Origin of the sequence: Streptomyces sp. NRRL S-1022 (assembly GCF_000720135.1) — a bacterium.
Taxonomy (GTDB): Bacteria; Actinomycetota; Actinomycetes; order Streptomycetales; family Streptomycetaceae; genus Streptomyces.
Genome location: NZ_JOIU01000018.1, coordinates 1 through 56,072 on the forward strand (window position 1 = coordinate 1; position 56,072 = coordinate 56,072).

Sequence of the window (56,072 nt, forward strand, 5' to 3'; positions counted from 1 at the left end):
CCGCCCTCACCCCGCGCCAGCGCGAAACGCGCCAACGCCCGCTCGTTCGAGAACGCGTAGATCCAGCGGACACCCCCGACATCACCCGTCAAAGGCGCCCCGTCCCCGTCCACCGGCACCAGCACCGCCGTACGCCGGAACTCACCCAGCAACACCGCGAACTCCCGCCGCCGCTGCTCGGGTCCGTCGGCGGCCTCCTGGTGGGCGGTGTCGGTCAGGTCCGCGTACTCGTACAGCCGTGACCTGCGTGCCTGCCCCGTCGAGGCTGTCTGTCCCCCATGCTCAGCCATGTCCGAGATCATCACACCGGGCTGTTGCCGAGGGCAAAAGGGGTGGCGGGACGACCGATCGGGTTCGGCCGTCGTCCGTGGACACGACAGCGCCCGGACCGAACGGCCCGGGCGCTGGGTGCAGGCAGGGGTCAGGTCACGGCAGGGCGTGGACGTGGGCTCCCACCGGGGTCGACCAGGCGTTGCCCGAGGACGCGTCCCAGTTGGTGGACCAGGTCATCGCGCCGCGCAGGGCCGGGTAGGTCTTGGAGGGCTTGAAGGTGCCGCAGTTCGTGCCGGCGGTGAGGCAGTCCAGGGCGTTGTCGACCACGGTGGGGGAGACGTAGCCGCTGCCCGCCGCGCGGGTGGAGGCCGGCAGGCCCAGGCCGACCTGGGACGGGGAGAGGCCGCCTTCCAGCTGGATGCAGGCGAGGGCGGTCAGGAAGTCGACCGTGCCCTGGCTGTAGACCTTGCCGTCGCAGCCCAGCATGGAACCGCTGTTGTAGTACTGCATGTTGACGACCGTGAGGATGTCCTTCACGTTCAGCGCGGTCTGGAAGTAGGCGTTCGACGTCGACTGCATGTCGATCGTCTGCGGGGCCATGGTGATGACGAGGGAGGAGCCGGCCTTCGACGACAGGGAGCGCAGGGCCTGGGTCATGTACGTCGCGTTGAGACCGTTCTCCAGGTCGATGTCGACGCCGTCGAAGCCGTACGTCTGCATCAGCGAGTAGACCGAGTTGGCGAAGTTCGTGGCCGATGCCGCGTCGCTGACCGACACCGAGCCCTTCTCGCCGCCGACCGAGATGATGACCTTCTTGCCGGCCGCCTGCTTGGCCTTGATGTCGGCTTTGAACTGGTCGACCGTGTAGCCGCCGAGGCCGGAGGAGTCGAGGGAGAAGCTCACCGCGCCCGGTGTCGACGTCGCGTCGGCGAAGGCCACCGCGATGATGTCGTAGGCGGCGGGGACGTCGGACAGCTTCTGGACCGTCGCGCCGTTGTTGAAGTTCTGCCAGTAGCCGGTCACCGCGTGCTTGGGGAGGGTTCCGCCCCCGCCGCCCGTGCCGGAGGACGTCGTCCCGGTCACCGTCGCCGACTTCGCCGACTCGCCCGCCGCGTTGGTCGCCGTGACCTGGAAGGAGTACGACGTGGCTGCGGTCAGGCCGGTCACCGTCGCCGACGTGCCGGTCACCGCCGTGACCTTCGTACCGTTGCGGTAGACGTTGTAGCCCGTCGCGCCCGAGACCGGGGACCAGGACAGGGAGACCGCGGAGGAGGTCGTACCGGTCACGGAGAGGCCGGCCGGGGCCGCCGGGACGGTGGGGGCCGGGTCGCCGCCACCGCCGCCGTCGGGGCCGTAGACCGAGACGTCGTCGGCGTAGTAGGCCGCCTGGCCGTACCAGCCGTGGGTGTAGACCGTCACCGAGGTCGTCGAGGCGCCGGTGGTGAAGGTCGTCGAGAGCTGCTTCCAGGACGTGGAGTCGGGGGTCCAGGTGGAGACGTCCGTGGTGCCCGTGCCGGTCACGCCGAGGTACGCGTAGCCGCCCTGCACCCACGCGCCGAGCGTGTACGTCGAGTTGGGCTTGACCGCGACCGACTGGGTGCACTGGGCGTTGTCCTGGCCGGCCGGGGTCGCCTTCAGGGCCCCGGTGCCGCCGTGCACGGGGGAGGTGACCGTCGTGCCGCTGCCAGCCGTACACGTCCAGTTGGCCAGGCCCGACTCGAAGCCCGCGTTCTTGACGTTGTTGACGTCGGCCGCCGACGCGGGGGTGGCCGTGGCGAGGCCGGCGACCGAGAGGGCCAGGGCGGTGGCGGCGGACCATGCCGCGAACCGTCGTCTGCGGGGTCCGGGTATGCCTGGGGCGCGGTGCACGGGAGCCTCCGTGGGGAGAGAGGAGCGGTGGCCTTCGCTTGCGAGCCTCAAAGTTGGTCCAGACCAATCTGCCTGTCAAGAGGTCCAGACCGGAATGGTGGCGGGCCGGTTGCTCAACCTGTCCTGGTTTGCCGGGACTTGTTCCGTCGGAGTTCCATACCGGCTTCACGAACGCTGTTCTCCGGCCATACGCCCGTGGATACAGTGCTCAGGTAGTCACGCAATGAAGTCGTCCCGGCGCACGGCAGTGACCCCGGTGGGCCGGGCGGGTGTGAAGAGCGGGGAGCTGTGCGTGCCAACTGCCATTGCCGTGACCGGTGCCGACATGGCACTGCCGGCGCAGGACGAGCGGACCATGCCCGCCGTCGTGCTGACCGGCCTCGACCGCAAGCCGCTGGACCAGGCCCTCACCGAACTCCACGCCCTCGTCGAGCAGTACGGCCATGTGGTCGTCGTCTGCTCGCAGGCCACTCCGGAGCCGGTCGTACGACGGCTTCACACCCTGCGCTCGCTGCTGGAGAGCGACCGCATCGCCCTGTTCCGGCCCGAGCTGCCGCCGCTCGGCATCGCCGTCCTGGCCCGGCAGCTGCGCCAGCTCGCCTCCTGCGACCTGAGCCCGGGTGTGCTCGCCTCCGCCGGCCGGCTGCTCACCCACTACATCCACGCCGGCGCCGTCCTCGGCTCCGTCGCCAAGCTGGACCGGGTCCCGGTCGGACTGAAGGCGCACGCCAGGTCCTGGGTGCCCGGCAGCCAGTTCGCCGTGCTCGCCCACCCCGAGCCCCAGCTGGTGAGGGTGGCCCCCGACGCCACGCTGAAGGGCCCCGAGTTCAGCACCTGGATGCTGGTCGCCAAGGGGCAGCTGCAGAGCGACTGGGCCGCCGGTCTCGGCACCCGGTGGGGCGTGCACGGGCTGCGCGAGACCCCGCTGCCCGTCGAATCCACGGTGTGGTGGGGGACCGGCCGCCTGATCGAGTTCTGCGGTTACCTCGCCGACCTGTCCGTCCTCTACCAACTGGTCACCTCGGTACGGCAGACCAGCTGTCACTGGTGCGGCATCGACGTCATCGGCGACCGCTGCGTCTTCTGCTCCGCCGGCCCGCCCGCGCCCGGCGAACCCCGCGCCCTGGAACCGCGAACGCCCGCCTGACCTGCGCCAACCTGACCCGTCCCGCTCGGCCGATTCCCCCAATGAGGTTGCACGGTTCATGAACTCCCGTCAGCGCCGCGGCGTGATACTGCTGATCCTGTCGGTCCTGTGCGCGCTGGGCGCGTTCGCCGGCGTGCTCTCCGTCATCCACGACGTGAACTCCAAGGTCGGGCCCGAGGTCGCCGCCTACCGGGTCAGGTCCGAGGTGAAGCCGTACACCGCGCTGGCCACGGACCAGTTCGAGAAGGTCTCGATGCCGAAGCGGTGGCTGTCCGGCAACGCCGTCACCGACCTGAGGCAGATCCGCGGCAAGATCGCCGTGACCACCCTGCACCCCGGCTCGCTGCTGCAGACCGACATGGTCGTGGACCGGCCCGCCCTCCAGCCGGGCCAGCAGGAGGTCGCCATCATGATCGACGCGGCGACCGGCGTGGCGGGGAAGATCACCCCGGGTTCCCGGGTCAACGTCTACGCCACCTTCGAGGGGAAGAAGGAGGGCGACCCGGACCAGTCGAAGATCATCGTCACCGACGCCCGGGTCATCGACGTCGGCCAGATCACCGCCCTGGAGCCCGACCGCGACAAGAACCAGCAGCCCACCGACGCCGTCCCCATCACCTTCGCGCTGTCCACCCTCGACGCCCAGCGCATCACCTACGCCGAGTCCTTCGCCCAGCGCGTCCGGCTCGCACTCGTGGCCCCCGGCAGCGAGACCAGCGTCCCGGACAAGGACCGCACCTACGAACTCGTGACGGACAAGTGAGAGGCGGCCATGCCCACCAGGATCCTCCCGGCCGGCTCGGACCCGGACGCCGTCCGCTCCCTCACCACCCTGCTCAGCCAGCTCCCCGACGCCGAACCACAGCCCCCGGTCACCGACTCCACCCAACTGGTCGACACCCTCGCCCGGCTCGCCACCGAATCGGTCGAGGAACTCCCGGAAGTCGTCGTCGTCCACGAACGCATCGGCCCGGTACCGGCCCTGGAGCTGATCCGCGAGGTCGCCCTGCGCTTCCCGGCCGTCGGCGTCATCCTCGTCACCACCGACGCGAGCCCCGGCCTGTTCGCGGCCGCCATGGACTCCGGCGCCCGCGGCCTGGTCGCGCTCCCGCTGTCGTACGAGGAACTCGCCCACCGCGTCCAGGCCGTCGCCCAGTGGTCCACCGGCGTACGACGGCACCTCGGGCACGGCGCCGAGGTGCTCGCCGGGGCCGGCGGCACCGTCGTCACGGTCAGCGGCGCCAAGGGAGGCGTGGGCGCCACCCTGGCCGCCGTACAGCTGGCCCTCGCCGCCCAGGCCTCCGGCCGGCCCACCGCCCTGGTCGACCTCGACCTCCAGACCGGCGACATCGCCTCCTACCTGGACATCCAGTTCCGCCGGTCGGTGGCCGACCTCGCCGCCATCACCGACATCTCGCCCCGCGTCCTCGCCGACGCCGTCTTCCGGCACGACACCGGCCTCGCCCTGCTGCTCGCGCCCGGCGAGGGCGAACGCGGCGAGGAGGTCACCGACCGCGCCGCCCGCCAGATCGTGGGCGCCCTGCGCTCCCGCTACGAGGTGGTCGTGGTGGACTGCGGGGCCCAGCTGAGCGGGGCCGGGGCCGCCGTGGTGGAGATGGCCGACACCGCGCTGCTGGTCACCACCCCCGACGTCATCGCCGTACGCGGCGCCAAACGGACCGTGCGGATGTGGGACCGGCTGCAGATCCGCAAGGCCGAGGAGACCACCGTGGTCGTCAACCGGCACACGCGCGGTGCGGAGATCCAGCCCGCGCTGGTGCAGCGCATCACCGGCACCGCGCTGGCGCGCACGGCCGTACCCGCCAACTTCAGGGAACTGCAGGCGGTCGTGGACGCCGGGCGGCTGCACGAACTGGACGCGAAGAGCACGGTGAAGCAGGCGCTGTGGGCCCTCGCGGGGGAGCTGGGGCTGGTACGGGCGCCGGACGAGGGAGCCTCCCACCGGGGCGGCGGCCGGGGGCCGGTCGGCTTCCGGCGGCGGAAGGAGTGAGCCTTGCGATGAGAAGGCCGGGCGGGGACCGCGGACAGGTCAGCGTCGAACTCCTCGGGATGACGCCGCTGATCGTCCTGACGCTGGTCCTGATGTGGCAGGCCGTACTCGTGGGGTACGCCTTCACGCTCGCGGGGAATGCTGCGGACGAGGGCGTGCGGGCGGGCACGGCGGCACCGCCGGGAGAGCGGTTCGGCGTGTGCGAGGAGGCCGCGCTGCGGCACCTGTCGGGGGCGTGGCGAGGGGGTGCCGGCGTGGAACGGTGCGGCGGGAGCGGCTATGTGACGGCCGACGTGGCCGTCAAGGTCCCCGTCCTCTTTCCAGGCTTCGTCGACTTCCCCGTCACCGTGCACGGCCACGCCGGCGCCGTCGAGGAGGCGAAGCACTGAGATGTCGTACCGCCGCCGGCGCGACCGGGGTCAAGTGGCCATCGAATACCTGGGGTTCATCCCCGTCCTGCTGATCGTCGGCCTGGCCGGCATCCAGCTCGGGGCCGTCGCCTACGCCGCCGAGCAGGCCGGTACGGCGGCCCGGGCGGGCGCGCGGGCCGCGTCGCTGGAGCAGTCCTACACCCAGGCCTGCGCCGACGCGGTGAGCGGCGCACTGAGCGTGACCTGCTCGGCCGCCCCGGCGGGTGACTCGGTGACCGTCACCGCGACCGTCCGCATCCCCGCCGTCGTCTGGGACCTCGGCACCGCCACCAAGCGCGCCACCATGCCGCTCGACCACTCACCGAGGAGTCGCCGACCATGAGTCTGCGGGCACGCATCAGCACTCCGGAGGAGCACGCGGGCCGGGGCGAGGACGGGCACCTGGTCGCCTCCTACCGGGCCAAGCTGCTGGAGGAGATCGACCTCGCCGAGATGAGTGCGCTGGCCGCCGCCGAGCGCCGGGCCCGGCTGGAGCGGGTGCTCGGGCACATCATCAGCCGCGAGGGCCCGGTGCTGTCGACCGCCGAGCGGTCCCAGCTGATCCGCCGGGTCGTGGACGAGGCACTGGGCCTCGGCATCCTGGAGCCCCTGCTGGAGGACGCGTCCATCACCGAGATCATGGTCAACGGGCCCGACGCGATCTTCGTCGAGCGCGGCGGGCGCGTCGAGCAGCTGCCGCTGCGGTTCGTCTCCGCCGACCAGCTGATGCAGACCATCGAACGGATCGTGTCGACCGTCAACCGCCGCGTGGACGAGTCGAACCCGATGGTGGACGCCCGCCTGCCGTCCGGGGAACGCGTCAACGTCATCATCCCGCCGCTGTCCCTGACCGGCCCCACCCTCACCATCCGCCGCTTCCCGCGCTCCTTCACCCTCCAGGAGCTGATCGGCTTCGGCTCGCTGGACGAGCACATGCTGTACCTGCTGGCCGGCCTGGTGCAGGCGAAGTTCAACATCATCGTCTCCGGCGCGACCGGCACCGGTAAGACGACCCTGCTCAACGCGCTGTCCGGCCTGATCCCCGCCCACGAGCGCATCATCACCATCGAGGACTCCGCCGAACTCCAGCTCCAGCAGACCCATGTCGTCCGCCTGGAGTCCCGCCCGCCGAACGTGGAGGGCAAGGGCCAGGTCACCATCCGCGACCTGGTCCGCAACTCCCTGCGGATGCGGCCCGACCGGATCGTGGTCGGCGAGGTCCGCGGCGGCGAGTCCCTCGACATGCTCCAGGCGATGTCCACCGGTCACGACGGCTCCCTGGCGACCGTGCACGCCAACAGCGCCGAGGACGCCCTGACCCGCCTCCAGACCCTCGCCTCCATGTCCGACGTCGAGGTCCCCTTCGTCGCCCTGCACGACCAGATCAACAGCGCCGTCGACGTCATCGTCCAGCTCACCCGGTTCGCCGACGGCGCCCGCCGCATCACCGAGATCGCCCTGCTCGACAGCCACGGCGGGGAGCCGTACCGGCTGGCGAGCGCCGCCCGGTTCGAGGCCCGGCCCATGACCCCCGACGGCCGCGTGTACGGCACCTTCCGGTACTTCCCGCTGCCCCGCCGTACCGCCGACCGCCTCTTCATGGCGGGCCAGCCCCTCCCACAGGCCTTCGGCGTCGCCCGCTCCGCCGACCAGCTAGCCACCCGAGAAGCCAGGTAGGACCCCCCACCATGGAACTCCGCACCCTCGTCCAGCTCACCACCGCAGTGGCGCTGTTGACCTGCGTCCTGGCGGTGGCCGGCGTGCACGCCTACGCCTCCGGACGGGCCCGGCGCGCCGCCCTGGAGGACCGGCTCGCCCACACCGGCCCGCCGCCCCCGGCCGGCCGCCGGCGCCGCTTCCGGGACCTGGACCGGCGGCTGCGCCGTACCCGCCTCGGCCGCTGGCTGGAGCGGCGCCTCGCGGCGACCGGCCTGGACGTCACGCCCGGAGAGTTCTTCGCCGCCATGCTCGCCGCGGTCGCCGCGCTCTGGCTGGTCGGCCAGGCCACCCTGGCCCCCTTCTTCGGCCCCCTCGCCGGACTCCTCGGCATCGGGGCGGCGGTGCAGTTCCTCAACTGGCAGCGCCAGAAACGCATCGAACGCTTCATCGGTCAACTCCCCGAGCTGGCCCGCATCCTCGCCAACGCCACCCAGGCCGGTCTCGCCCTGCGCACCGCGATCGGCATGGCGGCGGAGGAACTGGAGGCCCCGGCCGGCGAGGAACTCGCCAAGGTCGCCGACCAGCTCGCCGTCGGCCACTCCCTGGACGACGCGCTCGGCGAACTCGCCGACCGCCTCCCCTCCCGCGAACTGGTCGTCCTCGTCACCACGCTGGTGCTGTCCAACCGCGCGGGCGGCCAGGTGGTGTCGGCGCTGCGCAACCTGACCGAGACCCTGGAGGAGCGCAAGGAGACCCGGCGCGAGATCCGCACCCAGCTCTCCCAGGTGACCATGACCTCGTACGCCGTGCCCGTCCTCGGGGTCGGCGCGTTGTTCCTGATGAACGGCGTCAAGGACGGCGCGCTCGACCGCATGACCGGCTCCCCGGTCGGCCAGGCCTGCGTGATCATCGCGTTCGCCATGTACACCGTCGGCTTCGTCCTCATCCGCCGCATGAGCCGGATCGACGTGTGAGGGAGGTGACCCGATGGCATTCCTGCTCGCCCTGCTGATGGGCCTCGGCGTCTGGGGCGCCTTCCACGGCATCCGCATGTACCGCGCCGACGCCCGGCTCCCCGGCGACCTCGCCGTCGCCCTGGAGGTCGGCGCCACCCGCACCGGCGCGGTCGGCTCCGTCGTCGACCGCATCGGCATGCGCTACGCCCCGGCCGTACTGCGCCTGATGGGCCCGCGCCTGGTGGCCAGGTACCGCCGCAAGATCGACCTCGCGGGCAACCCCGGCGGACTGACCATCGACCGCTACGCCGCCCGCCGCGCGGTCTACGGCGCCCTGGGGGCCGTCGGCTTCCTGGTCTTCCTGCTCCGCGGCCAGTGGTTCGTGGCCCTGCTGCTGCTCCTGTTCGGCGCGTTCTGGACCGAGGTCGGCATCTGGTCGGCGATCCGGGTCCGCAAGGACGTCATCGAACGCACCCTGCCCGACTTCCTCGACGTCCTGGCCGTGGTGGTCAGCGCGGGCCTCGGCTTCCGCCAGGCCCTGGACCGGGTCGCCTCCCGCTACGAGGGCCCGTGGGCCGACGAACTGCGCATCACCCTGCGCCAGATGGACCTCGGCATGAGCCGCCGCCAGGCCTTCACGGAGCTGCGCAGGAGGAACGACTCCGAACAGGTGGCGATGTTCGTGACGGCCCTCCAGCAGGGCGAGGAACTGGGCGCGCCGATCGTGGACACCCTGGTCTCCCTGGCCAAGGACATGCGCCGCACCGACGCCCAGAACGCCCGCCGCAAGGCCGCGCGCGCGGTGCCCAAGGCCACGCTGATGATCACCACGTTCATGGTCCCGGCGACGATGCTCCTGCTGGGCGCGGGCCTGCTGCTCGGCTCCGGCGTCGACTTCGGCTCGCTGACGGGGGAGTGAGGACGGGCGGTGACGGTGACGGTGACCGGACTGACGGGGGAGGGAGGACGGAGGCGGATCCGCGTGCGCCTCGGGGAGCGGCTGCGGGAAGCGTGGCGGGCGCACCGGGACGAGGAGGCCGGCGGTACGGCGGACCGCGCCGGGCCGGAGCGCCCACAGCAGGCGCCGGACGTGCCGGACGCGCCGGACGCGCTGCACGTGCCGGACGCGCTGGACGTGACCGCCCCTCCCGCCGAGCCTTCCGAGAAGCTCCAGATCCGGGCGCTGCAGGCGATGTGCCGCCAGGTCTTCGGCTTCCGCCTGGCGATGATCGTGGTGTCCGCCCCCGCGGCCCTCCTCAACGCGGCCCCCGGTCTGGGCACCCGCCTGGCCGGCGCGGCCGTCGTCGTCACCGTCATGGTGTCCTACGTCCTCTTCCGCGACTGGGAGCGCTTCGGTCCCCTCCTCCTGCGCCACCCCGTCCTGCTGGCCGCCGACACCCTCTTCGGCTCCTTCCTGCTGATCTCGGCCGGCCCGGACACCACCCTCGCCTACGTCAGCGTGTGCACCCCGCTGCTGGCCGGCCTGGTCTACAGCTGGCGGGGCGCCGCCTGCTTCGCCTCCCTCCAGTCCCTGATCCTCCTCCTGGTCCACGCCACCCTGAAGGCCGGCCGGCACGCGCCGGTGGCCGAGTCCCTGCTCCTGCCCGGCCTGTGCGTCATCGCCGGCGCCATGGGCTCCACTCTGCGCAACCTGATGCTCCGCTTCGGCGCCGCGACCCAGGCCCTGACGACGGTCCAGGCCCGTCTCGCGGCGGCGGAGGCGGTGAGCGCGGAACGCGCCCGGCTGGCCCGCGAGATGCACGACTCGGTGGCCAAGACCCTGTACGGCGTGGCCCTGGCGGCGGACGGCCTGGCCGCGACGGCCTCCGCCCCGGCTCCCGACCCGGTCCGGGTCAGGGAACAGGCCGAACTGGTCTCCCGCTCGGCACGCAGGGCGGCGGCGGAGTCCCGGGAACTGCTGACGGACCTGCGCCGAAACCAGCCGGGCGAGACCCCCTTCTGGCAGGAACTGTCGTACCGGGCGGCCGACTTCACCCGACGCACGGGCCTGCGGGTGGACACGCCCGTCCCCCGCTCCGCCCTCCCGCCACTGCCGCCGGCCCTCGCCCGCCACGTCCTCGCCATCGTCACCGAGGCGCTGGAGAACGCCCACCGGCACGCGTCCGCGACCCGGGTCGACGTACGGGCGGCGGCCGACGGCCGCCTGCTCCGCCTGACGATCCACGACGACGGCACCGGCCTGCCGCCCGGCACCCGGCTCGAAGAACTCCGCGACTCCGGCCACTTCGGCCTGCTCGGCATGGTGGAACGGGCCGCGCAGGCCGGCGCCCGGATCCGGATCGGAAAGGGCACCCACGAACGGGGCACGGAGGTAAGGCTGGACATTCCGCTGCCGCCCCCCTGACCCCATGTCCCCCGACCCCCTGACCCCCGAATCCGAGAGGAGGACCATGCACCCACCACGGCCACCCCGTCCCCCCGAACCGCACGGCGCCGCACCCCGGCCCGGTCTCCCGCCGCCGGCACCCGCACCGCCGCCCTTACGGCTGCTGGTCGCCGACGACAACCCCGTGGTCCGCGCCGGCCTGACGGCCCTGCTCTCCGGCCGCTCGGACACCACGGTGGTGGCGGAAGCACGGGACGGCCGCGAGGCGTACGAGGCGGCGGTCCGGCACCGGCCCGATGTCATCCTCCTCGACGTCCGCATGCCCGGGGTCGACGGAATCTCCGCGTTGCCCCACCTGGTGGGCCTGGCCCCCGTCATGATGCTCACCTACAGCCACGAGACGGAGACCGTGCGGGAGGCGCTGCGGCTGGGGGCGGGGGGATATCTGGTGCACGGCGAGTTCACGACGGAGCAGTTGGTACGTGCGGTGCGGGATGTCCGCGAGGGGCGGCCCCATGTGACGCCGGGGGCGGCGACGGCGTTGCTGGCCGACCTGAGAAGAGATGCACCTGCACACGAGCGTCCCGAACCCCCGGCAATCTGGGGACTTTCCACCCCTCTCCCCCTTTCGCACTTGCAACCACCTATGGGACAGTCGTTCCGGTCACGGTTCCGGCTGAGTACGAGGGAGGCGGAGATCATGGACCTCATCGCGTCCGGAATGACCAACCAGCAGATCGCCGCCGCCTGCTTCATCAGCGAGAAGACGGTCAAGAACCACATCAACCGCATCTTCGCCAAGCTCCACACCACGACAAGGTCCCAGGCAACGGCGAAGTGGCTGGGGGTGGCCTGATATGCCCGTCCACCCCGGCACCACACCGAACAAATGGGCCTGGCCTTGGGCCCTTGGGCCCTCTGTCCGGCCCCTGGGAGCGCTCTACGGTTCGTCGGTCGGAAGCAGGTCCGGAGGGGAGCACCGTGAGCGATCTTTTGCTGAAGACGGCTGTGGCGACCAAGGTTCGCCTGAACGGCTGGAAGAACACGACGGTCGAGGCGATGCGGCGCCGTGGCGGCGACCGCGGGCAGACCGCGGTCGAGTACCTGGGCATCATCGCGGTGGTGGTCGCGATCGTTCTGGCGATCACGGGCACGGACATCGGCAAGACGATCCTCGACAAGATCAAGTCGAAGATCACGGAGATCACCTGATCTTCCGTCGCGCACACGGCGACTCCGGGCAGGCCTTCCCCATCTACATCACGGTGGTGGCGGGCCTGCTTTTTCTTGCGTTCGCCTATCTCGCGGTAGGTCAGGCTGCCGTGAACCGGGGCGGTGCGCAGACAGCGGCCGACGCAGCGGTGCTGGCTGCGGCTCAGGACGGCCGTAACCAGCTTGCGGCCGCATGGACCGCCGATCTGCTGGACCCCGACAAGTGGCAGGACGTCTTCGAGGGCAACGCGCCGGTCGGCGACCCGTGCGGGCGAGCGCAGCAACTCGCGGCACAGAACGATGCAACGCTGAGTGGCTGCAATTGGCAGCCTCTGCGATACACGGTCGATGTCAAAACGAACAAGTCAGTGGGGGATTCCGTGGTCCCGGGGACAGAGGGCGTCCACGCGACGGCTTCCGCCGCGGCCGTGATCGAACCGCGCTGCTCGGTCGAACCCCCTGGCGATCCCGGTGGGAGCCATGAATTGCCCGAACTCACCTGCGACGGCAAGCCCTGGAAGCTGGATCCGGATGACGAAGCAACTCTGCCCGCGCCCGAGGACCTCTTCGATGTCCACCTGGCCGCCGACTGACAAGCGGACGACGATGGAAAAGGGAAACAGCGCGATGAGCATGCGGTTCACTGCGAAGGCTCGCAGGGGGATGGTCGCCATGGCCCTTGCTGTCGGGTTGGCCGTCGGTGTCGCCGGCTGCGGCGGTGGGGGCACCGATGACAAGAAGCCGCACGCTTCTGCATCCCCCTCCAAGAGCGGTGGTTCTCAGGCGAGCCCCCAAGAGGGGCAGTCCGCGCAGCCGCTGGCTGAGCTGCGCGGCCCTGACGGGCTGATGCTGCAGGTCATCTCTGCGCAGCGCGATTCGGGCGGGTTCGTCACGATCAATGCGCAGCTCAAGAATGACGGCGGCAAAGACGCCGTTCTGTCGTCACAGCTGACCGGCAACGAGACCGAGATCATGAAGAACGGGCAGTCCTTCGGTGGCGCCACGCTCGTGGACTCGAAGGCGAGGAAGCGCTACTACGTACTGCGGGACACCGACGGGCGTCCTCTGACCACGACCGGCGTCCAGTCCGTCAGGGCGGGGGACACGGTCCCCGTTTTCATGCAGTTCCCGGCACCTCCGGCAAACACGGCCGAGGTCGATTTCCAGCTGCCGACCTTCTCCTCGGCCGCCATCAAGATCTCCGGGTGAGGCCCAAGTGACCACCACACCCCGGCTCGTGCTCGCCTGTGCCGTGCTGCTGATCGCCGTGCAGCTGCCCGCCGCCACCGCCGTCGCCGACGGCACCGGGCCCAGTGAACCCCCCGGTACCGAACCCTCCGCCACCGCCCCGGTGAAGGTCGACCCCACGGATCCGGATCTGAAGCTGCCGGAGGGGGCCACGCTGGCCGCCGCCAAGGTGCTGGACATCAAGTCGGTCGTGGAGGACCAGAGCGGGGACGAGCGCCGCGAGGACACCAACGCCGACGTGACCTTCGCACTGCAGGCCGAGGTGCTGTTCGGCAAGGACAGCGCGAAGATCGGGGCGGAGGCCAAGTCCCGCATCGTCACCATCGCCGAGGAGATCAGGAAGCAGCACGCGACCCAGGTCCGCGTCTTCGGCTTCACCGACAACCTCGGCTCCTCCGCCCACGGCGACACCCTCTCCAAGGCCCGCGCCAACGCCGTACAGGCCGTGCTCGACCAGGACCTGAACAGCCCGGCCATCACCTTCGACGTCCGCGGCTACGGCGAGCAGTACCCGATCGCCGACAACTCCACCGAGGAGGGCCGGCGCAAGAACCGCCGCGTGGAGGTGACCTTCCCGCGCACCCAGCAGTGACGGCACCACCCCGGCGTCGTTGGACAGCCCAGGGCGCCTTCCGGCCAACCCCCGCGCCACCACGGCGTGCGGCCGCCGTGGCACGCCGAGGCCGCGGCTATCGTGCTGATCGGCCTCGCGCCGGCCCACCGGCCGGCAGGCGGCTGTGTCACACGAGCGGCCCACGGGAGTCGGCCGCAAGGAGACAGCGACCACAGGGGGATGCCCTGACATGGCGTGGGACGAGTGGGAACAGCTCAAAGCCGACGCGTGGGCGGACGGGGCTGCACGTATGCGGCTCAACCACATGGCCGACCCGGTCGGCGGAGGTGGCACGAGCACCTACGGAGACCTCAAGGTCAGCAACGCTGATCTCGCGGCGATCGGCAAAGAGGCGCACGCGCTCTACGACCAGCTGTGGAACAAGGCCCGGGTGGCACAGCCGACGAGCGAGTCCGCCGCCGGTGACCTCGCGAAGCAGGGTTTCACCCTGGGCAGGGGGCTGAAGCACGTCGCGCAGCGCTGGGACGACCAGCTCAGGTCGTTGCTGGACGCGTGCGCTCAGATCTCCAACCACCTGCACGTCGCCAAGAGGATCCACTCCGGCGACGACGGCCACATCGGGCGACAACTGAGCAGCATCGACACCCTGGACGCCGGGTTCGACGACCGCACGGGAGAGCCGGGCAGGAAGAACCCGGTCTACTACCCGGAGAAGAAGGACTGAGCGGGGCTGCCGAGTGAAGTTCGAAGACCTCTACCAAGCCAACTTCACGCAGCTCGACGACGCGGTCGACGACTGGGGCCTGCTCGTGCGCAACCTGACCGAACTGCAGGAGCAGGCGAGGGACGGGCTGCACGCCAAAGCGGTCAAGGCGGACTGGCACGGCGTCAACGCCGGCGTCTCCAAGGAGTTCATCGGCAAGACCGCCGGCGAGTTCGAGGACGCCACCAAGGAGGCGTCCTCCATCCACCGGATCCTTCAGGACACCCGGAACGAGCTGAAGCACTACAAGGAGCAACTGCACCGAGCCATCGAGAACGGCCGCAAGAAGAACCTCACCGTGGTGCCTTCCGGTGACGGCGGGTTCACCGTCACCATGGCCGTCCATCCCGACCGCGCCGGACACGGGGCCAAGGTCTCCGAGCACAGCGTCACGGACGAGATCGGCCTGCGCGACGAGGTGCGGAAGATCCTCGAAAACGCCGCGAAGAGCGACAGCACCGCGACCGGCGTCCTCATGGCACTCGTCGACGAAAGCGGGTACGGCTTCTCGGGCGCCGTCTACGCCGACCGCGACCAGGCGGTGAAGGCGGTGGAGGAGGCCGACAGGCTGGCGAACCTGGCGCGGAGGGATCCGCGGAAGCTGACTGCCGAGGACTTCGACGCGATCAACGCCGGCCTGAGGCAGAACCACGACGACCCCCTGTTCGCGGAGGAGTTCGCCGAACGGCTCGGGGCCGAGGGGACGGAGAGGTTCTGGCTCGGTCTCAACGACGGCCGCGAAGGCGCGCACCTGGCCTACGGCCGCGGGCACGAGTACGCCGAGCTGCAGAAGAACCTGAGCCTGACCCTGGCCACCGCGAGCCAGTCGGACAGCGCGGGCATGGGGGCGTGGAAACAGCAGGTCATCACCTCGGGCGACAAGGCCGTCGGTACCCACGGCGACGTGCTGGGCTTCCAGGTGATGAGCAACCTGATGCGCTACGGCGACTTCGATGATCGGTTCATGACCGATTACGGCCGCGCGCTGATGAAGACCGAACGGTTCTCCACGCACGACGGAGAGCACGTGGCCTGGCAGGCGAGCATCTGCCCCCGGCTCAACCACCAGGGCAGCGACGGTGGCTGGGACCCGCTCAACGGATACCTGAAGGGCCTGGCGAACAACCCGGCGGCCGCGACGGACTTCTTCGGCGAGGACTTCATCCCACAGGACGGAGACCACAAGAAGGCCGTCTCCACCTTCGACTACCTCTTCAAGCAGCGGAACTGGCCGATGGACATCCACGACACGAACGATGTCCACAGCATCGCCGGCCAGAACTACCTGGCCCAGGCCCTGGAGGCGGCAACCACGGGCCACCCGGCGGGTGAGCTGCCCACGGCCGACACCCCGGCCCACACCAGCGCCCAGACCAAGCTGTTCGAGGCGATCGTGTCCGCCACGGCGGACAGGCAGGAACTTCTCACCGACCGTGGCTACATGTCGGACAGCATGGGCCAGATCGCGTCCGAGTACCTGCCGGACATCAACCGGGCCGGCAGCGACTTGCCGCACAAGAACCTGCTCTACCCGATCGACGGCTCGGCGGCCCTTCTCGACGGCCGGAACGTGAACAAATTCCTGTTTGCCGTGGGGCAGAATCCGGAGGGATACGCTGCCGTCGACGTGGGCCAGAAGGCCTACCTGTCGAACCTGCTGCAGCACCACCTGAACCCCGACCTGCCCGCCGACCACCGTTTCACCAGCGACCAGAGACTCCTCGTCCAGACCGTCGCGGAGAGGAGCGGCGAGGTCTCCGGGGTCCTCAGCCAGGCCCGCATGGAGGCCATCGGAAGCGTGGCGAAGGGGAAGGACGATTCCTTCGACCACGCTGTCGCCCAGTACCAGAACCTGGCCTCCGGCGGTGTCGGTACGGTCGTCGGCGTAGGCACGTCATTCATCGGTTCTCCCGCGGCCGGCGCGGTCGTCGGCGGAGCGGCCAGCACCGCGACGGGCGCGGCCCTGCAATGGCTGTTCCAGGACGCCGAGGGTTCCGCTGCGGATGACGCCCAGGAGGACGCAGGCAAGGTCTGGGATCACGGCTTGCACCGCAATGCCGCATACGGACAACGCGCCGCAGAGCAGGCAGTGAAGCGCTACCACTTGAGCCCGGACCTTGTCACGTACGCAGGGAATTCAGCGCACCAGGGCTACCAGAATGCGTGGGCTATTGTTCACGGCCAGACTCCGGGCAGCACCGCGGACATTCCGGGATGAACGAAGGAGAGACGTTGAACGCCTTCCGGTTTCGTCCGGGGAAGCTTCCTGCTGTCGCCGTGGCCGTGACTGCCGGTCTTGTGATCGTGCTCTCCGGATGCAGTGATCACAGGGAGAAGCGTGAGTACGCGATCCCGAGTTCCTTTTGCGGGGTTTCGGTCGACCGTGACGAGTTGGCACCTTTCATGCCCTCCGGCAGGAAAGTGACCGTCCAGAAGGATGTGCCGGACTCGTTGTCGTCGGTGTGCCGGGTCCGCGTCGACTCCCGTCTGGCGGTGGAGTTCAAGCAGATGTGGCTGACGAGCAGCAGCACGGCGTATTTCGTGGGGGGACAGGCAGACTCCCGGCTCGATCGCGAGGCGGAGGGCGGAAGGTTCCTCTACTCCGGCCGGGAGGCGTTCGGAAAGACGCGGCATTGTACGCATGAGAAGCTCGCGGGCAGCAATATGTTCACCGCAGTCCAGATGCAGTCCTCGGGTCATCAGGATGCTGATGCCATGAGGAAACTCATCGCCGCGTACACAAAAGCCGTCGAGAATACGAGCATCTGCAAGGACGGCAAATCCTTCACCTGAGGACTGACGCTTTGTCGGGTCCGCCCTCAACCGTCGACCTCAACGACGACCCGTACGCCCGCGCTCAGTCCCCACTTCGTCATGGCTCCCGCCTCCGCCTCCAGTACGTGTCGGGCGCGGAGGCGTGGCAGGCCCAGGCGGCCCGGGGGCATGGTGCGGACCGCGAGGACGGTCAGGTTGCGGTCCAGGTAGGCGACGTCGATCGGGATGCGCATGCCGAACGTGTGCACCCCGCTCGCCGGTGACAGCAGCATCGCGCCGTCGAGGGAGTCCCGGCCGAGGAGGCCTTTGGTGCGCGCGCGGTAGGAGGCCGAGATCTCCAGGGGGACGGGGGCGCCGAGCACCACCCCGGAGTCCGTGCGCACGACCAGCCGTCCCCGTCCGTCCCGCCAGCGCCCCATGCCCTGCCCTCCGCTTCCTGCCCAAGTCCATGTCCATGTCGACGTCCGTGGCCGTCAACCCGCCGGATCCGTAATTGCGTTGTCTCCAGCCGTCCTCCCCGCTAGGAAGGGCCCTATGACAGGACTCGGTGTCGTATTCCGTCCCCAGCTTCCTCCCGAGCGGCTGCGGGCCGTCGCCCGGGAGGCTGATGCCGCGGGGCTGGAAGAGCTGTGGCTGTGGGAGGACTGCTTCCTGGCGGGCGGGGTGTCCACGGCCGCCGCCGCGCTCGCCTGGACCGAGCGGGTGCGGGTCGGCGTCGGGCTGCTGCCCGTGCCGCTCAGGAACGTCGCCGTCACCGCCATGGAGGCCGCCTCGCTGGAGCGCATGTTCCCCGGCCGGGCCATCCTGACCCTGGGACACGGGGTGCAGGACTGGATGGGGCAGGTCGGCGCCCGGGCCGCCTCCCCGCTCGGCCTGCTCGGTGAGCACCTCGACGCCCTGCGCGCCCTGCTGCGCGGGGAGCGCCTCACCGTGCGCGGGCGCTATGTCCGGTTGGACGACGTCGCGCTCGACTGGCCCCCCGAGCACCCGGTCGACATCCTCGCGGGCGGCACCGGACCCCGTACGCTCCGGCTCTCCGGCGAGAAGGCCGACGGCACCCTCCTCACCGCCGCCACCTCGGTGGACGGCGTGCGGCGGGCCCGCAAGCTCGTGGAGGAGGGGCGCCGGGCGGCCGGTCGCGGCGGCGCGCACCGGGTCGTCGTCTATCTCCTGGCCGCCACGGGCGCCGGCGCCGACGCCCGGCTGCGCGCCGAACTCGCGGCCGAGGGGCTGGAGTCGGCGGGCGTGGGCGTCGCCGGGGACGCGGACGCGGTGGCCGAGGCGGTACGGCAGGTGGCCGAGGCCGGCGCCGACACCGTCGTGTTGCAGCCGACGGCGGACGAGCCCGACCCGGAGGGCTTCGTGCGCTTCGCCGCGCGGGAGGTCCGGCCCCTGGTGCCCTGAGCGGTGGGGTGTGTCCAAGGGCTGTCGTCAGGGAGGGCTGCCACGCCTGGGCAGGTCCGAGGACGGCACCGACGGCCGTCGGCGGGTGGCAGCGGGTGGTGACGGGTGGTGGCTCGGACGGTCGTACCGCGGCCAGGGCTTCGGCCCCCGCGCGCTCGCCGGCGGGTCTGGTCGCGTCCCGGAGGCCGGAGGGGTGCTCGCCGCCCGCCGGGCCCGCCGCGTCCGGCAGTGCCGCGGGAAAACCGCAGGACCCGCCGCGGCCCGGCTGCGACCATGGCCGTATGAGCGTGGACCGTACCTTCGAGGACCTTGTGGCCGAGGGCGCCGCCGTGCCGACCGAGGGGTGGGACTTCTCGTGGTTCGAGGGGCGGGCCGCGGAGGCGCGCCCGTCGTGGCAGTACGCCCGGTCCGCGGCGCGGCGGCTGGCCGGCGCCGAGGCCGCGCTCGACATCCAGACCGGCGGCGGGGAGGTGCTGGACTTCGCGCTGTCCCGGGCGGAACCGGCCCGGCCGGTGCTGGTGGCGGCGACCGAGGGATGGCCGGCGAACGTGGCGAAGGCCACCGCGCTGCTGCGGTCCCGCGGGGTCGTGGTGGTCGCCGCCCCGGACGACGCGCCGCTGCCGTTCGCGGACGAGGCGTTCGACCTGGTGCTCAGCCGGCACCCGGTGCGCCCGCACTGGGCAGAGATCGCCCGGGTGCTGCGGCCCGGCGGCACCTACTTCGCCCAGCACGTGGGGCCGGCGAGCGTCTTCGAGCTGGTGGAACACTTCCTCGGGCCGCAGCCGCCGGAGGTGCGCGGCGCCCGTGATCCGGAGCGGGAGCGGGCCGACGCCGAGGCGGCGGGCCTGGAGGTGGCCGGGCTGCGGGCGGAGCTGCTGCGGATGGAGTTCCGCGACATCGCCGCCGTCGTCCACTTCCTGCGCAAGGTGGTCTGGATGGTCCCGGGTTTCACGGTCGAGGCCTACGAGCCGCACCTGCGGGCGCTGCACGAGCGGATCGGGGAGGAGGGGCCGTTCGTCGCGCACAGCACCCGGCACCTCTTCGACGTACGCAAGCCGCAGCGCCGGCCGGAGCCCATGCCGGAGCGCCGACCCGAGCCCATGCCGGGGCACACGCCAGGACGCCGGCCCGGCGACTGACCCGTCAGCGGCCCGAGTTCGCCCGGGATCCGACGCGAGTTCGCCCGGAGTTCCCGCACGGTTTCCACATTGTTATCCACCGCGGTTTCACATGAACCCCACCGGTCACGTAAGTTCAGACCAAGGTAATTCGCGTGAGCAAAGCTGCGCGGTCGGCACCGCGCGGTGGAGGGGGCTGCGCGGTGCCGTGAAGCCGATGATCTTCCCGGGGCGGGGGAGCGGAACCGCCAAGTCCGCCGTTCGCTGACCGCGTCGCCCGTCGGAGGGACTCGGGGCAACTCGCCGATGTACCCCCAAGATGGCCTAATCCTTGCGATTCCACTGCTATCCGGCTGGATCTTCCTGTGATTCCGCTGTGAATCGGCCGTCAAAAGCCCCTGAATCTATCCTTCCGCGGCCACCGGGGCGTTGCCGGGTGATTCCGGAGAGTAGTTGTGGCACGCCGATGCACCCACGATCCCTTACGAAGGGTTATGGTGGAAACCCCCCCTCGGGCCGGTCCGTCTCCCCCCCACGGACCGGCCCGTTTTTTCGTCGGCGCCGTCCGCGTCCGGCCCGCCGCCCCGCCCGGCGGAGACGACCGGCAAACACGCCGGCACCTTCCCGGACCGGCCCGTACGACCCGGGCGGCACCACCCCCGACCGGCCCGTACGACCCGGCCGGGCCCGCCACGGCCCAGGCGCCGCCCGGCCACCGGGAAAACCCCGCGCCGGAACAAGTCCCGAACAGCGGTAGGCTCAACGGCTCCGGCACCCCTACCCCGCGCCCAAACCCCGGAGGGTCACGTGAACCTGCGCGACAAGCTGCGCGGCCTGCTCGTCAGGCTCTACGCACGCCGGGTGGAAGGCCACCTGGACCACGCTCAGGTGCCCAAGCACATCGGCGTCATCATGGACGGCAACCGCCGCTGGGCGAAGGCGTCCGGCTCCAGCACCGTCCACGGGCACCGGGCCGGCGCCGAGAAGATCGAGGAGTTCCTCGGCTGGTGCAGCGAGACCGACGTCGAGGTCGTCACCCTGTGGCTGCTGTCCACCGACAACTTCGACCGCCCGCAGGAGGAACTCGTCCCCCTGCTCGGCATCATCGAGGACGTCGTACGCACCCTCGCCGCCGACGGCCGCTGGCGGGTGCACCACGTCGGCACGCTCGACCTGCTGCCCGCGCAGATGCAGACGGCGCTGAAGGAGGCCCAGGAGGCCACCGCCCACATCGACGGGATAACCGTCAACGTGGCCATCGGCTACGGCGGCCGGCAGGAGATCGCCGACGCCGTGCGCTCCATGCTGCTCGACGCGCACGACAAGGGCGTGCCGATGGAGGACCTCGCCGAGTCCGTCGACATCGACATGATCGGCCGTCACCTGTACACCGGGGCCCAGCCCGACCCGGACCTGGTGATCCGCACCAGCGGCGAACAGCGGTTGTCCGGATTCATGCTCTGGCAGACCGCCCATTCGGAGTACTACTTCTGCGAGGTCTTCTGGCCGGCGTTCCGGAAGGTCGACTTCCTGCGTGCGCTGCGCGACTACGCCGCACGTCACCGCCGCTACGGCGGCTGACCCACCCGCCCCGCCCCGTCGCCGCCCGGTGACGGGGCGTTGCGTTTACCCCGCTCGGCGGGGATGTAACGAGGAGTTCACCAGCGCGCTGTTGGCCGCATTTGCATGGCGGCGCATGTTCGAGGGCATAAGCCAGACAGGTCGACACCCGATCCACGGGCGTCGGATCTCAGCGGGCGGCACGGGGCCGTCCGCCCGGGAGGCCCTTTGCACCAGCCCGACTGTGCGCTCACAGCACGGAAGCAGCCGCGAGGGGCCGGTTCGCGGCCCGTCGTGCGCGGGGGCCAGACACCGGTCCAGGATCACTTCGTCGCTCCCCGACCTCATCCGAGGGGGTACGTCCTTCCGTGGTGACCAGCACAAAGCGCCATCTGCCAGACCGGCGCACCTATGTTCTCGACACCAGCGTCCTGCTGGCCGACCCGAACGCCCTGACCCGCTTCGACGAGCACGAGGTCGTGCTCCCCATCGTGGTGGTCACGGAGCTGGAGGCCAAGCGGCACCATCCCGAACTCGGCTACTTCGCCCGGCAGGCCCTGCGCCTGCTCGACGACTACCGGGTCCGGTACGGCCGTCTCGACGCCCCCATCCCGATCGGGGACCTCGGCGGCACGATCCGTGTCGAGCTCAACCACTCGGACCCCAGCGTGCTGCCCACCGGCTACCGCCTGGGGGACAACGACTCCCGCATCCTCGCGGTGGCCCGCAACCTGCAGGCCGAGGGGTTCGACGTCACCGTCGTGTCGAAGGACCTGCCGCTGAGGATCAAGGCGTCCTCGGTCGGCCTCCTCGCCGAGGAGTACCGGGCCGAACTCGCCATCACGGAGAACTCCGGCTGGACCGGGATGACCGAACTCACCCTGCCGGGTGAACAGGTGGACATCCTCTTCGAGGAAGGACACGTGTACGTCCCGGAGGCGGCCGGCCTCCCCGTGCACACCGGGCTGACCCTCCAGTCCGAGCGCGGCAAGGCCCTCGGCCGGGTCACCGCCGAGGGCAACGTCCGGCTGGTGCGCGGCGACCGGGAGGCGTTCGGCATCAAGGGCCGCAGCGCCGAGCAGCGCATCGCGCTCGACCTGCTGCTCGACCCGGACGTCGGCATCGTCTCGATGGGCGGCCGGGCCGGCACCGGCAAGTCGGCACTGGCGCTGTGCGCGGGCCTGGAGGCGGTCCTGGAGCGCCGCCAGCACCGGAAGGTGATGGTCTTCCGGCCGCTGTACGCCGTCGGCGGGCAGGAGCTGGGCTATCTGCCGGGCAGCGAGGCGGAGAAGATGAGCCCGTGGGCGCAGGCCGTCTTCGACACCCTCTCGGCGGTCACCAGCCGCGAGGTCATCGAGGAGGTCACCTCGCGCGGGATGCTGGAGGTGCTGCCGCTGACCCACATCCGCGGGCGGTCGCTGCACGACGCGTTCGTGATCGTGGACGAGGCGCAGTCCCTGGAGAGGAACGTGCTGCTGACCGTTCTGTCCCGGATCGGCGCCAACTCGCGGGTCGTGCTCACCCATGACGTGGCACAGCGGGACAATCTGCGCGTGGGCCGCTACGACGGGGTGGTCGCCGTCGTGGAGAAGCTGAAGGGGCACCCCCTCTTCGCGCACGTCACGCTGACGCGGTCCGAGAGGTCCCAGATTGCCGCTCTTGTGACCGAAATGCTGGAGGACGGCCACATCTGACAGGGAACCGACGGCGAAGGGCGCCGTCCGGCAAAGGCCAAGAGCCTAGCCGGGCGGCGCCTTCGTGCGTGGGGCTTTCCTGAAATCCCTGGGGACAAACGAGATGTGAGCTTTCACACGCAACACAGAATTGCCACGCGGCGTCGGGTTACGGCAGAGTCTCACTCCTGTCAGGCCCCGCATACGACACACCTGTACCCCCAGCGGTGCGGCACCACCCAAGCATCATCAACTCCATAGAGTTCGTCGTATGCCGCCCGAGCACCACGCGGCGCTCCCTCAAGGGGAGTTGTCCACCGGGCCCGCGCCTCCCGTGACCCCGCAGTTGGGAGGCCAGTGTCAGGGGCACGATTGCGTCCGCCAGGGTCACCGAAGCGGGCGATGCTGGAAGGAAACCGTGTGAGCCGGATTTCGGTCCGGGGATTCGCAGTGGCCTCGGCCACCGCGGTCACCGCTGTCGGAAGCGTCGTCGGCGTTGCCTCGGGCAGCACCGCGCAGACCAACGACGCCGAGGCTACGGCAGCCGACACCACGCTTCTCGCGGACATACCCGCGGGTCAGCAGGTGCAGGTGCAGGCCGCCTCCCTGACGCAGCAGGCGGACGCCCAGGCCATCGCCGCGGACGTGAGCGCCAAGAAGGACGCCGAGGAAGCCGCCCGCAAGGCAGCCGCCGAGACCGCGATCGCCAAGAAGGAGGCCGCCGAGAAGGAGGCCGCCAAGGCGGCCAAGGAGCGCGCCGAGACGAAGGCCGCGGCCAGCCGCGGTACCGACGTCCGCGACTCCTCCAGCTTCCCGGTCCAGACGAACTACTCCGTCGCGCAGATCCAGGCGATGGCGCGTCAGATGGTGGGCGGCGGCCAGTTCCAGTGCTTCAGCAACATCGTGGACCACGAGTCCAGCTGGAACTACCACGCGGTGAACGCCTCCTCCGGTGCCTACGGTCTCTTCCAGGCCCTGCCCGGCGGCAAGATGGCCTCCGCCGGCGCCGACTGGCAGACCAACCCGGCCACGCAGATCAAGTGGGGCCTCAACTACATGAACAGCCGCTACGGCAGCCCGTGTGAGGCCTGGTCGTTCTGGCAGGCCAACCACTGGTACTAGGAGTCCCGCCGGATCCGGTCGGCCCCTCTCGACCTCGCGCAGCCCCTCCCCGTCCTCAGGGGAGGGGCTTTCGCCCTGTACGGTCGTATCCGAACGGCTCCCGGGGGGAGTGGTGGCGAGCACCCGGGGACGCGGGGGAAGAGGACGGATCATGTCGCGAGTGCCAGGGTGGCTCGGCCGGCTGGGAGCCGGTCTCACCGAGATGAGCGAGCGCCTCGACGAGCGCCGCGCCGAGGTCGACAAGGACCACACCGACCACACCGACCATCCCGGCCACTCGGATCGGCCCGACCACGCCCGGCGTGGCGAGGGTGCCGGGCACGGTGGGCCGGCGGCCCCCGCCGACGCCGAGGCGGCCCGGCTCGTCCGCAGGCCCGCGCCGCCCGCCGGCCGCCGCCCCGACCCGGCCGAGGCCGTGCCCTGGGGTGTCCGGGTCGCCGCCGAGGCCGGCTGGCGGCTGCTGGTGCTGGCCGGCACCGTCTGGGTGCTGATGCGGGTCATCAGCGCAGTCCAGCTGGTGGTGTTCGCCTTCGTCATCGCGCTGCTGGTGACCGCGCTGCTCCAGCCGACGGTCGCCCGGCTCACCCGGCGCGGCGTGCCGCGCGGCCCGGCCACCGCGCTCACCGCCATCTCCGGCTTCGTCGTCATCGGCCTGATGGGCTGGTTCGTGACCTGGCAGGTCATGGAGAACATCGACACGCTCTCCAGCCAGATCCAGTCCGGCATCGACGACCTGCGCGACTGGCTGCTGAAGAGCCCCTTCCACGTCACCGACAAACAGATCAACCAGATCGCCAAGAACCTCCGCGAGGCGATCGGCGCCAACACCGACCAGATCACCTCCGCGGGCCTGGAGGGCGTCCAGGTCATCATCGAGGCGCTCACCGGCATCCTGCTCGTGTTCTTCTCCACGCTCTTCCTGCTCTACGACGGCAAGCGGATCTGGGAGTGGTTCCTGAGGCTGGTGCCATCGGCCGCCCGCCCGGGCGTGGCCGGCGCCGGCCCGCGCGCCTGGCGCACCCTGACCGCCTACGTCCGCGGCACGGTCCTGGTCGCCCTCATCGACGCCATCTTCATCGGCATCGGCATCTACTTCCTGGACGTGCCGATGGCCGTGCCGCTGGCCGTCTTCATCTTCCTGTTCTCGTTCATCCCGCTGGTCGGCGCGGTCGCCTCCGGCGCGCTGGCGGTGATCGTGGCCCTGGTCACCCAGGGCGTCTTCACCGCCGTCATGACCCTGGTCGTGGTCCTCGCGGTCCAGCAGATCGAGGGGCACGTCCTGCAGCCGTTCATCCTCGGCCGCGCGGTCCGCGTCCACCCGCTGGCGGTCGTGCTGACGGTGGCCGCCGGCGGCATGGTGGCCGGCATCGGCGGCGCGGTGGTGGCCGTACCGCTGGTGGCGGTGACGAACACGGTGGTCGGGTACCTGCGGCAGTATTCGCTGGAGGTCCAGGGGGACGGCTCGGCCGAGGCCGTGGACGAGAACGCGGAAGACCCCGCCCACCAGGGGTGAGCGGGGTCCTCGCGGGGAACGGCCTTACTCGGCCAGCACGGCCTCGGCGTCGAGGGTGACGCCGACCGCCTGCACCACGGAAGCGATCTTGAACGCCTCCTGGACGGTCTCGCGCTCCACGCCGGCCTTGCGCAGCACTTGCTCGTGCGAGTCCAGGCACATGCCGCAGCCGTTGATCGCGGAGACCGCGAACGACCACAGCTCGAAGTCGACCTTCTCCACGCCCGGGTTGCCGATGACGTTCATCCGCAGGCCCGCGCGCAGGGTGCCGTACTCGTGGTCGGACAGCAGGTGCCGGGTGCGGTAGAAGACGTTGTTCATCGCCATGATGGCGGCGGCCGACTTGGCGGCCTGGTACGCCTCCGGCGAGAGGTTCGCCTTCGCCTCCGGCTCCAGCTCACGCAGCACGATCGGGGAACGGGAGGCGATGGCGGTCGCCAGCACCGTGCCCCACAGCTGCTGCGCCGGCAGCTCCGAGTTGCCGATGACCGAGCCCAGGTTGAGCTTCAGGTCCTTGGCGTAGTCCGGGATACGGGACTTCAGGGAGTCGAGCGACACGGGTCACTCACCAGCCAGGAGGGCGACCGGGTCGAGGGTCTGCTCGCCCTTGGTCCAGTTGCAGGGGCACAGCTCGTCGGTCTGCAGGGCGTCCAGGACCCGCAGGACCTCCTTGGGGTTACGGCCCACGGAACCGGCGGTGACCATCGTGAACTGGATCTCGCGGTTCGGGTCGACCACGAAGACGGCACGCTGCGCGAAGCCGTCCTCGCCCTCGATGCCGAGGTCGCGCATCAGCTCGTGCTTGGAGTCGGCCATCATCGGGAACGGCAGGTCGGTCAGGTCCGGGTGGTCCTTGCGCCAGGCGTGGTGGACGAACTCGGAGTCACCGGAGAAGCCGAGGATCTGGACGTCGCGGTCGGCGAACTCGTCGTTCAGCTTCCCGAACGCGGCGATCTCGGTCGGGCACACGAACGTGAAGTCCTTGGGCCAGGCGAAGACCACGAGCCACTTGCCCTCGTAGGACTTGTGGTGGATCTGCTCGAACTCCTTGCCCTTCTCCAGCGAGACGCAGGCGGTCAGTTCGAACTCGGGGAACTTGTCACCGACAGTGAGCACACGCTCTCCTTGCAGCGAAGAAACTTCCCTTTTGGGGCGTTCCTCATGGGTTGGACGTTGTCGATGTTGGCACAGGGCGCATTGATTAGGGAAATAGCTACACTCGGTCATGTTGATCGGAGGTGGCTATCAGTGAGTATGGGCAACGGCAAGCGGAGGCAGCCGAGCCTGGCGCAGCTGCGGGCGTTCGCCGCGGTGGCGGAGCACCTGCACTTCAGGGACGCGGCGGCGGCCATCGGGATGAGTCAGCCCGCCCTGTCGGGTGCCGTCTCGGCGCTGGAGGAGACCCTCGGGGTGACCCTCCTTGAGCGTACGACCCGCAAGGTGCTGCTCTCGCCCGCGGGGGAGCGGCTCGCCGTGCGCACCAAGGCGGTGCTGGACGCGGTCGGCGCACTGCTGGAGGAGGCCGAGGCGGTCCGGGCGCCGTTCACGGGCGTCCTGCGCCTCGGGGTGATCCCCACCGTGGCGCCGTACCTGCTGCCGGCGGTGCTGCGGCTGGTGCACGAGCGCTACCCGCACCTCGACCTCCAGGTGCACGAGGAGCAGACCGCCAGCCTGATCGACGGCCTGAACTCCGGCCGGCTCGACCTGCTGCTGCTGGCCGTACCGCTCGGCGTGCCCGGGGTGATCGAACTCCCGCTCTTCGACGAGGACTTCGTGCTCGTCACGCCGCTCGACCACTGGCTCGGCGGCCGGGAGGGCATCCCGCGCGAGGCGCTGAAGGAGCTGAACCTGCTGCTCCTGGACGAGGGCCACTGCCTGCGCGACCAGGCCCTGGACATCTGCCGGGAGGCCGGCCGCGAGGACGCGCCGGTCACCACCACGGCCGCCGGACTGTCCACGCTGGTCCAGCTGGTGGCCGGCGGCCTCGGCTGCACCCTGCTGCCGCGGACCGCGCTGAAACTGGAGACCGCCCGCAGCAGCCAGCTGCTGACCGGCTACTTCGCCGACCCCGCCCCGACCCGCCGGGTCGCCTTCGCCATGCGCGCGGGCGCGGCCCGGGCCGCCGAGTACGGGGAACTGGCCTCGGCCCTGCGCGAGGCCCTGCGCACGCTGCCGGTACGGGTACTGGACGAGACCGCGTGAGCCACCCGGCCGGGGGCCGGCAGGCAGGCCGCCTGCTTCTCTCGCGCGGTCGCGTGCCGGTGCCGGTGCCGGGAAGGGTGTGAAAGGCGGTCGGTCAGGCGGACGGTTGCCGGGGCGGGAGCCCGGTGAGGTCGGCCACGGCCAGGCCCCCGCAGATCACCTGTTCCCCGCTCGCGCGCCAGGCCCAGGTGTCCGGGCCGGCGAGCACGTCCGGCACGTCCGCGGCGGCCACCCGGTGCGCGTCCGGGAGGTACGCCCAGCCCGCGGGCCGGACGAGCCGGACCAGGCCGGCCCGGTGCCGGTGCGCGACGAGCCGGGCGAAGCGCGGGACGTGCCGCGGCCACTCCGCCTCGTCCGCACCGTCGTCGTCCGCCCGGGCCACCGCCGCCTCCTCCGTCCCTGCTGGTCCCCTGCCCCTACGGGTTCCTACTCCGTGCGCAGGCCGTCCGGTCGCATCAGCCGGATCAGCGGCGGCAGGCTCAGCAGGGTGACCAGGAGGACCACCGCCGCGCCGGCGCCGGCCATCGACAGGACGCTCGTCCAGTCGACGCTCACCGCGGTATCCGTCATCTTCAGCAGGACCGTTCCGAGGGTCAGGCCCACCGCCGAGGCCAGCAGCAGCCCCAGCGCGATCGGTACCGCCGTCTGCCACAGCACCGACAGGCCCAGCGTGCGGCGCCGGGTGCCGAAGGCGAGCAGGGACGACAGCAGCTTGCGCCGCTCGCGCAACTGCTCCAGCTGGGAGACCAGCAGGCTCGCCCCGATCAGCGCCAGCACACAGATCGCGCCGATGAACAGGCCGGTGCGCAGGGAGGTGTACCGGTCGGACTGCTCGGTGGCCGTCCAGGTCCACGGGTAGGCGAGGGGGTCGACGCGCGCGGCGGTGGTGCGCACGTACTCCTCGGCGTCCGGTACCGACTCGTCCAGGCGCAGGAAGACCTGGCCGCGCAGCACGGGGGTGGCCTTCGCGGGCAGCGCCGAGGGGGTGACCAGCAGGCCGACCGGGTCGCTCTCCAGCGAGTCCCTGCGCACGGGTGCCTCGGGGATCCTGGCGGGCAGCGTCCAGGCGATCTCCCGGCCGCGCACCTCGCCCTCGGTCGGGTCGATCCACAGCCGCGTGCCCGGTCGCATCAGGGGCCGGATGCCGCCCATGTACTCGGGGTCGTAGCCCGGGTTGTCCAGGGCGAACACGTCGCCGTCGTGACAGGAGGGCAGGTGGGCGATCTCCCGGAGCGCGGCACAGTCGCCGACCGTGACACCGGCCGTGACCTCGGGTTCCCGGCGCTTGAGAGCAACCTGCGCGCTGGACAGCGTCACCGACGTCCGCACGCCCTTGGTCCGGGCGAACTCCGCGCGGGCGGTGGCCAGTGGGCCGTGGTCGGCCAGGCTGACCTGCATCTGGGCCCGGCCCGGGTCCTGCCCCGTCTCCTTGGTGTACTGGCTCTCCACGCCCGCGAACAGCATCTGCAGCGCGATCGCACCGGCCACCGCCACCGCGATGCCGTTGACCATGCGGGCGGCCGTGCCACTGCTCAACTGCAACCGGCGTACGGCCAGTTGCCAGGAGACCGAGCCGCCGCCGAGCCGGCCGACGACCGCTTCCACGAGCCACGGCAGCAGCGCGGTCACGCCGACGAGCAGCAGCAGTACGCCGCCGACGACCAGGTACTCGTTGAAGTTGCCGTGGTCGCGGCCGTTGCCCGTCATCGGGTACAGCATCGCCAGGCCCGCCAGCGGCAGCAGCAGCCGCCACCACAGGCGCCGCCGGGCCTGCTTGGCCGTGCGCACCACACCGAGCGGCTCGACGACCACCCCGCGCATGGCGAGCAGAGTCACCAGCACGGCGGACGCCGGAACGGCCACCGCGACCAGTGCGGCCAGTGCCGGGGAGGGGTCCAGATAGCTCGGGAAGAAGCTCTCGCCCAGGACCTCGGTGGTGCCCGCCACCTGGCGTCCGATCAGGAAGAACACCGTACCGACGACCAGTCCGAGCAGCGCCCCGGCCAGCGCCTCGCCGGCCGCGATCCGCCGGGTCATCCGGCTGTCGGAGCCCACCAGCCGCAGCGCGGCCAGCCGGCGGTCGCGCCGCTCGCCGCCGAACCGCACGGCCGCGGCGATGAACACGGCGACCGGCATCAGCAGCACCACGAACACGACCAGTGTCATCAGGATGAGCACCGGGTCGGTCTTCTCCGGCGTCGGATTCGGATTGCCGAACTCCTTCAGCCGGTCGACCCGCGTGCCGCCCGAGTGCGGCACGAGCCCGTCGGCGCCGGCGTAGTAGGCGAGTTCGTGCGAGCCGATCAGTCCGCTGTCACCGATGCTGCCGGTGATCCGGTACGGGATCCGCTCGCGCAGCAGCTTCGCCCCGTCCGAGTCCAGCAGCCTCTTCAGCGCGGGCGAGACCACCATCTCGCCCTTCGCCGGGAAGCGGCCGAGGCCGGGCGGCAGCGGGGCCTTCGCACCCTCGGGCTGCAGTAGCCGGCCGCGGATGTCCTTGCCGTGCCACGACGTGTCGGTGACCCCGATCAGCACGGTGTCGTCCGCCTTGGCGACGGTCCAGGCGGCCGAGTAGTCCTGGCGGGCGTCCTCCACCCGGTGCCGGGCGGCCAGGATGTTCGGCAGCGCCGTCGTGAGCAGCAGCAGCGCCACGCCCAGACCGACGCCGACCGCCGTCAGCACCATCCGCACCCAGCCCTCTCGCCCTCCGGTGGCGGCGAACCGGACGCCCAGGGCCAGGTCCCTGCTCCACTGCCGCACGTTCATATCGCCCGCTCCATGTCCCGGGACCTGCCGTCGCGTACGACGATCTCCCGGTCGGAGTAGGCGGCCACCCGGGCCTCGTGCGTGACCAGGACGACGGCCGCGTTGGCGGAACGGGCCGCGTCGGTCAGCAGCTCCATGACGCGCTCCCCGTTGAGGGAGTCGAGCGCGCCGGTCGGCTCGTCGGCGAAGATGACCCGGGGTTCGGTGACCAGCGCCCGGGCCACCGCGACCCGCTGGCCCTGGCCGCCGGAGACCTCGCCGGGCCGCTTGCCCCCGAGGTCGTCCACCTCCAGCCGCTCCATCCAGGCCAGCGCGGCCCGCTCGGCCTCCTTGCGAGGGCGGCCGTTCAGCCTGAGCGGCAGCGCCACGTTCTCCACGCAGGTCAGTTCCGGGACGAGCTGGCCGAACTGGAAGACGAAGCCGAACTCGCTGCGGCGCAGCGCGCTGCGCTCGGCGTCGTTCATGCCGGCCAGTTCCCGGCCGGCGTAGACGATGGAGCCGGAGTCGGGCGGCACGATGCCGGCGAGGCAGTGCAGCAGCGTCGACTTGCCGGAGCCGGAGGGGCCCATCACGGCCACGACCTCGCCGGGGTGGATGGAGAAGCCGGCGCCGTCGAGGGCGACCGTGGGGCCGTAGGACTTGCGCAGGTCCTCGGCGGTGAGCAGGGATCCGGGCGGCGGGGTCATCGGGTCACCGCCGCACGGAGCTTGTCGAGTCGCGCGGCCGTCAGTTCCAGCCAGCGCAGGTCCGCCTCCAGGTGGAACAGGGCGTGGTCGCAGATCAGCTGGTCCGCGAGGTCGCCCTTGCGCTTGCGGTCGGTCAGGATGCGCATGCTGCGCAGGTGCTCGGCCCGCTGGACGTCGAGGATGTCGGCCGCGTCGCGGTGGGTGAGGAGGGCGAGGACGACCTTGGTGTAGAGGGTCGACTGGAGGTACTCCTCGGGTTTCTCCGGGGTGGCGAGCCAGCGTTCGACGTCGGTGATGCCGGCGTCGGTGATGGCGTACCGCTTGCGCTCGGGGCCGCCGCCGGCCTCGATGCCGTCGACCTCCACGAGGCCGTGCTTCAGCAGCCGGGACATCGTGGAGTAGACCTGGCCGTAGTGCAGCGGCCGGTCGTGACCGAACTTCTCGTCGAAGGCCCGCTTGAGGTCGTAGCCGTGGCGCGGACCGGACTCCAGGAGTCCCAGAAGAGTGTGACCGATGGACATGGCAGCACTCTACACACGGTGTATACGCGGCGTGTATACGCGCCGTGCGGGGATCGTGGCAGTGGGTGCGGCCCCGCAGGTGGGGGCCGATTGTCACGGTTCCGATACAGGGGGCCGGCCGCGCCGCGGAAGCGGGCCGGTGTCCTTCGGCAGCCGCCCCGCCTCCGCCAGCGCCTTGCGCAGCAGGAACTCGATCTGGGCGTTCGCCGACCGCAGCTCGTCGCCGGCCCACCGCGCCAGCGCCTCGTACACCGACGGGTCCAGCCGCAGCAGCACCTGCTTGCGCTGCTGCGGCCGGCGCCCCGGGGTCCCGGCGGGGTCCGTCACTGGTAGAGGGTCCCGGTGTTGAGGACCGGCTGCGGTGCCCGGTCCCCGCACAGCACCACCATCAGGTTCGACACCATCGCCGCCTTCCGCTCGTCGTCCAGCTCCACGATGTCCGCCTCCGCGATCCGGGCCAGCGCCGCCTCGACCATGCCCACGGCGCCGTCCACGATCTGCCGCCGGGCCGCGACGACCGCGCCTGCCTGCTGCCGCTGGAGCATCGCCGAGGCGATCTCGGGAGCGTACGCGAGGTGCGTGAAACGCGACTCGATGATCTCCACCCCGGCCGCCTCCACCCGCACCTGCAGCTCGACGGCCAGCTTCTCGGTGATCTCCTCGGCGTTGCCGCGCAGCGACAGGCCGTCCTCGTCATGGGCGTCGTAGGGGTACTCGATCGCGATGTGCCGCACGGCCGTCTCGGTCTGCGTGGCGACGAACTCGGCGAAGTCGTCCACCTCGAAGGTGGCCTGCGCGGTGTCCTGGACCTTCCACACCACGACCGCGGCCAGCTCGATGGGGTTGCCGTAGGCGTCGTTGACCTTCAGTACGGCCGTCTCGTGGTTGCGCACCCGGGTGGAGATCCGGGTCCGCGAGGTGAAGGGGTTCACCCAGCGCAGGCCGTCCTGCCGGATCGTGCCCCGGTAGCGCCCGAAGAGCTGGACCACCCGCGCCTCGCCCGGCGCGACCGTGTTCAGGCCGCGCATCCCGATGACCGAGGCGAGCAGGACGGCCACGCCCGCGAGGATGAGCCCGCCCTCGGCGCCGGGGGAGGGTGCCGCCCCGGAGGCCGCGAACAGCGCGACCGCGGCGCCGAGCCCGACGAGGCCGAGCAGCAGGGCGAGCCCGCCGCCGATGCTGTGGGCGGTGAACTCGCGCACCCGTGGGGCGGGCATCTCGGGTATGTCGGACATGGGTGTTCCCCCCGTTCTCGTGAGCCTAGCTCTGTTCTAGCTAAGTGATATCACTTTAACGCGCCGAGCAACCCTGCACCAGGGAAAGTCGTCGGTTTCGATGGGGCGGGTGCTGATTGTCACGTCCGTAAAAGAACGGATCGGACGCCCTTTGTCATATAGAGGGGTGTTAGCTTTCGGAGCTGACCCCGAGACGGAAGCGAGCGTAGGGACCCATGGGACGAGCGGAAGAGAGACGAGCGCGACAGCGCGGTGGCCGCCGCGCGGCGCCCAGGCCCCGCCGCCCCCTCCCCGCCGAGGCGGGCGGCCCCGCCGCCACCGCCCCCGCTGCCGCCACGCCCGCCGCCGCAGGCAGGCCCGCCGCGGCCGGCAAGCCCGCCAAGAGCCTCATACGCCGGATATTCGGCTGGAAGAAGATCCTCGGCACCTTCTTCGGGGTGTGCCTGCTGGGCATCCTGGGCTTCGTCGGCCTGTACCTGTACGTGGACGTCCCCGAGGGCAACGCCGCCGCCCGGCAGCAGAGCAACGTCTACAAATACAGCGACGGAACGATTCTGGCCCGCAAGGGCGAGGTCAACCGCGAGATCGTCGACCTGTCCAAGGTGCCCCGCAAGGTCCAGCTGACCTTCGTGGCGGCGGAGAACAAGAGCTTCTACCACGACTCCGGCGTCGACTTCCGCGGCACCGCCCGCGGCCTGATCAACACGCTGTCCGGCAAGGGCAAGCAGGGCGGCTCCACGATCACCCAGCAGTACGTCAAGAACTACTACCTGAACCAGGACCAGACCGTCACGCGCAAGCTGAAGGAACTGGTCATCTCGCTCAAGGTGGACCGCGAGAAGTCCAAGGACGACATCCTCGCCGGCTACATCAACACCAGCTACTACGGCCGCAACGCCTACGGCATCCAGGCCGCCGCCCAGGCCTACTACCACCGGGACGCCCAGGACCTCAGCGTCGCCCAGGGCGCCTACCTCGCCGCCCTGCTCCAGGCCCCCAGCCAGTACGACTGGGCCGTCGCCACCAAGACCGGCAAGCGGCTGGTCAAGGAGCGCTGGAACTACGTCCTGGACAACATGGTCGAGGAGGGCTGGCTCTCCAAGACCGAGCGCAACGGCCTGCACTTCCCCTACCCCGAGGAGCCCAAGGGCGCCCCCGGCCTCGGCGGGCAGAAGGGCTACCTGGTCGAACTCGCCAACCAGCAGCTGGAACAGCAGCTCATGACGCAGGAGGGCCTGACCCAGTCCCAGGCGGAGAACGCGGTCATCGACAAGGGCTGGACCATCACCCTCAACATCAGCCGGAAGAAGCAGTCCGCGCTGGAGCGGGCCGTCAAGACCCAGCTGACCGGCAAGCTGGACCCGAAGAAGCGCAAGGTGGACGGCGACATCCAGGCCGGTGCCGCCTCCGTCGACCCCAAGACGGGCAGGATCGTCGCGCTCTACGGCGGCCAGGACTACTACAAGCACTACTTCGACAACGCCACCCGCCGGGACTACCAGCCCGCCTCGACGTTCAAGCCGGTGATCCTCGCCGCCGCCCTGGAGCAGAACGCCACCACCCAGGACGGCAAGCCGATCACCGCCGACACCGTCTACGACGGCACCAGCCGCCGCCAGGTCCTCGACCACGGCTCCCCGGTCGGCTTCGCCCCGCCGAACGAGGACGACGTCGACTACGACAAGATCACCGTCCAGCAGGCCATGAACAAGTCCGTCAACTCCGTCTTCGCGCAGATGGGCGTGGACGTGGGCATGGACAAGGTGATGAGCACCGCGGGCAGGCTCGGCATGGACACCAAGGGCATGCAGGCGGTGCCCGCCCAGACCCTCGGCTCGATGGGCGCCAGCCCGCTGGAGATGGCCGGCATCTACGCCACCTTCGCCAACCACGGCTACAAGGTCACCCCGACGATCATCAAGTCCGCCGAGAACAAGGGCCGCTCCGTGGAGATGCCGAACCCGGTCGGCGGCTCCGTGATCAGCCGCACCGCCGCCGACACGGTCACCTCGGTGCTCACCGGCGTGGTCGACGACGGCACCGCCCAGGAGTCGGTGGCGGGCAACCCGCTGCGCGACGGCCAGCAGGTCGCGGGCAAGACCGGTACCTCCGACGAGAACAAGTCGGCCTGGTTCACCGGCTACACGCCGACCCTGGTCACCTCGGTGGGGCTGTTCGGCGAGGACCCGAAGACCAAGGCCCACGTCTCCATGAAGGGCGCCACCGGCCTGCTCAGGCCCCCGGGGCGGATCAACGGCGGCGGCTACCCGGCGAAGATCTGGGCCGCGTACACCTTCGGCGTCACCAGCAGGGCGACGTTCGACCTGAACACCACGCAGGGCGCGGCCGTCGCCCCCGTCGAGACGCCGTCGTGGACGCACACGCCCACCCGGACGCCGTCGCAGACGCCGACCAGCGAGCCGCCGACGTCCACGTCACCGTCCGAGACGCCGTCGCAGACGCCGTCGCGGACCCCGAGCCAGACACCGCCCACGCAGACACCGCCGACGCAGACCCCGACGAGCCGGCCGCCGACGCCCTCGCTCACCCCGGAGAACCCGCTGGACCCGCAGGACGACCAGCAGCAGTAGGACGGCCGGTGAGCACAGCCGGAAGGGCGCCCGGTGCACACCGGGCGCCCTTCGCGTGCCGTCCGCGGCTCAGCCGCGGTTCAGCTCGAACCACACCACCTTGCCGGTGCTCAGCCGGGTCGCGCCCCAGCGCCGGGCCAGCCTGTTGACCAGGTACAGGCCGCGCCCGCCCTCGTCCGTGGCCCGGGCCTGCCGCAGCCGCGGCAGCTGCGGCACGTCGTCGCCGACCTCGCAGCGCAGCACGTCCGTCCGCAGCAGCCGCAGCGTCACCGGCCGCGACGCGTACCGCACGGCGTTCGTCACGACCTCGCTGACCAGCAGCTCCACCGAGTCCGTCAGCTCCTCCAGGTCCCAGCGAGCGAGCGCCCGCCGGGCCAGCCGGCGGGCCTGGCCCGGGGCGGAGTCCTCCGGCTCCAGCGTCCAGTAGGCGACATCGCTCGGCGCGATCCCGTCGAACCGGGCCGCGAGCAGCGCGATGTCGTCGTCCCGGTCGCCCGGGCCGAGCATGTCCAGCACCTCGTCGCACAGCGCTTCCAGCGGCGGCGGGTGGTCGGGCCCGGTCAGCTGCGCGGTCGCGGCCAGCTTCTCCCGCAGCTGCTCTATACCGGTCCACACGTCCCGCAGCCGGGACTCCACCAGGCCGTCGGTGTACAGCAGCAGCGTGCCCCCGGCGGGCGCGTCCAGCTCCACCGCCTCGAAGTCCACCCCGCCGACGCCGATCGGCGCGCCCGGCGGCACCCGCAGCACCTCGGCCCGGCCGCCCAGGTGCAGCAGGACGGGCGGCGGATGGCCGGCGTTGGCGATCGTGATGCGGTGCGTCACCGGGTCGTAGACGGCGTACAGGCAGGTCGCCATGCGGTCGGTGCCCAGCCGCTGCGCCTGTTCGTCCAGGTGGTGCAGCACCTCCTGCGGCGGCAGGTCGAGCCCGGCCAGCGTCTGCGCGGTCGTGCGCAGCTGGCCCATGATGGCCGCCGACGTCATCGAGTGGCCCATCACGTCACCGACGACCAGCGCGACCCGGCTGCCGGGCAGCGGGATCGCGTCGTACCAGTCGCCGCCGACCCGCGCGGTCTCCGCCGCCGGCAGGTAGCGGGACGCCAGCCGGACCCCGGTCGGGCGGGGCAGCGTCTCGGGCAGCATGGTGCGCTGCAGCTCGTCGGCGATGTACGCCTCCCGGCCGTACAGCACCGCCTTGTCGATGCCGAGCGCGCTGTGGGTGGCCAGCTGGGCGGCGACCAGCAGATCGTCCGCCTCGAAGGCGAGCCGGTCCGGGCGGCGCAGGAACAGGGCCGCGCCGATCACCCGGCGCCGGCCGCGCAGCGGCGCCAGGATCGCGCGCTGCCCGCCCGGTACGACCGTCTCGCCGCCCTCGCCGAGCAGCTCCGGCAGCGCGGCCCGGGCGGCGGGCGCGTCGGCGAACACCGGCCGCACCCCGCGCAGCACCTCGTTCAGCGCGCCGCCCGGCCGCACCTCGCACAGCTCGGTGGTCAGCGACGACAGGCCCGCCAGCACGGACGGCTCCGGATCCGGGTCGAACGCCGGCGGCAGCAGCACCCCGTCGGTGTCCCGCTCCTGGGGTATCCGGTCGGTACGGCGCAGCCGCAGCACCACCGGACCGCTGGGCCGCTCGTCGCCGACCGGCAGCGGCTCGCGCAGGTAGACCAGGATCGCGTCGGAGAACGTCGGCACGGTGGCCCGGCACAGCCCCATCACGATCTCGTCCAGGTCGAGCCCGCGGGCGATCCGCCGGGTGGCCGCGCCGACGAACCGCAGCCGGTCCCCGTCCCGCCGCATGGGCATCGGCCGCCCCGGGGGCAGTCCCCGCCCGGTACGGCGCTCCTCACCGCCCGGCGTCCGCTCCTGCTCGGCGCCGGGCTGGGCCGGGATGGCCTCCGGCGCGGGGCGCGGACGGTGGGCGTCGGGTTCGGTGGTGGCGGGCTGGGAGTGCTCGGGGCCGTTGACTGGGAGCTCCTTCCCCTTGCCGTCCGTTCCCTGGCCGCAGGGCGTGGCCGTGCCCGCGCCGGAGGGCGGTCCGTCGGCCCGGGTCTGCGCGGGTAAGGCCGGGTTGCCGAGGTGCTGCGCGGGCTGCTCCGGGGCACGCAGGAGAGCCCCGCGGCCCTCCGCGGGGTCGACGCCCGGCTGGGGGCGTCCGAAGGAGGTGGGCTGCTCCGTCACGCGTGTCGCATCCGTCCGTCCGGGGCTGTGCGCCGTGTGCACCGGGCGCGCAGTTGGTCCCGCCGAAATGCCGATACCCGCAATACGTGCCCCGGGAACGGATTTCCCGCGGGGCAGGCCTTCGTGGTGGTGCCCTGGTACCCCTCGCTCACGTCCTGCCGCCCCTCGGTGACGATCGGTCAAGCCCGGCTCATGCCCCGGGAGTTAAGCGCCCTTGCGGAGGACGATCCTACGTTTCTTGCCTGGGGGCGCATCAAGGGTCTCATGAGGACAGGTGCACGGGAGTGCGGTGCCAGTCCTCGGGGAGAGAAGGTACCGCCCAGGACGGGTCCGGGCGCCAGTGCTGCCAGCCGTCCGCGAACGGCGGCCCCCACGCGCGGATCACCTCCACCGCCTCCCGTCCGGCCGCCCGCACCCGCTCGGCGGTCGCCGCGTCCATCAGCCCGTCCCGCTGGGCCTGCGCGAACTCGTCCTCGTCCCGCCAGTGCCAGGTCCGGTCCGGGTGCACCGAGATGTCCAGGAAGTGGTCCTCGGAGTCCACCCCGCCCGCCCAACGGGCCAGCGGCTGCTCCAGGTTGACGTACCAGTTCTTGAACCTCCAGCCCGGCTCCCAGAACAGCCACACCGACCAGGGCCGGCCCGGCTCGGCCACCTTCAGCACGCCCGTGCCGAACCAGCGGTCCCGCTGGACGGTGCGCGGCTTGGTGTACCGGGACTCCAGCGGCTCCAGGTGCACGGGCGTGCCGTCGGCCAGGACCGGCCTCACACACTCGGTGCCGGGGGCGAGCCACACCGCCAGCAGCTCCGCATCGTCACGTACGACGGTGACGGGCCTGGCGATGTGGACCTGATCGCCGCCGTTCTCCCGGTAGCGCCACAGGATGTGCGTCCCGGGCGTCCAGTGCGTCCCAGCTCCCGCCGTCACTCGTGTCACCGTTCCGTCGTCCGCCATGGACAGATATTAGGTGCCACGGGCATACGACGCTGCGGTGCGCGTCACCCGGTGCGCAGCTGGCCGGAAAGGTTCGCTCGCGGTTACGGGCGCGTCATCCGCAGGACGTCCAGCGCCGCGTCGAGCTGTTCCAGGGTCAGGTCGCCGCGCTCCACGTACCCGCCGTCCAGGACGACTTCGCGGATCGTCCTGCGCTCGGCGAGGGACTTCTTGGCCACCTTCGCGGCCTCCTCGTAGCCGATGTACTTGTTCAGCGGGGTCACCACGGACGGCGACGACTCGGCGTACTCGCGGGCGCGTTCGCGGTCGGCGGTGATGCCGTCGACCGTGCGGTCGGCCAGCAGCCGCGAGACGTTGGCGAGCAGCCGCACCGACTCCAGGACGTTCTTGGCGATGACCGGGAGCATGACGTTCAGCTCGAAGTTGCCGGACGCGCCCGCGGTGGCGATGGTGGCGTCGTTGCCGATCACCTGGGCGGCGACCATCAGCACGGCCTCCGGGACCACCGGGTTGACCTTGCCCGGCATGATCGAGGAGCCGGGCTGGAGGTCGGGCAGCCGGATCTCGGCGAGGCCGGTGCGCGGCCCGGAGGACATCCAGCGCAGATCGTTGGCGATCTTCGTGAGGCCGACCGCGATGGTCCGCAGCTGTCCGCTGGTCTCCACGATGCCGTCCCGGGCGCCCTGCGCCTCGAAGTGGTCGCGGGCCTCGGTGAACGGCAGTCCGGTGACCCGGGCGACCTCCTCGATGACGGCGGCGGAGAACCCCGGCGGGGTGTTGATGCCGGTGCCGACCGCCGTGCCGCCCAGCGGCAGTTCGGCCAGGCGCGGCAGGGAGGCCCGCAGGCGCTCGACGCCGTACCGCACCTGGGCCGCGTACCCGCCGAACTCCTGGCCGAGCGTCACCGGGGTGGCGTCCATCAGATGGGTCCGGCCCGACTTGACCACGTCCGCGAACTCCTCGGACTTGCGCTCCAGGGAGGCGGCGAGGTGCTCCAGGGCCGGGATCAGGTCGTGGGTGACGGCCGCGGTGGCCGCGATGTGGATCGAGGACGGGAAGACGTCGTTCGACGACTGCGAGGCGTTGACGTGGTCGTTGGGGTGCACGTCCCGGCCGAGCCGCTCGGTCGCGAGCGTGGCGACGACCTCGTTGGTGTTCATGTTGGAGGAGGTGCCGGAGCCGGTCTGGAACACGTCCACCGGGAAGTGCTCGTCCCACTGGCCGGCGGCGACCTCGCCGGCCGCCTCCCGGATCGCCTCCGCCACGTCCTTGTCCAGCACGCCCAGCTCGGCGTTGACCTTCGCGGCCGCCGCCTTGATACGCGCCAGCGCCTCGATGTGGGCCCGCTCGATGCGCTGCCCGGAGATGGGGAAGTTCTCCACGGCCCGCTGCGTCTGGGCCCTCCACTTGGCCTCCGCGGGGACGCGTACCTCACCCATGGAGTCGTGTTCGATCCGGTATTCGCTCATACCCGTATAGCGATCGGGGGGCCGGTGATGTTCCGGGCCTTGGTCCACCCGGGGGGTGCGGCCCTTCCGGCGCGTGCCGGACACCCGCCCCCGCGTCCCCCGGGGGCGGGTGTCCGGCACTTCGTCAGGCGAGCCCGGGTCCCCGCACCGGGATCGTCGTGAACGTCGGCTGCGGGGCGGGGTCCTGGAAGAAGTCGTTGCCCTTGTCGTCCACCACGATGAACGCCGGGAAGTCCTCGACCTCGATCCTCCAGACCGCCTCCATGCCCAGCTCCTCGTACTCCAGGACCTCCACCTTCTTGATGCAGTCCTGGGCGAGGCGGGCGGCCGGGCCGCCGATGGAGCCGAGGTAGAAGCCGCCGTGGGCGTTGCACGCGTCGGTGACCTGCTGGGAGCGGTTGCCCTTGGCGAGCATCACCTTGGAGCCGCCCGCGGCCTGGAACTGCTCCACGTAGGAGTCCATGCGGCCGGCGGTGGTCGGGCCGAAGGAACCGGAGGCGTAGCCCTCGGGGGTCTTCGCGGGGCCCGCGTAGTACACCGGGTGGTCCTTCAGGTACTGCGGCATCTCCTCGCCCGCGTCCAGCCGCTCCTTGATCTTGGCGTGCGCGATGTCACGGGCCACGACCAGCGGGCCGGTCAGCGACAGGCGGGTCTTCACCGGGTACTTGGTCAGCTCGGCGAGGATCGTGTCCATCGGCTGGTTCAGGTCGATCCTCACCACGTCGGACGCCTCGTCGAGGTGCTCGTCCGTGGTCTCCGGCAGGAAGCGCGCCGGGTCGGTCTCCAGCTGCTCCAGGAAGACGCCCTCGGCGGTGATCTTCGCGACGGCCTGGCGGTCGGCCGAGCAGGACACGGCGATCGCGACCGGGCAGGACGCGCCGTGCCGCGGCAGGCGGACCACGCGCACGTCGTGGCAGAAGTACTTGCCGCCGAACTGGGCGCCGATGCCGATCTTCTGGGTGAGCTCGAAGACCTTCTGCTCCAGCTCCTTGTCCCGGAAGCCGTGGCCCAGTTCGGAGCCCTCCGCCGGGATCTCGTCCAGGTAGTGCGCGGAGGCGTACTTCGCGGTCTTCAGCGCGTACTCGGCGCTCGTGCCGCCGACGACGATCGCCAGGTGGTAGGGCGGGCAGGCGGCCGTGCCCAGCGAACGGATCTTCTGCTCCAGGAACTTCATCATGGAGGCCTCGTTCAGGACGGCCTTCGTCTCCTGGTACAGGAAGGACTTGTTCGCGGAGCCGCCGCCCTTCGCCATGAACAGGAACTTGTAGGCACCGCCGTCGGTGGCGTACAGCTCGATCTGCGCCGGCAGGTTGGAGCCGGTGTTCTTCTCCTCCCACATGGTGAGCGGAGCCATCTGCGAGTAGCGCAGGTTCAGTCTGGTGTAGGCGTCGAAGATGCCGCGGCTGAGCGCCTCCTCGTCGCGGCCGGCCGTCAGCACGTTCTGGCCGCGCTTGCCCATCACGATCGCGGTGCCGGTGTCCTGGCACATGGGCAGCACGCCGGCCGCCGCGATGTTCGCGTTCTTCAGCAGGTCCAGCGCGACGAACTTGTCGTTCGCCGAGGCCTCCGGGTCGTCGATGATCCGGCGCAGCTGGGCGAGGTGGGCCGGGCGCAGGTAGTGCTGGATGTCGTGGATGGCCTCCTCGGCCAGCTTGCGCAGCGCCTCGGGCTCCACCTTGAGGAACGTCCGGCCGTCGGGCCCCTCGACCGTGGAGACGCCCTCGGACGTCACCAGCCGGTACGGGGTGGTGTCCTCTCCCTGGGGGAGCAGATCGGTGTACGCGAACGCTGGGCGGGTTGGGGGGGCACTACGCGGCATCTCAGCCCATTCCTCACTCTGACGGACGGCGCCCGCCGACGCTGGCGGGCGCGTCCAGCGTAGAACCTGCCGCCGACGGCGAACCTGTGAGGTAGGGCTCAGTCGGGGGTGTCGCGATCTATCGTGTTTCGGTACGCTGCTGCCGTGGACCTTCAGAAGCAGAACGCACCCACACCCGCAGCCGAGCTGCGCGCCTCCGACGCCGACCGTGACCGGGTCGCCGACATCCTCCGTGAGGCCCTCGCCGAGGGCCGGCTGACCGCCGACGAACACGCCGAGCGCGTGGACGGGGTGCTGCACGCCAAGACGGTGGGCGAGCTGGAGGTCTTCATCCGGGACCTGCCCGCCGGTCACCGGCGGCCCGCCGGGCCCGCGTCCGCGCCGGCCCCGCCGCGCCCCGGTCCGGGCGCGATCCCGGCCGAGGCGGACGCCAACGTGGTGGCGGTGTTCAGCAGCGCCGTGCGCCGGGGCCGCTGGCGGGCCGGGCGCCGGGTGCACGCGTACGCCGTCTTCGGCAGCGTCGAGATCGACCTGAGCGAGGCGATCTTCGAGTACCCGGAGGTGGTGATCAAGGCCGTCTCCGTCTTCGGCGACGTCCAGGTCCGCGTCCCGGAGAACGTCTCGCTGCGCGGCACCGGGGGCGGTGTGCTCGGCAGCTTCGAGGTCAGCCCGCTGGACTCGGCCGACCCCGAGGCGCCGGTGGTCCACGTCGACGGCTGGGCCGTCCTCGGCAACGTGGAGGCGCGGCCCCGGCGGGGCAGCCTGGTGGCGGACATCCTGGACCGCGTCCAGGACAAGGTCGACCGCAAGCTGCGCAGGCACCTGGGGTACTGAGCCCTGCGGACCGACGGCCGCGGGCCTTTGCCGGCGGCACGGGGCCGGGGGCGTGAAGGAGCCACCGCGCACCCGTGGGTGGAAACGCTGTGCATAGGCGCGCGCACAGCGGGTAGGCCTTGCTGCATCGTCTCTCGCTCGCGAAGCCGTCGTCAGGAGTAGACCGTGCTGCAACCGCCGCATTCGTCCCTGCAGGTAGCTGCCGTTCCGGCCCAGCGGGTGCCAGCGCGCGACAGGGACCAAGACGCACCCTGGCACACCGAGGCGGTGTGCCGGCGCGACGAGGCCGGCCTGTTCTTCGCCCCGTCGAAGGAACCGACCGCCGCCCGGCTGTCCCGCGAGGAGGCGGCCAAGCGGGTCTGTGCCCGCTGCCCGGTCATGGTCGAGTGCCGCGAGCACGCCCTCCTGCAGCCCGAGCCGTACGGCGTGTGGGGCGGTCTCACGGCGGCCGAACGCCGGGTGGTGCTGGCGCGGCGCCGCAGGCGCGAGATGGAACTGAAGAAGGCGGCACGCGCGACGGCGGCGAACCGCATGGCGGGCTGAGAACGCCGGACAGGAGCGCCCTCTCCGCACAGAGGGCGCTCCTGTCGTGTGTGCGGGGGCGCGGAACGCCCCGCGCGGCCTACTTGGCCCGGTCGAAGTCGATCGCGCTGTAGGCCCGCAGCTTGCTCAGCCGGTGCTCGGAGTAGATCCGGCGCACCGTCCCGGACTTGGACCGCATCACGATCGACTCGGTGAGCGCGGTCTCCGACCGGTACTGCACGCCCCGCAGCAGCTCACCGTCGGTGATGCCGGTCGCCACGAAGAACACGTTCTCGCCGGACACCAGGTCGTCGGTGGTGAGCACGCGGTCCAGGTCGTGCCCCGCGTCGATCGCCCGCTGCCGCTCCTCGTCGTCCTTGGGCCACAGCTTGCCCTGGATGGTGCCGCCCAGGCACTTCACGGCGCAGGCCGAGATGATGCCCTCCGGGGTGCCGCCGATGCCGAGCAGCAGGTCGACGCCGGTGCCCTCGCGCAGTGCGTACACCGAGCCGGCGACGTCGCCGTCCGAGATCAGCTTGATGCGCGCGCCGGCCTCCCGGACCTCGCGGATCAGGTTCTCGTGCCGCGGCCGGTCCAGGATGACGACGGTGACGTCCTCCGGCGCGGACCGCTTGGCCTTCGCGATGCGGCGGATGTTCACCGCGACGGGCGCGTTGATGTCGACGAAGTCGGCCGCCTCGGGTCCGGTGACCAGCTTGTCCATGTAGAACACGGCGGACGGGTCGAACATGCCGCCGCGCTCGGCGGCGGCCAGTACGGCGATCGCGTTCGGCATGCCCTTGGCCGTCAGCGTCGTGCCGTCGATCGGGTCGACGGCGATGTCGACCTCGGGGCCGGTGCCGTCGCCCACGTGCTCCCCGTTGAAGAGCATCGGGGCCTCGTCCTTCTCGCCCTCGCCGATGACGACCACGCCGTTCATCGACACGGTGGAGACGAGGGTCCGCATGGCGCGCACCGCGGCGCCGTCGGCGCCGTTCTTGTCACCGCGCCCCACCCAGCGGCCCGCGGCCATCGCGGCGGCTTCGGTCACCCGGACGAGTTCCAGGGCGAGGTTGCGGTCGGGAGCTTCGGAGGGAACATCGAGCTCGGACGGCAGGTGATGATTTTCGGTCATCGGAGCGCACCTTTCTGATACGACGACGGCCGGATGAGGGTATTGGACCCTGACTCTATCGCCGGACAGACAAAATGAGCAGGGGACCCCACGGATGAGCGCATGGGGCACCTGCGACGATAGAGGGCGTGGCAGGTTCGAACGGCAAGCAGAAGACGGCCCGGGACATGGTTCTCTCCCTGGTCCTGATCGGTATCGCGGCGGCGGTCGTCTACTTCCTCACCATCCCGCACGACGATCACGCTCCCGACCTCAAGCGGGTCGACTACCGGGTCGAGCTGCTCACGGCCCGGCGTGCGGCGAGCTACCCGGTGGCCGCGCCCGAGGGCCTGCCGAGTGCCTGGAAAGCGACCTCCGTACGCTTCCAGGGCGAGAACTCCGACCGCTGGCACCTCGGCTTCCGGACCCCGGACGGCCAGTACGTGCAGGTCGAGCAGTCCACGCAGAAGCGCTCCGACTTCATCGACCAGGCCAGCCAGGGCGGCTCGGCGACGAAGCGGACCGAGACGATCGACGGCCGCACCTGGACCCGCTGGACCGGCGGCCGGTACGACGCCCTGGTGCTGCAGAACACGCCCGGCTCCACCACGGTGGTGGCCGGCACCGGCTCCTTCGAGGAGCTGACGACGATGGCGGCCGCGCTGCAGATGGAGTGACCCGCGCCGTCTCCGTGCACGCGAAGAGGCCCCCGGCGAGCGCCGGGGGCCTCTTCGCGTGCGCGGATCCGCTCAGACGGTCGTGACGACGTCCTCGTACGCCAGGCGCGGCGAGCGCGGGAACCAGGCGTCCGGGCCCGGCTTGCCGATGTTGACGATCATCAGCGGGGTGTGGTCGTCGTCCAGGAACGCCTTGCGGACGCCCTCGAAGTCGAAGCCGGTCATCGGGCCGGCGGCGAGGCCCGCGGCACGGACGCCGACGATGAAGTAGGCGGCCTGCAGCGCGGCGTTCAGCGCGGCGGCACCCTCACGGGCCGGACGCTCGCTGAAGAAGAGGTCCTTGGCCTGCGGGAAGTGCGGGAAGAGGGCCGGCAGCTCCTCGTGGAACTCGTTGTCCGCGGAGAGGATCGCGACCAGCGGGGCGGCGGCCGTCTTCGGCTGGTTGCCCTCGGCCATGTGCTGCACCAGGCGCTCGCGGGCCTCGGCGGAGCGGACCAGGGTGATGCGCAGCGGGCTCTGGTTGAAGGCGGTCGGGCCGTACTTGACCAGGTCGTAGATCGCCTGGACCTGCTCGTCGGTCACCGGCTCGTCGGTGAAGGTGTTCGCGGTGCGGGCCTCGCGGAACAGCAGGTCCTGGGCGGCGGGGTCAAGAACGAGAGACATGCGTGGACTTCCTGGTAGACGTCTTCCTCCGACGTACCGGACCGCGGTCCGGATCGGCTGACGGGACGACACTACGCCAGCGAAGTTCAACCTTCAACCAAAGCTGGGCCGCGGTGAGCCGCCTCACAGCCCGCGGGGCCGGCGCCCTACCCGGCGCGGCCCTCCTCCTCCGCCTCCTCCTCGGCCAGCGCCGCGTCCAGCCGGGCCCGGGCACCCTCCAGCCAGCGCCGGCACACCTTGGCCAGCTCCTCGCCGCGCTCCCACAGCGCCAGGGACTCCTCCAGCGTCGTACCGCCCGCCTCCAGCCGCCGTACGACCTCGATCAGCTCGTCCCGCGCCTGCTCGTACGAGAGCGCCTCGTCCACCTTGCTCGTCATTCGCCCACCTTCACTGTGAATTCACCGTCGGCGACCCGGGCCCGCAGTGCCTCGCCCGCCGTCACCTCCGCCGGACCGCGCACCACGTGCCCGTCCGCCCGCTGGAGCACCGCGTACCCGCGCCGCAGCGTCGCGGCGGGGGAGAGGGCCACCACACGCGCGTGCGTGTGCGTCAGCTCCGAGTCCGCGCGGTCCAGCAGGTGTCCCAGGGTCCGCCGGCCGCGGCCGAGGAGCGCGGCCACCTGATCGGAACGCTCGTCGAGCATCCGGTGGGGATCCTCCATCGAGGGCCGGGCCAGCGCATGCGCCAGCCCCCGCTCCTCCCGCTCCAGATACGCGTTCGCGCACCGCCGCGCCCGGTCCCGCAGCATCCGCACCCGCTCCAGCTCCTCGCCGACGTCCGGCACGACCTTCTTCGCCGCGTCCGTCGGCGTGGACGCGCGCAGGTCGGCCACGTGGTCCAGCAGCGGGTTGTCCGGCTCGTGCCCGATCGCGGACACCACGGGCGTCCGGCACTCGGCCACCGCCCGCACCAACTGCTCGTCGGAGAACGGCAGCAGGTCCTCGACGCTGCCGCCGCCGCGCGCGACGATGATCACGTCCACCTCGTCGACCGCGTCCAGCTCCTTGACGGCCTGCACGACCTGGGGCACGGCGTGCACGCCCTGCACGGGCACGTTGCGCACCTCGAAGCGGACGGCGGGCCAGCGGTGCCGGGCGTTCTCCAGCACGTCCCGCTCCGCCGCCGAGGCCCGGCCGCACACCAGCCCGATCAGCTGCGGCAGGAACGGCAGCGGCTTCTTCCGCTCCGGCGCGAACAGGCCCTCGGCCGCGAGCGCCTTCTTCAGCTGCTCCAGCCGGGCCAGCAGCTCACCGACGCCGACGGGCCGTATCTCGGCGGCCCGCAGGGAGAGCTGGCCCCGCGGGGCGTACCACTCCGGCTTGGCCAGGACGACGACCCGGGCGCCCTCGCCGACGACGTCGGCGACCGCGTCGAAGACCTGGCGGTAGCAGGTCACGCCGACCGAGACGTCGTGCGACGGGTCGCGCAGCGTGAGGAAGACGACGCCGGCGCCGGGGCGGCGCGACAGCTGCGTGATCTGCCCCTCGACCCACACCGCGCCGAGCCGGTCGATCCAGCCGCCGATCAGCCGGGAGACCTCGCCGACGGGGAGCGGGGCTTCGGGAGAGGTGTTCACAGCCATGCGGCGAGCCTAACGGCCGGTGCCGACAGTGCGGCCGTGCGCCGTGGGGCTCACGCCCGTTTTCCGGCTGCCGGTCCGGGGCGGGCCACCCGCGCGGTTCCCGGTGCCCTCCAGGGCGCGGACACATGATCTCTGCGCCCCCGGACGCGGCCTTACGATGGGACGCATGACCGCTTCGTCTGGCCGCCGTGTCCTGCTCGCCGCCCCCCGGGGCTACTGCGCCGGCGTGGACCGCGCCGTGATCGCCGTCGAGAAAGCCCTGGAGCAGTACGGGGCCCCGATCTACGTCCGGCACGAGATCGTGCACAACAAGTACGTCGTGCAGACCCTGGAGAAGAAGGGCGCCGTCTTCGTCGAGCGCACGGAGGAGGTGCCGCCCGGCAACATCGTCATGTTCTCGGCGCACGGCGTCGCCCCCACGGTGCACGAGGAGGCCCGGCAGGGCCGGCTCGCCACGATCGACGCCACCTGCCCCCTGGTCACCAAGGTCCACAAGGAAGCCGTCCGGTACGCGGGCGAGGACTACGACATCCTCCTGATCGGCCACGAGGGCCACGAGGAGGTCATCGGCACCTCCGGCGAGGCCCCCGACCACATCCAGCTGGTGGACGGCCCCGAGGACGTGGAGAAGGTCGAGGTCCGCGACCCGTCGAAGGTCGTCTGGCTGTCCCAGACCACCCTCTCCGTGGACGAGACCATGGAGACCGTCGACGCCCTGAAGACGAAGTTCCCCGGGCTGGTCTCCCCGCCCAGCGACGACATCTGCTACGCCACGCAGAACCGGCAGCTCGCCGTGAAGCAGATGGGCGCCGAGGCGGAACTGGTCATCGTCGTCGGCTCGCGCAACTCCTCCAACTCCAAGCGGCTGGTCGAGGTCGCCAAGCTCGCCGGCGCCCGCGAGGCGTACCTGGTGGACTTCGCCGACGAGATCGACGAGGCCTGGCTGGACGGCGTCACCACGGTCGGCGTCACCTCCGGGGCCTCCGTGCCGGAGGTGCTCGTCGAGCAGGTGCTGGAGTGGCTCGCCGAGCGCGGTTACGCCGACGTGGAGCTGGTCAAGGCCGCCGAAGAGTCGATCACCTTCTCGCTGCCCAAGGAACTCCGCCGTGACCTGCGTGAAGAGGCGGCGGCCCTGGTCGCCCAGCGCGGCGGAAGCGGTACACCCGGGGCGTGACCGTCGGTGGCCCGTCGTAACGTGGAGCCATGCAGATCTTCGGCGTGGACATCGGCGGATCCGGGATCAAGGGCGCCCCAGTGGATCTGGACCGGGGCGACCTGGCCCAGGAGCGCTGCAAGGTGCTCACCCCGCACCCGGCGACGCCCGACGGCGTGGCCGACGGGGTCAAGCAGGTCGTGGACCACTTCGGCTGGACCGGCCCGGTCGGGCTGACCTTCCCCGGAGTGGTCACCGGCGGGGCTACGGTCCGGACGGCGGCGAACGTCGACAAGGGCTGGATCGACACGGACGCGCGCGCGTTGTTCAGCGGCAGACTCGGCGGCCTCCCGGTGACCGTCGTCAACGACGCGGACGCGGCGGGCGTCGCCGAGATGGAGTTCGGCGCCGGACGGGGCCGCCGGGGCCCGGTGATCCTGCTCACCTTCGGCACGGGCATCGGCAGCGCCGTCTTCGTGGACGGCACCCTGCTCCCGAACACCGAGCTGGGCCACCTGGAGCTGGACGGCCACGACGCGGAGAAGCGCGCCTCCAGCAAGGCCAAGGAGGACCACGACCTCAGCTGGGAGCAGTGGGCCCACCGCGTCCAGAAGTACCTGGCCCACGTGGAGATGCTGTTCTCCCCCGAGCTGTTCATCATCGGCGGCGGCGTCAGCCGCAAGGCCCACAAGTTCCTGCACCTCATCGAGGACATCAGGGCCGAGATCGTCCCCGCGCAGCTGCAGAACAACGCGGGGATCGTGGGGGCCGCGATGCGCGCGGCCCAGCACGCCTGATCGCGCGGGGCTCGCGGGCGGGGGTGGGCTCCCGCCGCGCGGGCCCCGGCCCGGCCGCCGTCAGCCGCGTCGTCGGCGGCGCTGCACCCAGCGCACCCGGCGGACGAGCACGATCAGCCCGGCGGCCAGTGTCCCGCCGTACAGCCAGCCCGCCTGGGTGGCGAGTCCGGTGACCAGGCCCATCATGCGGCCGAGCAGCCCCCCGCCGCCGTCGGCGACCGGCAGCAGGCCCACGGCGAAGGCGATCGGTGCCACCACGGGCGCCGTCAGCACGTCCCCGGCGCGCACCCACAGCGCGGTCAGCACGCACACCGGCAGGAACAGCACGCCGTAGACCGTGAGGGACGCGCCGAACAGCAGCTGGTCCAGGTAGCCGAGCAGGAACATCGCCGCGGCGCAGAACAGCCCGCTGCCGAGCCCGGTCAGCCGGGGGTCCGGCAGCCGCAGCGCCGGGCCGGGCCGCAGCCCGGCCACCGGCCGGGGGGGCCGGCGCCCGCCGCCCGGCCGGCGCCGTGCCTGCGGCGGCAGCGGGGGCGAGGAGGGCGTGCCGCGTCGCGGTCCGTCGTTCGCAGGTCGCGTTCTGTGTTGCTCCACAGGGACCAACCTAGGTCTGTTTATGTGCCCAATCGGCCCCCAGACACGCCGGTGGGGGGAGCTTGGCCGGGCGTTCGACGCTCCCGCGTCCCGGGCGCCCGGGACGCCGTAAACTGGTGGATCGGCCAGTGTCGGTCTCTGGCCCCTGGCAGCCCCTGGCCCCCTCAACTACGGGAAGTCGCAACGTGTCGCTCACGATCGGAATCGTCGGCCTGCCCAATGTCGGCAAGTCGACCCTGTTCAACGCCCTGACCAAGAACGACGTGCTGGCGGCCAACTACCCGTTCGCCACGATCGAGCCCAACGTCGGCGTGGTCGGCGTGCCCGACGGCCGCCTCGCCCAGCTGGCCTCGGTCTTCAAGTCGGAGCGCATCGTTCCAGCCACGGTCGACTTCGTCGACATCGCCGGCATCGTGCGCGGCGCCTCCGAGGGCGAGGGCCTGGGCAACAAGTTCCTCGCGAACATCCGCGAGTCCGACGCGATCTGCCAGGTCATCCGCGCCTTCAAGGACGAGAACGTCGTCCACGTCGACGGCAAGGTCTCGCCGAAGGACGACATCGAGACGATCAACACCGAGCTGATCCTCGCCGACCTCCAGACCATCGAGAAGGTCCTGCCCCGGCTCCAGAAGGAGTCCCGGATCAAGAAGGACCTCGCGCCCAAGGTCAAGGCCGTCGAGGAGGCCAAGGAGATCCTGGAGAAGGGCGACACGCTCTTCGCGCACGGCATCGTCCAGGGCAGCGAGCGCGCCGAGCTGCTGCACGACCTGCACCTGCTCACCACCAAGCCGTTCCTCTACGTCTTCAACGTCGACGAGGACGAGCTGGTCGACGAGGACTTCAAGAACGAGCAGCGCGCCCTGGTCGCCCCGGCCGAGGCGATCTTCCTCAACGCCAAGCTGGAGTCCGACCTCGCCGAGCTGGACGAGGAGGAGGCCCTGGAGCTCCTCCAGTCCGTCGGCCAGGAGGAGCCCGGCCTGGCCACCCTCGCCCGAGTCGGCTTCAACACCCTCGGCCTCCAGACGTACCTGACGGCCGGCCCCAAGGAGTCCCGCGCCTGGACGATCAAGAAGGGCGCCACGGCCCCCGAGGCGGCCGGTGTCATCCACACCGACTTCCAGAAGGGCTTCATCAAGGCCGAGGTCATCTCCTTCGCGGACCTGGTCGAAACCGGCTCGGTCGCCGAGGCCCGCGCCAAGGGCAAGGCGCGCATGGAAGGCAAGGACTACGTGATGCAGGACGGCGACGTGGTGGAGTTCCGCTTCAACGTGTGACCCGTCCGGAGAAAGGCCGACTGACCTGCGACGGAGTGGGTCGGGCGGCCTTTGGGACGATCAGTTTGCCTGCCCAGCTGCTGATGATGCTGGCGGATCTTCCTGTTGCCCGGCGGCTCCCTGCTGCTGGGGCCGACAAGGAGGATCCCGTTCGCTCGGCGCGAGCGGTCGCCTACGAGGCGGTGTTCACAACCCTCGATGAGCTCGACTCGGGGAGTGATGTGAACGTACCGGGCATCGACGTCGGCTGGCTCGTCATGGAGTCAGCCGAGCGGACCGGTGGCAGTAGCCCTGGTGCAGGGCCCGCGGCGCACCCTGATGCCCTCGCTGCTCGTGGCAGCGAGGGCATCAGTCGTCAGGCGGCGTCACGGCAGATCACCGCGGCCTTCAGCGCCGCCGATGAGCGCCTCGGCGGCGGGCACGGCCTGACCACCGTCACCGCGTACCTCGCCGACACAGCCGCCCCCATGCTGCGCGGACGGTTCCCCAGCGAAGCCTTACGCCGGGCCGCCTTCGGCGCTGTCGCCGAACTCGCCTACCTCGCAGGGTGGAAGCACCACGACCTCGGCCAGGAAGGCGCCGCCCAGCGCTACTACCAGGTCGGCTACAAGCTCGCCTGCGAAGCCGACCCGCACGGCCACGCCGCCTGGATGATGCGCGCTCTCGCCCACCAGGCCCTGAGCCTCAAGCAGCCCCACCACTGCGTCGACCTCGTCGAAGGCGCCCTGCGCACAGGTCTCGGCCACGTCGACGGCCAAACCGAGGCCCTCCTTCACATCACCCACGCCCGCGCCTACGCAGCCACCGACGAGCACCCGTCGGCTGCCCGGGCCCTCTTGGCCGCCGAAGATGCCCTCTTACGGGATGACGGCCCCCAGCCCAGCTACTCCCGCGTCAGCGGACCCGCCGCCGGCACCGTAGCCAGCCACACCGCCCGCACCCTGACCGACCTGGCAGACCACATCGGCACCGAGCAGCAGCACCGGGATGCCCTCACCCGCTGGGACCCCGAAAAGTACAAGCGCGTCCACGCCCTCACCCACGCCGACCTCGGCGACAGCCTCGCAGCCCAGGCCCGCGCCGACGAGGCCGTCGCCGCCTGGACCCAGGCCCTGGTTCTCATGGAGGGCATGACCTCCGACCGCACCCGCAAGGCGATCACGTCGATCCGCTCCACCCTCGCGGTCTACCAGCGGCGCAAGGTACCCGGTGCCGCCGATCTCGCCCGCCGTGCCCGCGAGGCCCTCGCCTAACATGCCCAACAACCCGCCCGACGAAGGGAACACCGTGGCCCAGCAGACCGACGACCGCTCCCAAGCCCTCAAGCCGGCGCTCGAATCGATGACCCTGCTGGTCGCGGCCGTCATCGTCCACGACAAGGCCACCAACCGCGTCGTCCTTCTCCAACGCGGCGAGAACGCGAAGTTCGCCCAGGGCCTGTGGGACCTCCCCGTCGGCAAGAGCGAACCGGGCGAGCCCATCACCGAAACCGCGGTCCGCGAACTCTACGAGGAGACCGGCCTCACGGTGAAGCCCGAGACCCTGAAGGTAGCCCACATCATCCACGGCGCCTGGGGCGTGGAGGCCCCCAACGGCTTCCTCACCGTCGTCTTCGCCGCCCACGAATGGACCGGCGAACCCGAGAACCGCGAGCCCCGCAAGCACTCCCAGGTCCGCTGGGTCGACGCCAACGCCATCCCCGAAGCCTTCGTGGGCACCACGGCCAGCGCCCTTCACCACTACCTGAGCGACGGGGCTGCGGTATCCCTGGACGGGTGGCCGGCAAGAGCAACATCGTGATCGACTGGATGTCGAGGATCACGTACGGTGCTCAAAGGAGCGACGCGCCCTAACCAGCGAAGGGGCTGCCCGACCCGTCGTAGATCCGGGGCGGGCAGCTCGGACGTTCACAGTAGGCGCGATGAACGGTTAGACCGAGTCGCTTCGGTCGCGGATGAGCTTGGTAATCGACACCACCCTTGGGCGACCAACATTGCTGACTCCAAAGCCAAGGCCATGCCTGTAGATCTCTGGCATCCAGTATTGGTCGTTTTCTCCGAAAAGGACGCCGTTTGCTAGACGGTCCTGACTGGAACGTTTTCTAGCTCGATTGCGGAGATTTTCTCTCGGCTTGATTGAGGTATCAGCGCGGCGCCATAGCGCCAAGCCTCGTGAAGCTGATGTTGTTCCACCCTGGACTGCTGGTTGTGTCGACGGCGACAGCCGCCCAGCTGGCCTATCGTCTCGGCGCTGAGCCTGAGTGCCTTGGCGAGTGCCCTCAGGTCATGCGTCCGGAGCTCGGGTGGCAGGTCCGCAGTGTTCCGTGCGTTTGTGCCGTTCTTGCCCAGGACTGCTGTCTTGAGGCCGCAACAGCAGGTCCGGTTCGGGCCGGTTCCGTTCGTCCAGCCTGATGGTCATCTCACGGCCGACCCTGACATCGCTGGGCGCCTGCTCCATGAGAGCGACGGTGAGCATGGTGACGAGGTGGCCGCGCCACCACCTCTGGGGCGACATCACGAAGACGAGGGCTCCGTCGATCAGCTCGGTGTGGCGTGGTGCCTCGGGGAGGCGGTCCAGGTCCTCCGCGAACCAGCCTTCCCCGCGCGGCGGGCGCATCCAGTCGGGCAGTGCGCTCATGGGTCAACGGTAGCCATTCGACGGGACCCGGGCCACGAGATCGTCAACAGGTCGTGCCGACTCGGCCGGCGTCTGCGGCACGCGTTCCGGAACGGTCCAGGCAGGATCCGGCTGCCAGCGGGACCAGGCCGGGTCCCACCACGGCTCGCCCCGGTCGAGGGCGAGCGCCAGCTCGCGGGCCGCCTCGCGCACCCGGTCGGCCTCGCCCTCGGCGAAGCCGCCCGCCGCCGCCCGGCTCTCGAAGTGGTCGACGTCCTTCCAGCGGTAGGGACCGCCGTCGCCGGGCACCCAGATGTCGAGTTCGAGGTCGAGGGTGTCGATGCCGAGGGTCGTCCTGCGGAACGGCCGCTGGAAGTTGACGTACCAGTCGTGACGGGAACGGTCGTCGCTCCAGAAGACCCAGACCGCGTACAGGTCGCCGGGCCGCTGGAGCTGGAGTACCCCGGGCGACTGCCAGGTGTCCGCGACGGCCTGCCAGGGATGCGGCCCCCAGGAGAACGGGCCCGAGCCGAACGTCAGGGGTGTGTGCTGTGCCATGTACAGCACCAGCAGCTCGTCGCTGTCCTCCACCACGCGCACGGGACAGGTGATCCACGGCCGGTCGTCGAGCAGCTCGCGGCGGATGACGACCTGTCCCGGAGAGAAGCGTTCTGTCATGCCGGTACGGAAACACATCGCGTCCGGCCCCCCGCCCGCCGCACCGCCGGCGTGCCGGAGTGTCAGGCCGGCCTGGGCGCCGGGCGGGCGAGGGCCGCCTCCTCCTGACCGTCGGCGTGCGCGGCGTCGTACACCGCGTGGGCGCGGGCGATGTCGCCGCTGTGCCGCTTGGCCCAGCCGACGAGGGAGAGGAGGGTCTCGTGCAGTTCGAGCGCCATCTCGGTGCACTCGTACTCGACCTTGGGCGGAACGGTCGGGTAGACGGTGCGCACCAGCAGGCCCTCGCGTTCGAGCTTGCGGAGATTGAGGGTGAGCATGCGGCGGCTGATGCCCTCGATGGTGCGCTCCAACTCGGTGAAGCGCACCGGCCCTTTCGCCGCGGCGACGAGGATTCCGATGGCCCACTTGCCGGCGACACGGTCCAGGACTTCGCTCACCGGGCACGCCGGGTTCTCGGCCTGCTCCGTCACATCGATGTGACTACGGGACATAAATGTGCCTCCTTCCGCAGGCCGCGATGGTTACACAGGATGGACTCCGTAACAAAGTGAACCCCTAGGGAGGGAGTCCCATGTCCGCTCAGGCCGTGGCCGCACGAGCAGGCAGCGGCGTGTCTCGCTGGCTCGCGCTGGCGATCCTCTGTGCCGGCCAGCTGATGGTGATCCTCGACGGCACCATCGTGAACGTGGCGCTGCCCTCCATCCAGGAGAGTCTGGGCTTCTCCCCGTCGAACCTCGGCTGGGTGGTGAACGCGTACCTGATCCCCTTCGGCGGCCTGCTGCTGCTCTCCGGCCGGTTCGGCGACCTCTTCGGCCGCACACGCGTCTTCACCACCGGCCTGGTGGTGTTCACCCTGGCCTCCCTGCTCTGCGGTCTGGCACAGAACCCGGCCATGCTGCTCGCGTCCCGCTTCCTCCAGGGCGCGGGCGGCGCCGTGACGTCCTCGGTCACGCTCGCCATGGTCGTCACCATGTTCACCGAGCCCGGGGAGCGGGCCAAGGCGATCGGCGTCTACAGCTTCGTGCAGTCCGCGGGCGGCACCCTCGGTCTGCTGCTGGGCGGTGTGCTGACGCAGACCATCAGCTGGCACTGGATCTTCTTCGTGAACGTCCCGATCGGTGCCGTGGCCGTCTTCATGGCCCAGCGCCACCTGCGCGCCGAGGAGGGCGCCGGCAACGGCAGGAGCACGGACGCGCTCGGCGCCGTCCTCATCACCGCCGCGCTCATGCTGGCCGTCTACACCATCGTCGAGGCCGCCGACTACGGCTTCGGTTCCGCCCACACCCTCGGGTTCGGCCTCGGCACCCTCGTCCTGCTCGTGCTGTTCCTCGTGCGCCAGGCCAGGGCCGCGGACCCGCTGCTGCCGCCCCGGATGTTCAGGTTCCGCAACGTCTCGGGCGCGCTGGGCGCCCACACCTTCATGATCTCCGGCATGTTCGGCTTCCAGTTCCTGGCCGTGCTGTACCTGCAGAAGGTGCTGGGCTTCGACCAGGTGCAGACCGGCTTCGGCGTGGTCCC

55 protein-coding genes and 2 pseudogenes (1 of these 57 running past the window's edge) are annotated in these 56,072 nt (G+C 71.0%); 34 read left to right on the forward strand and 23 right to left on the reverse strand.

Annotated features, from left to right (window positions below; genetic code table 11):
• Nucleotides 1-290, reverse strand: a pseudogene (locus IG05_RS47980) (hypothetical protein); the annotation flags it as partial.
• A gap of 136 nt (nt 291-426) precedes the next feature.
• Nucleotides 427-2,142, reverse strand: coding sequence for a chitinase (locus IG05_RS0125175; protein ID WP_030346008.1), 1,716 nt, complete (start codon nt 2,140-2,142; stop codon nt 427-429).
• 325 nt (nt 2,143-2,467) lie between these two features.
• Here IG05_RS0125175 and IG05_RS0125180 point away from each other — a divergent pair, with 325 nt between their 5' ends.
• The 17 genes from IG05_RS0125180 to IG05_RS0125260 all read left to right on the forward strand — a co-directional run bounded on the left by IG05_RS0125180 (nt 2,468) and on the right by IG05_RS0125260 (nt 17,262).
• On the forward strand, nt 2,468-3,289 hold the full coding sequence (locus tag IG05_RS0125180; protein WP_234336032.1) for a hypothetical protein: 822 nt from the start codon (nt 2,468-2,470) through the stop codon (nt 3,287-3,289).
• Nucleotides 3,290-3,347: 58 nt separating this feature from the next.
• Nucleotides 3,348-4,052, forward strand: a complete 705-nt coding sequence (cpaB, locus tag IG05_RS0125185; protein ID WP_030346015.1) for a Flp pilus assembly protein CpaB — start codon at nt 3,348-3,350, stop codon at nt 4,050-4,052.
• A 9-nt stretch (nt 4,053-4,061) separates the two neighbouring features.
• A complete protein-coding gene (locus tag IG05_RS0125190) occupies nt 4,062-5,300 on the forward strand; it encodes an AAA family ATPase (protein ID WP_030346017.1) in 1,239 nt (412 codons plus the stop codon).
• Nucleotides 5,301-5,308: 8 nt separating this feature from the next.
• Nucleotides 5,309-5,689, forward strand: coding sequence for a pilus assembly protein (locus IG05_RS0125195; protein ID WP_030346018.1), 381 nt, complete (start codon nt 5,309-5,311; stop codon nt 5,687-5,689).
• Between the two features lies 1 nt (nt 5,690).
• Entirely contained in the window at nt 5,691-6,053 is a 363-nt protein-coding gene (locus IG05_RS0125200) for a TadE/TadG family type IV pilus assembly protein (protein ID WP_030346020.1), read from the forward strand.
• Nucleotides 6,050-7,387: a CpaF family protein gene (locus tag IG05_RS0125205; protein WP_030346022.1), complete on the forward strand. Its 1,338-nt coding sequence runs from the start codon at nt 6,050-6,052 to the stop codon at nt 7,385-7,387. Before IG05_RS0125200 ends, IG05_RS0125205 begins: the two co-directional genes overlap by 4 nt.
• A gap of 11 nt (nt 7,388-7,398) precedes the next feature.
• Entirely contained in the window at nt 7,399-8,343 is a 945-nt protein-coding gene (locus IG05_RS0125210) for a type II secretion system F family protein (protein ID WP_030346023.1), read from the forward strand.
• Nucleotides 8,344-8,356: 13 nt separating this feature from the next.
• Complete coding sequence (locus IG05_RS0125215; protein ID WP_030346025.1) at nt 8,357-9,244, forward strand: DUF5936 domain-containing protein; 888 nt, start codon at nt 8,357-8,359, stop codon at nt 9,242-9,244.
• 273 nt (nt 9,245-9,517) lie between these two features.
• Entirely contained in the window at nt 9,518-10,690 is a 1,173-nt protein-coding gene (locus IG05_RS0125220; protein WP_037814728.1) for a sensor histidine kinase, read from the forward strand.
• Between the two features lie 46 nt (nt 10,691-10,736).
• Nucleotides 10,737-11,528 (forward strand): response regulator, encoded by a 792-nt coding sequence (locus tag IG05_RS0125225; protein ID WP_078894478.1) that lies wholly within the window; start codon nt 10,737-10,739, stop codon nt 11,526-11,528.
• Between the two features lie 125 nt (nt 11,529-11,653).
• Nucleotides 11,654-11,884, forward strand: coding sequence for a hypothetical protein (locus tag IG05_RS42545; protein WP_030346030.1), 231 nt, complete (start codon nt 11,654-11,656; stop codon nt 11,882-11,884).
• Complete coding sequence (locus tag IG05_RS45665) at nt 11,881-12,477, forward strand: pilus assembly protein TadG-related protein (protein WP_078894480.1); 597 nt, start codon at nt 11,881-11,883, stop codon at nt 12,475-12,477. Before IG05_RS42545 ends, IG05_RS45665 begins: the two co-directional genes overlap by 4 nt.
• A 34-nt stretch (nt 12,478-12,511) precedes the next feature.
• On the forward strand, nt 12,512-13,093 hold the full coding sequence (locus IG05_RS0125240) for a hypothetical protein (protein ID WP_030346035.1): 582 nt from the start codon (nt 12,512-12,514) through the stop codon (nt 13,091-13,093).
• Between the two features lie 7 nt (nt 13,094-13,100).
• Entirely contained in the window at nt 13,101-13,724 is a 624-nt protein-coding gene (locus IG05_RS0125245) for an OmpA family protein (protein ID WP_030346037.1), read from the forward strand.
• A 211-nt stretch (nt 13,725-13,935) separates the two neighbouring features.
• Nucleotides 13,936-14,430 (forward strand): hypothetical protein, encoded by a 495-nt coding sequence (locus tag IG05_RS0125250; RefSeq protein WP_030346039.1) that lies wholly within the window; start codon nt 13,936-13,938, stop codon nt 14,428-14,430.
• 13 nt (nt 14,431-14,443) lie between these two features.
• The gene (locus tag IG05_RS0125255; protein ID WP_037814683.1) at nt 14,444-16,687 is read left to right on the forward strand and encodes a DUF6571 family protein; all 2,244 of its coding nucleotides are present in this window, start codon (nt 14,444-14,446) and stop codon (nt 16,685-16,687) included.
• Nucleotides 16,684-17,262, forward strand: a complete 579-nt coding sequence (locus tag IG05_RS0125260) for a hypothetical protein (protein ID WP_158839021.1) — start codon at nt 16,684-16,686, stop codon at nt 17,260-17,262. Before IG05_RS0125255 ends, IG05_RS0125260 begins: the two co-directional genes overlap by 4 nt.
• Before the next feature lie 26 nt (nt 17,263-17,288).
• Here IG05_RS0125260 and IG05_RS0125265 read toward each other — a convergent pair whose 3' ends face one another.
• Nucleotides 17,289-17,663, reverse strand: a complete 375-nt coding sequence (locus tag IG05_RS0125265) for a DUF192 domain-containing protein (RefSeq protein WP_030346044.1) — start codon at nt 17,661-17,663, stop codon at nt 17,289-17,291.
• Here IG05_RS0125265 and IG05_RS0125270 point away from each other — a divergent pair.
• From IG05_RS0125270 to IG05_RS0125295, 6 genes are all read left to right on the forward strand, one after another.
• Nucleotides 17,662-18,648: an LLM class flavin-dependent oxidoreductase gene (locus IG05_RS0125270; RefSeq protein WP_267883324.1), complete on the forward strand. Its 987-nt coding sequence runs from the start codon at nt 17,662-17,664 to the stop codon at nt 18,646-18,648. The two genes, IG05_RS0125265 and IG05_RS0125270, sit on opposite strands and share 2 nt — an antisense overlap.
• A gap of 281 nt (nt 18,649-18,929) precedes the next feature.
• Nucleotides 18,930-19,787 carry a class I SAM-dependent methyltransferase gene (locus IG05_RS0125275; RefSeq protein WP_051790257.1) on the forward strand — a complete coding sequence of 286 codons (858 nt, stop codon included), beginning with the start codon at nt 18,930-18,932 and terminating at the stop codon, nt 19,785-19,787.
• 786 nt (nt 19,788-20,573) lie between these two features.
• On the forward strand, nt 20,574-21,347 hold the full coding sequence (locus tag IG05_RS0125280; RefSeq protein WP_030346048.1) for an isoprenyl transferase: 774 nt from the start codon (nt 20,574-20,576) through the stop codon (nt 21,345-21,347).
• A gap of 347 nt (nt 21,348-21,694) precedes the next feature.
• Nucleotides 21,695-23,020 carry a PhoH family protein gene (locus tag IG05_RS0125285; protein WP_030346049.1) on the forward strand — a complete coding sequence of 442 codons (1,326 nt, stop codon included), beginning with the start codon at nt 21,695-21,697 and terminating at the stop codon, nt 23,018-23,020.
• 381 nt (nt 23,021-23,401) lie between these two features.
• Nucleotides 23,402-24,121, forward strand: a complete 720-nt coding sequence (locus IG05_RS0125290; RefSeq protein ID WP_107051413.1) for a transglycosylase SLT domain-containing protein — start codon at nt 23,402-23,404, stop codon at nt 24,119-24,121.
• 151 nt (nt 24,122-24,272) lie between these two features.
• A complete protein-coding gene (locus tag IG05_RS0125295) occupies nt 24,273-25,634 on the forward strand; it encodes an AI-2E family transporter (protein WP_037814687.1) in 1,362 nt (453 codons plus the stop codon).
• A 24-nt stretch (nt 25,635-25,658) separates the two neighbouring features.
• Here the strand turns inward: IG05_RS0125295 and IG05_RS0125300 are convergent, their stop codons facing one another.
• Together IG05_RS0125300 and IG05_RS0125305 are read right to left on the reverse strand one after the other, a co-directional pair.
• Nucleotides 25,659-26,192, reverse strand: coding sequence for an alkyl hydroperoxide reductase (locus IG05_RS0125300; RefSeq protein WP_014674689.1), 534 nt, complete (start codon nt 26,190-26,192; stop codon nt 25,659-25,661).
• A gap of 3 nt (nt 26,193-26,195) precedes the next feature.
• The gene (locus tag IG05_RS0125305) at nt 26,196-26,750 is read right to left on the reverse strand and encodes a peroxiredoxin (RefSeq protein WP_030346052.1); all 555 of its coding nucleotides are present in this window, start codon (nt 26,748-26,750) and stop codon (nt 26,196-26,198) included.
• 138 nt (nt 26,751-26,888) lie between these two features.
• Here IG05_RS0125305 and IG05_RS0125310 point away from each other — a divergent pair, with 138 nt between their 5' ends.
• Nucleotides 26,889-27,836, forward strand: a complete 948-nt coding sequence (locus IG05_RS0125310; RefSeq protein WP_030346053.1) for a LysR substrate-binding domain-containing protein — start codon at nt 26,889-26,891, stop codon at nt 27,834-27,836.
• Between the two features lie 94 nt (nt 27,837-27,930).
• On the opposite strand, the gene IG05_RS0125315 is transcribed toward IG05_RS0125310, so the two are convergent.
• From IG05_RS0125315 to IG05_RS0125340, 6 genes are all read right to left on the reverse strand, one after another.
• The gene (locus IG05_RS0125315; protein ID WP_030346055.1) at nt 27,931-28,218 is read right to left on the reverse strand and encodes a hypothetical protein; all 288 of its coding nucleotides are present in this window, start codon (nt 28,216-28,218) and stop codon (nt 27,931-27,933) included.
• 44 nt (nt 28,219-28,262) lie between these two features.
• Nucleotides 28,263-30,602: an ABC transporter permease gene (locus IG05_RS0125320; RefSeq protein ID WP_030346056.1), complete on the reverse strand. Its 2,340-nt coding sequence runs from the start codon at nt 30,600-30,602 to the stop codon at nt 28,263-28,265.
• Nucleotides 30,599-31,288 (reverse strand): ABC transporter ATP-binding protein, encoded by a 690-nt coding sequence (locus tag IG05_RS0125325; RefSeq protein WP_030346058.1) that lies wholly within the window; start codon nt 31,286-31,288, stop codon nt 30,599-30,601. The genes IG05_RS0125320 and IG05_RS0125325 overlap by 4 nt, the downstream gene beginning before the upstream one ends.
• Entirely contained in the window at nt 31,285-31,809 is a 525-nt protein-coding gene (locus IG05_RS0125330) for a PadR family transcriptional regulator (RefSeq protein WP_030346060.1), read from the reverse strand. Before IG05_RS0125330 ends, IG05_RS0125325 begins: the two co-directional genes overlap by 4 nt.
• A gap of 93 nt (nt 31,810-31,902) precedes the next feature.
• Nucleotides 31,903-32,136, reverse strand: coding sequence for a hypothetical protein (locus IG05_RS0125335; protein ID WP_030346062.1), 234 nt, complete (start codon nt 32,134-32,136; stop codon nt 31,903-31,905).
• Nucleotides 32,133-33,044 carry an SPFH domain-containing protein gene (locus tag IG05_RS0125340; RefSeq protein ID WP_030346065.1) on the reverse strand — a complete coding sequence of 304 codons (912 nt, stop codon included), beginning with the start codon at nt 33,042-33,044 and terminating at the stop codon, nt 32,133-32,135. Before IG05_RS0125340 ends, IG05_RS0125335 begins: the two co-directional genes overlap by 4 nt.
• A 215-nt stretch (nt 33,045-33,259) precedes the next feature.
• Here IG05_RS0125340 and IG05_RS0125345 point away from each other — a divergent pair, with 215 nt between their 5' ends.
• The gene (locus IG05_RS0125345) at nt 33,260-35,635 is read left to right on the forward strand and encodes a transglycosylase domain-containing protein (RefSeq protein ID WP_030346067.1); all 2,376 of its coding nucleotides are present in this window, start codon (nt 33,260-33,262) and stop codon (nt 35,633-35,635) included.
• Between the two features lie 69 nt (nt 35,636-35,704).
• Here IG05_RS0125345 and IG05_RS0125350 read toward each other — a convergent pair whose 3' ends face one another.
• From IG05_RS0125350 to IG05_RS0125365, 4 genes are all read right to left on the reverse strand, one after another.
• The gene (locus tag IG05_RS0125350) at nt 35,705-37,810 is read right to left on the reverse strand and encodes a SpoIIE family protein phosphatase (RefSeq protein ID WP_030346068.1); all 2,106 of its coding nucleotides are present in this window, start codon (nt 37,808-37,810) and stop codon (nt 35,705-35,707) included.
• Between the two features lie 262 nt (nt 37,811-38,072).
• Nucleotides 38,073-38,762, reverse strand: a complete 690-nt coding sequence (locus IG05_RS0125355; RefSeq protein ID WP_030346070.1) for a DUF402 domain-containing protein — start codon at nt 38,760-38,762, stop codon at nt 38,073-38,075.
• A gap of 83 nt (nt 38,763-38,845) precedes the next feature.
• Nucleotides 38,846-40,231, reverse strand: coding sequence for a class II fumarate hydratase (locus tag IG05_RS0125360; protein WP_030346072.1), 1,386 nt, complete (start codon nt 40,229-40,231; stop codon nt 38,846-38,848).
• 124 nt (nt 40,232-40,355) lie between these two features.
• Complete coding sequence (locus IG05_RS0125365) at nt 40,356-42,050, reverse strand: fumarate hydratase (RefSeq protein ID WP_030346074.1); 1,695 nt, start codon at nt 42,048-42,050, stop codon at nt 40,356-40,358.
• Between the two features lie 144 nt (nt 42,051-42,194).
• Between IG05_RS0125365 and IG05_RS0125370 the strand changes: the two genes are divergently transcribed.
• Nucleotides 42,195-42,884: a DUF1707 SHOCT-like domain-containing protein gene (locus IG05_RS0125370; protein WP_030346075.1), complete on the forward strand. Its 690-nt coding sequence runs from the start codon at nt 42,195-42,197 to the stop codon at nt 42,882-42,884.
• A gap of 165 nt (nt 42,885-43,049) precedes the next feature.
• Nucleotides 43,050-43,427, forward strand: coding sequence for a WhiB family transcriptional regulator (locus IG05_RS0125375; RefSeq protein ID WP_078894451.1), 378 nt, complete (start codon nt 43,050-43,052; stop codon nt 43,425-43,427).
• A 79-nt stretch (nt 43,428-43,506) separates the two neighbouring features.
• Here the strand turns inward: IG05_RS0125375 and glpX are convergent, their stop codons facing one another.
• On the reverse strand, nt 43,507-44,541 hold the full coding sequence (gene glpX / locus IG05_RS0125380; protein ID WP_030346079.1) for a class II fructose-bisphosphatase: 1,035 nt from the start codon (nt 44,539-44,541) through the stop codon (nt 43,507-43,509).
• A gap of 128 nt (nt 44,542-44,669) precedes the next feature.
• On the opposite strand from glpX, the gene IG05_RS0125385 reads away from it, so the two are divergent.
• A complete protein-coding gene (locus tag IG05_RS0125385; protein ID WP_030346081.1) occupies nt 44,670-45,197 on the forward strand; it encodes a DUF4245 domain-containing protein in 528 nt (175 codons plus the stop codon).
• 72 nt (nt 45,198-45,269) lie between these two features.
• Here IG05_RS0125385 and IG05_RS0125390 read toward each other — a convergent pair whose 3' ends face one another.
• The 3 genes from IG05_RS0125390 to xseA all read right to left on the reverse strand — a co-directional run bounded on the left by IG05_RS0125390 (nt 45,270) and on the right by xseA (nt 47,442).
• The gene (locus IG05_RS0125390) at nt 45,270-45,860 is read right to left on the reverse strand and encodes a malonic semialdehyde reductase (RefSeq protein WP_030346087.1); all 591 of its coding nucleotides are present in this window, start codon (nt 45,858-45,860) and stop codon (nt 45,270-45,272) included.
• 146 nt (nt 45,861-46,006) lie between these two features.
• Nucleotides 46,007-46,237: an exodeoxyribonuclease VII small subunit gene (locus tag IG05_RS0125395; protein WP_030346089.1), complete on the reverse strand. Its 231-nt coding sequence runs from the start codon at nt 46,235-46,237 to the stop codon at nt 46,007-46,009.
• The gene (gene xseA, locus IG05_RS0125400; protein WP_030346091.1) at nt 46,234-47,442 is read right to left on the reverse strand and encodes an exodeoxyribonuclease VII large subunit; all 1,209 of its coding nucleotides are present in this window, start codon (nt 47,440-47,442) and stop codon (nt 46,234-46,236) included. Before xseA ends, IG05_RS0125395 begins: the two co-directional genes overlap by 4 nt.
• 157 nt (nt 47,443-47,599) lie before the next feature.
• Here xseA and IG05_RS0125405 point away from each other — a divergent pair, with 157 nt between their 5' ends.
• Nucleotides 47,600-48,616, forward strand: coding sequence for a 4-hydroxy-3-methylbut-2-enyl diphosphate reductase (locus IG05_RS0125405; RefSeq protein ID WP_107051414.1), 1,017 nt, complete (start codon nt 47,600-47,602; stop codon nt 48,614-48,616).
• A gap of 29 nt (nt 48,617-48,645) precedes the next feature.
• Nucleotides 48,646-49,392 carry a polyphosphate--glucose phosphotransferase gene (gene ppgK, locus IG05_RS0125410; RefSeq protein ID WP_030346094.1) on the forward strand — a complete coding sequence of 249 codons (747 nt, stop codon included), beginning with the start codon at nt 48,646-48,648 and terminating at the stop codon, nt 49,390-49,392.
• Between the two features lie 60 nt (nt 49,393-49,452).
• On the opposite strand, the gene IG05_RS0125415 is transcribed toward ppgK, so the two are convergent.
• A complete protein-coding gene (locus IG05_RS0125415; protein ID WP_199808379.1) occupies nt 49,453-49,986 on the reverse strand; it encodes a DUF6542 domain-containing protein in 534 nt (177 codons plus the stop codon).
• A gap of 185 nt (nt 49,987-50,171) precedes the next feature.
• On the opposite strand from IG05_RS0125415, the gene ychF reads away from it, so the two are divergent.
• From ychF to IG05_RS0125430, 3 genes and pseudogenes are all read left to right on the forward strand, one after another.
• Nucleotides 50,172-51,260 carry a redox-regulated ATPase YchF gene (gene ychF / locus IG05_RS0125420; RefSeq protein WP_030346098.1) on the forward strand — a complete coding sequence of 363 codons (1,089 nt, stop codon included), beginning with the start codon at nt 50,172-50,174 and terminating at the stop codon, nt 51,258-51,260.
• 368 nt (nt 51,261-51,628) lie between these two features.
• Nucleotides 51,629-52,513: pseudogene (locus IG05_RS0125425) on the forward strand (tetratricopeptide repeat protein); the annotation flags it as partial.
• A 1-nt stretch (nt 52,514) separates the two neighbouring features.
• Nucleotides 52,515-53,060 carry an NUDIX domain-containing protein gene (locus tag IG05_RS0125430; RefSeq protein ID WP_030346100.1) on the forward strand — a complete coding sequence of 182 codons (546 nt, stop codon included), beginning with the start codon at nt 52,515-52,517 and terminating at the stop codon, nt 53,058-53,060.
• Nucleotides 53,061-53,543: 483 nt separating this feature from the next.
• Here the strand turns inward: IG05_RS0125430 and IG05_RS0125435 are convergent, their stop codons facing one another.
• From IG05_RS0125435 to IG05_RS0125445, 3 genes are all read right to left on the reverse strand, one after another.
• Entirely contained in the window at nt 53,544-53,897 is a 354-nt protein-coding gene (locus IG05_RS0125435; protein WP_267883325.1) for a Uma2 family endonuclease, read from the reverse strand.
• A gap of 3 nt (nt 53,898-53,900) precedes the next feature.
• Nucleotides 53,901-54,554, reverse strand: a complete 654-nt coding sequence (locus IG05_RS0125440; RefSeq protein ID WP_063760104.1) for a DUF402 domain-containing protein — start codon at nt 54,552-54,554, stop codon at nt 53,901-53,903.
• A gap of 62 nt (nt 54,555-54,616) precedes the next feature.
• Complete coding sequence (locus IG05_RS0125445) at nt 54,617-55,045, reverse strand: winged helix-turn-helix transcriptional regulator (protein WP_030346103.1); 429 nt, start codon at nt 55,043-55,045, stop codon at nt 54,617-54,619.
• 80 nt (nt 55,046-55,125) lie between these two features.
• Here IG05_RS0125445 and IG05_RS0125450 point away from each other — a divergent pair, with 80 nt between their 5' ends.
• Nucleotides 55,126-56,072 carry the 5' portion of an MFS transporter gene (locus tag IG05_RS0125450; protein WP_199808380.1) on the forward strand. 547 nt of this gene lie beyond the right edge of the window, so 947 of the gene's 1,494 nt are visible here — the first part of the coding sequence; its start codon is at nt 55,126-55,128; its stop codon lies beyond the right edge, outside the window.

What these genes read in the sequence shown, in the direction of transcription:
- IG05_RS0125180 (WP_234336032.1), top strand. Translation starts at nt 2,468, where the DNA reads ATGGCACTGCCGGCGCAGGACGAGCGGACCATGCCCGCCGTCGTGCTG.
- glpX (WP_030346079.1), bottom strand. Translation starts at nt 44,541, where the DNA reads ATGACCGAAAATCATCACCTGCCGTCCGAGCTCGATGTTCCCTCCGAA.
- ppgK (WP_030346094.1), top strand. Translation starts at nt 48,646, where the DNA reads ATGCAGATCTTCGGCGTGGACATCGGCGGATCCGGGATCAAGGGCGCC.
- IG05_RS0125290 (WP_107051413.1), top strand. Translation starts at nt 23,402, where the DNA reads ATGCTGGAAGGAAACCGTGTGAGCCGGATTTCGGTCCGGGGATTCGCA.
- IG05_RS0125190 (WP_030346017.1), top strand. Translation starts at nt 4,062, where the DNA reads ATGCCCACCAGGATCCTCCCGGCCGGCTCGGACCCGGACGCCGTCCGC.
- IG05_RS0125275 (WP_051790257.1), top strand. Translation starts at nt 18,930, where the DNA reads ATGAGCGTGGACCGTACCTTCGAGGACCTTGTGGCCGAGGGCGCCGCC.
- IG05_RS0125225 (WP_078894478.1), top strand. Translation starts at nt 10,737, where the DNA reads ATGCACCCACCACGGCCACCCCGTCCCCCCGAACCGCACGGCGCCGCA.
- IG05_RS0125240 (WP_030346035.1), top strand. Translation starts at nt 12,512, where the DNA reads ATGAGCATGCGGTTCACTGCGAAGGCTCGCAGGGGGATGGTCGCCATG.
- IG05_RS0125390 (WP_030346087.1), bottom strand. Translation starts at nt 45,860, where the DNA reads ATGTCTCTCGTTCTTGACCCCGCCGCCCAGGACCTGCTGTTCCGCGAG.
- IG05_RS0125355 (WP_030346070.1), bottom strand. Translation starts at nt 38,762, where the DNA reads ATGGCGGACGACGGAACGGTGACACGAGTGACGGCGGGAGCTGGGACG.
- IG05_RS0125435 (WP_267883325.1), bottom strand. Translation starts at nt 53,897, where the DNA reads ATGAGCGCACTGCCCGACTGGATGCGCCCGCCGCGCGGGGAAGGCTGG.
- IG05_RS0125345 (WP_030346067.1), top strand. Translation starts at nt 33,260, where the DNA reads ATGGGACGAGCGGAAGAGAGACGAGCGCGACAGCGCGGTGGCCGCCGC.
- IG05_RS0125340 (WP_030346065.1), bottom strand. Translation starts at nt 33,044, where the DNA reads ATGTCCGACATACCCGAGATGCCCGCCCCACGGGTGCGCGAGTTCACC.
- IG05_RS0125250 (WP_030346039.1), top strand. Translation starts at nt 13,936, where the DNA reads ATGGCGTGGGACGAGTGGGAACAGCTCAAAGCCGACGCGTGGGCGGAC.
- IG05_RS0125205 (WP_030346022.1), top strand. Translation starts at nt 6,050, where the DNA reads ATGAGTCTGCGGGCACGCATCAGCACTCCGGAGGAGCACGCGGGCCGG.
- xseA (WP_030346091.1), bottom strand. Translation starts at nt 47,442, where the DNA reads ATGGCTGTGAACACCTCTCCCGAAGCCCCGCTCCCCGTCGGCGAGGTC.
- cpaB (WP_030346015.1), top strand. Translation starts at nt 3,348, where the DNA reads ATGAACTCCCGTCAGCGCCGCGGCGTGATACTGCTGATCCTGTCGGTC.
- IG05_RS0125265 (WP_030346044.1), bottom strand. Translation starts at nt 17,663, where the DNA reads ATGGGGCGCTGGCGGGACGGACGGGGACGGCTGGTCGTGCGCACGGAC.
- IG05_RS0125200 (WP_030346020.1), top strand. Translation starts at nt 5,691, where the DNA reads ATGTCGTACCGCCGCCGGCGCGACCGGGGTCAAGTGGCCATCGAATAC.
- IG05_RS0125325 (WP_030346058.1), bottom strand. Translation starts at nt 31,288, where the DNA reads ATGACCCCGCCGCCCGGATCCCTGCTCACCGCCGAGGACCTGCGCAAG.
- IG05_RS0125445 (WP_030346103.1), bottom strand. Translation starts at nt 55,045, where the DNA reads ATGTCCCGTAGTCACATCGATGTGACGGAGCAGGCCGAGAACCCGGCG.
- IG05_RS0125270 (WP_267883324.1), top strand. Translation starts at nt 17,662, where the DNA reads ATGCCCTGCCCTCCGCTTCCTGCCCAAGTCCATGTCCATGTCGACGTC.
- IG05_RS0125295 (WP_037814687.1), top strand. Translation starts at nt 24,273, where the DNA reads ATGTCGCGAGTGCCAGGGTGGCTCGGCCGGCTGGGAGCCGGTCTCACC.
- IG05_RS0125330 (WP_030346060.1), bottom strand. Translation starts at nt 31,809, where the DNA reads ATGTCCATCGGTCACACTCTTCTGGGACTCCTGGAGTCCGGTCCGCGC.
- IG05_RS0125210 (WP_030346023.1), top strand. Translation starts at nt 7,399, where the DNA reads ATGGAACTCCGCACCCTCGTCCAGCTCACCACCGCAGTGGCGCTGTTG.
- IG05_RS0125320 (WP_030346056.1), bottom strand. Translation starts at nt 30,602, where the DNA reads ATGAACGTGCGGCAGTGGAGCAGGGACCTGGCCCTGGGCGTCCGGTTC.
- IG05_RS0125215 (WP_030346025.1), top strand. Translation starts at nt 8,357, where the DNA reads ATGGCATTCCTGCTCGCCCTGCTGATGGGCCTCGGCGTCTGGGGCGCC.
- IG05_RS0125360 (WP_030346072.1), bottom strand. Translation starts at nt 40,231, where the DNA reads ATGAGCGAATACCGGATCGAACACGACTCCATGGGTGAGGTACGCGTC.
- IG05_RS0125220 (WP_037814728.1), top strand. Translation starts at nt 9,518, where the DNA reads ATGTGCCGCCAGGTCTTCGGCTTCCGCCTGGCGATGATCGTGGTGTCC.
- IG05_RS0125430 (WP_030346100.1), top strand. Translation starts at nt 52,515, where the DNA reads ATGCCCAACAACCCGCCCGACGAAGGGAACACCGTGGCCCAGCAGACC.
- IG05_RS0125310 (WP_030346053.1), top strand. Translation starts at nt 26,889, where the DNA reads ATGGGCAACGGCAAGCGGAGGCAGCCGAGCCTGGCGCAGCTGCGGGCG.
- IG05_RS0125440 (WP_063760104.1), bottom strand. Translation starts at nt 54,554, where the DNA reads ATGACAGAACGCTTCTCTCCGGGACAGGTCGTCATCCGCCGCGAGCTG.
- IG05_RS0125395 (WP_030346089.1), bottom strand. Translation starts at nt 46,237, where the DNA reads ATGACGAGCAAGGTGGACGAGGCGCTCTCGTACGAGCAGGCGCGGGAC.
- IG05_RS0125195 (WP_030346018.1), top strand. Translation starts at nt 5,309, where the DNA reads ATGAGAAGGCCGGGCGGGGACCGCGGACAGGTCAGCGTCGAACTCCTC.
- IG05_RS0125365 (WP_030346074.1), bottom strand. Translation starts at nt 42,050, where the DNA reads ATGCCGCGTAGTGCCCCCCCAACCCGCCCAGCGTTCGCGTACACCGAT.
- IG05_RS0125405 (WP_107051414.1), top strand. Translation starts at nt 47,600, where the DNA reads ATGGGACGCATGACCGCTTCGTCTGGCCGCCGTGTCCTGCTCGCCGCC.
- IG05_RS0125260 (WP_158839021.1), top strand. Translation starts at nt 16,684, where the DNA reads ATGAACGAAGGAGAGACGTTGAACGCCTTCCGGTTTCGTCCGGGGAAG.